The sequence below is a fragment of the Vibrio sp. LaRot3 genome, from assembly GCF_027587025.1.
Taxonomy (GTDB): Bacteria; Pseudomonadota; Gammaproteobacteria; order Enterobacterales; family Vibrionaceae; genus Vibrio.
Map to the genome: position 1 here is coordinate 1 of NZ_JAPPTI010000015.1, position 57,671 is coordinate 57,671.

General features: G+C 45.6%; 50 protein-coding genes and 4 tRNA genes (1 of these 54 running past the window's edge). 37 read left to right on the forward strand and 17 right to left on the reverse strand.

All coding sequences use genetic code 11. The annotated features are described in order from the left end of the window. Positions 1 to 176: 176 nt before the first annotated feature. The 4 genes from OH461_RS18305 to OH461_RS18320 form a co-directional block, all read right to left on the reverse strand. Positions 177 to 252 (reverse strand) — tRNA-Thr (locus OH461_RS18305). Positions 253 to 264: 12 nt separating this feature from the next. Next, positions 265 to 339 (reverse strand) — tRNA-Gly (locus tag OH461_RS18310). Between the two features lie 35 nt (positions 340 to 374). Further along, positions 375 to 459, reverse strand: a tRNA-Tyr gene (locus OH461_RS18315). A 36-nt stretch (positions 460 to 495) separates the two neighbouring features. Continuing rightward, positions 496 to 571 (reverse strand) — tRNA-Thr (locus OH461_RS18320). Positions 572 to 779: 208 nt separating this feature from the next. Between OH461_RS18320 and coaA the strand changes: the two genes are divergently transcribed. Then, the gene (coaA, locus tag OH461_RS18325; protein WP_270021994.1) at positions 780 to 1,703 is read left to right on the forward strand and encodes a type I pantothenate kinase; all 924 of its coding nucleotides are present in this window, start codon (positions 780 to 782) and stop codon (positions 1,701 to 1,703) included. Between the two features lie 75 nt (positions 1,704 to 1,778). On the opposite strand, the gene OH461_RS18330 is transcribed toward coaA, so the two are convergent. Both OH461_RS18330 and OH461_RS18335 read right to left on the reverse strand, forming a co-directional pair. Then, positions 1,779 to 2,204: a DUF805 domain-containing protein gene (locus tag OH461_RS18330; protein WP_270021995.1), complete on the reverse strand. Its 426-nt coding sequence runs from the start codon at positions 2,202 to 2,204 to the stop codon at positions 1,779 to 1,781. 26 nt (positions 2,205 to 2,230) lie between these two features. Beyond that, on the reverse strand, positions 2,231 to 2,578 hold the full coding sequence (locus OH461_RS18335; protein ID WP_270021996.1) for a 5-carboxymethyl-2-hydroxymuconate Delta-isomerase: 348 nt from the start codon (positions 2,576 to 2,578) through the stop codon (positions 2,231 to 2,233). 258 nt (positions 2,579 to 2,836) lie between these two features. Here OH461_RS18335 and tpiA point away from each other — a divergent pair, with 258 nt between their 5' ends. Then, entirely contained in the window at positions 2,837 to 3,607 is a 771-nt protein-coding gene (gene tpiA, locus OH461_RS18340; RefSeq protein WP_270021997.1) for a triose-phosphate isomerase, read from the forward strand. A 132-nt stretch (positions 3,608 to 3,739) separates the two neighbouring features. Continuing rightward, entirely contained in the window at positions 3,740 to 5,083 is a 1,344-nt protein-coding gene (locus OH461_RS18345) for an MATE family efflux transporter (RefSeq protein WP_270021998.1), read from the forward strand. A gap of 74 nt (positions 5,084 to 5,157) precedes the next feature. Here the strand turns inward: OH461_RS18345 and rraA are convergent, their stop codons facing one another. From rraA to efp, 3 genes are all read right to left on the reverse strand, one after another. Continuing rightward, positions 5,158 to 5,673, reverse strand: a complete 516-nt coding sequence (gene rraA, locus OH461_RS18350) for a ribonuclease E activity regulator RraA (protein WP_270021999.1) — start codon at positions 5,671 to 5,673, stop codon at positions 5,158 to 5,160. A gap of 75 nt (positions 5,674 to 5,748) precedes the next feature. Then, entirely contained in the window at positions 5,749 to 6,666 is a 918-nt protein-coding gene (locus tag OH461_RS18355; protein ID WP_270022000.1) for a 1,4-dihydroxy-2-naphthoate polyprenyltransferase, read from the reverse strand. A gap of 115 nt (positions 6,667 to 6,781) precedes the next feature. Next, entirely contained in the window at positions 6,782 to 7,348 is a 567-nt protein-coding gene (gene efp, locus OH461_RS18360; RefSeq protein WP_270022002.1) for an elongation factor P, read from the reverse strand. Between the two features lie 32 nt (positions 7,349 to 7,380). On the opposite strand from efp, the gene epmB reads away from it, so the two are divergent. Both epmB and OH461_RS18370 read left to right on the forward strand, forming a co-directional pair. Further along, the gene (epmB, locus tag OH461_RS18365; protein ID WP_270022003.1) at positions 7,381 to 8,403 is read left to right on the forward strand and encodes an EF-P beta-lysylation protein EpmB; all 1,023 of its coding nucleotides are present in this window, start codon (positions 7,381 to 7,383) and stop codon (positions 8,401 to 8,403) included. 87 nt (positions 8,404 to 8,490) lie between these two features. Then, positions 8,491 to 8,994, forward strand: coding sequence for an MgtC/SapB family protein (locus tag OH461_RS18370; RefSeq protein ID WP_270022004.1), 504 nt, complete (start codon positions 8,491 to 8,493; stop codon positions 8,992 to 8,994). 80 nt (positions 8,995 to 9,074) lie between these two features. Here the strand turns inward: OH461_RS18370 and pfkA are convergent, their stop codons facing one another. From pfkA to OH461_RS18385, 3 genes are all read right to left on the reverse strand, one after another. Next, positions 9,075 to 10,037, reverse strand: coding sequence for a 6-phosphofructokinase (pfkA, locus tag OH461_RS18375; RefSeq protein WP_270022005.1), 963 nt, complete (start codon positions 10,035 to 10,037; stop codon positions 9,075 to 9,077). Positions 10,038 to 10,307: 270 nt separating this feature from the next. Further along, positions 10,308 to 11,216 carry a CDF family cation-efflux transporter FieF gene (fieF, locus tag OH461_RS18380; protein ID WP_270022006.1) on the reverse strand — a complete coding sequence of 303 codons (909 nt, stop codon included), beginning with the start codon at positions 11,214 to 11,216 and terminating at the stop codon, positions 10,308 to 10,310. Positions 11,217 to 11,337: 121 nt separating this feature from the next. Further along, positions 11,338 to 11,832 (reverse strand): CpxP family protein, encoded by a 495-nt coding sequence (locus OH461_RS18385; protein WP_270022007.1) that lies wholly within the window; start codon positions 11,830 to 11,832, stop codon positions 11,338 to 11,340. A 181-nt stretch (positions 11,833 to 12,013) separates the two neighbouring features. Here OH461_RS18385 and OH461_RS18390 point away from each other — a divergent pair, with 181 nt between their 5' ends. The 4 genes from OH461_RS18390 (at position 12,014) to trmL (ending at position 15,412) form a co-directional block, all read left to right on the forward strand. Beyond that, positions 12,014 to 12,700, forward strand: a complete 687-nt coding sequence (locus OH461_RS18390) for a response regulator (protein ID WP_270022008.1) — start codon at positions 12,014 to 12,016, stop codon at positions 12,698 to 12,700. After that, the gene (gene cpxA / locus OH461_RS18395; protein WP_270022009.1) at positions 12,700 to 14,085 is read left to right on the forward strand and encodes an envelope stress sensor histidine kinase CpxA; all 1,386 of its coding nucleotides are present in this window, start codon (positions 12,700 to 12,702) and stop codon (positions 14,083 to 14,085) included. Before OH461_RS18390 ends, cpxA begins: the two co-directional genes overlap by 1 nt. 65 nt (positions 14,086 to 14,150) lie before the next feature. Further along, a complete protein-coding gene (locus OH461_RS18400) occupies positions 14,151 to 14,768 on the forward strand; it encodes a superoxide dismutase (protein WP_270022010.1) in 618 nt (205 codons plus the stop codon). A gap of 167 nt (positions 14,769 to 14,935) precedes the next feature. Further along, positions 14,936 to 15,412, forward strand: a complete 477-nt coding sequence (gene trmL / locus OH461_RS18405; RefSeq protein WP_270022011.1) for a tRNA (uridine(34)/cytosine(34)/5-carboxymethylaminomethyluridine(34)-2'-O)-methyltransferase TrmL — start codon at positions 14,936 to 14,938, stop codon at positions 15,410 to 15,412. Positions 15,413 to 15,473: 61 nt separating this feature from the next. On the opposite strand, the gene OH461_RS18410 is transcribed toward trmL, so the two are convergent. Then, complete coding sequence (locus OH461_RS18410; RefSeq protein WP_270022012.1) at positions 15,474 to 16,016, reverse strand: FxsA family protein; 543 nt, start codon at positions 16,014 to 16,016, stop codon at positions 15,474 to 15,476. A gap of 173 nt (positions 16,017 to 16,189) precedes the next feature. Here OH461_RS18410 and OH461_RS18415 point away from each other — a divergent pair, with 173 nt between their 5' ends. The 15 genes from OH461_RS18415 (at position 16,190) to OH461_RS18485 (ending at position 36,014) form a co-directional block, all read left to right on the forward strand. Beyond that, positions 16,190 to 18,085: a sensor domain-containing diguanylate cyclase gene (locus OH461_RS18415; protein ID WP_270022013.1), complete on the forward strand. Its 1,896-nt coding sequence runs from the start codon at positions 16,190 to 16,192 to the stop codon at positions 18,083 to 18,085. Between the two features lie 226 nt (positions 18,086 to 18,311). Next, positions 18,312 to 19,751, forward strand: a complete 1,440-nt coding sequence (gene aspA / locus OH461_RS18420) for an aspartate ammonia-lyase (RefSeq protein ID WP_270022014.1) — start codon at positions 18,312 to 18,314, stop codon at positions 19,749 to 19,751. 167 nt (positions 19,752 to 19,918) lie between these two features. Then, positions 19,919 to 21,226, forward strand: coding sequence for an anaerobic C4-dicarboxylate transporter (locus OH461_RS18425; protein WP_270022015.1), 1,308 nt, complete (start codon positions 19,919 to 19,921; stop codon positions 21,224 to 21,226). 489 nt (positions 21,227 to 21,715) lie between these two features. After that, on the forward strand, positions 21,716 to 23,164 hold the full coding sequence (locus tag OH461_RS18430) for a YfcC family protein (protein ID WP_270022016.1): 1,449 nt from the start codon (positions 21,716 to 21,718) through the stop codon (positions 23,162 to 23,164). A 1,142-nt stretch (positions 23,165 to 24,306) separates the two neighbouring features. Continuing rightward, positions 24,307 to 25,530 carry an arginine deiminase gene (gene arcA / locus OH461_RS18435; RefSeq protein ID WP_260261257.1) on the forward strand — a complete coding sequence of 408 codons (1,224 nt, stop codon included), beginning with the start codon at positions 24,307 to 24,309 and terminating at the stop codon, positions 25,528 to 25,530. Positions 25,531 to 25,600: 70 nt separating this feature from the next. Further along, positions 25,601 to 26,512, forward strand: coding sequence for a carbamate kinase (gene arcC, locus OH461_RS18440; RefSeq protein WP_270022017.1), 912 nt, complete (start codon positions 25,601 to 25,603; stop codon positions 26,510 to 26,512). Between the two features lie 99 nt (positions 26,513 to 26,611). Next, a complete protein-coding gene (locus OH461_RS18445; RefSeq protein ID WP_260261255.1) occupies positions 26,612 to 27,622 on the forward strand; it encodes an ornithine carbamoyltransferase in 1,011 nt (336 codons plus the stop codon). Positions 27,623 to 28,079: 457 nt separating this feature from the next. Next, positions 28,080 to 29,009 (forward strand): aspartate carbamoyltransferase, encoded by a 930-nt coding sequence (gene pyrB / locus OH461_RS18450; RefSeq protein WP_270022018.1) that lies wholly within the window; start codon positions 28,080 to 28,082, stop codon positions 29,007 to 29,009. Positions 29,010 to 29,025: 16 nt separating this feature from the next. Further along, positions 29,026 to 29,490, forward strand: a complete 465-nt coding sequence (gene pyrI, locus OH461_RS18455; protein WP_260261253.1) for an aspartate carbamoyltransferase regulatory subunit — start codon at positions 29,026 to 29,028, stop codon at positions 29,488 to 29,490. Positions 29,491 to 29,849: 359 nt separating this feature from the next. Further along, positions 29,850 to 30,317 (forward strand): arginine repressor, encoded by a 468-nt coding sequence (locus OH461_RS18460; protein WP_270022044.1) that lies wholly within the window; start codon positions 29,850 to 29,852, stop codon positions 30,315 to 30,317. A 173-nt stretch (positions 30,318 to 30,490) separates the two neighbouring features. Continuing rightward, positions 30,491 to 32,266 (forward strand): protein-disulfide reductase DsbD, encoded by a 1,776-nt coding sequence (locus tag OH461_RS18465; protein WP_270022019.1) that lies wholly within the window; start codon positions 30,491 to 30,493, stop codon positions 32,264 to 32,266. Positions 32,267 to 32,431: 165 nt separating this feature from the next. Beyond that, the gene (locus tag OH461_RS18470; protein ID WP_270022020.1) at positions 32,432 to 33,067 is read left to right on the forward strand and encodes a response regulator transcription factor; all 636 of its coding nucleotides are present in this window, start codon (positions 32,432 to 32,434) and stop codon (positions 33,065 to 33,067) included. Positions 33,068 to 33,418: 351 nt separating this feature from the next. Further along, on the forward strand, positions 33,419 to 33,682 hold the full coding sequence (locus OH461_RS18475) for a DUF4212 domain-containing protein (protein WP_270022021.1): 264 nt from the start codon (positions 33,419 to 33,421) through the stop codon (positions 33,680 to 33,682). A 12-nt stretch (positions 33,683 to 33,694) separates the two neighbouring features. Beyond that, positions 33,695 to 35,422, forward strand: coding sequence for a sodium:solute symporter family protein (locus OH461_RS18480; RefSeq protein ID WP_270022022.1), 1,728 nt, complete (start codon positions 33,695 to 33,697; stop codon positions 35,420 to 35,422). Between the two features lie 106 nt (positions 35,423 to 35,528). Next, positions 35,529 to 36,014: a hypothetical protein gene (locus OH461_RS18485; RefSeq protein ID WP_270022023.1), complete on the forward strand. Its 486-nt coding sequence runs from the start codon at positions 35,529 to 35,531 to the stop codon at positions 36,012 to 36,014. A 4-nt stretch (positions 36,015 to 36,018) separates the two neighbouring features. On the opposite strand, the gene OH461_RS18490 is transcribed toward OH461_RS18485, so the two are convergent. Then, positions 36,019 to 39,447 (reverse strand): hybrid sensor histidine kinase/response regulator, encoded by a 3,429-nt coding sequence (locus OH461_RS18490; RefSeq protein WP_270022024.1) that lies wholly within the window; start codon positions 39,445 to 39,447, stop codon positions 36,019 to 36,021. Between the two features lie 103 nt (positions 39,448 to 39,550). Beyond that, a complete protein-coding gene (locus tag OH461_RS18495; RefSeq protein ID WP_270022025.1) occupies positions 39,551 to 40,735 on the reverse strand; it encodes a 3-phenylpropionate MFS transporter in 1,185 nt (394 codons plus the stop codon). Between the two features lie 181 nt (positions 40,736 to 40,916). On the opposite strand from OH461_RS18495, the gene OH461_RS18500 reads away from it, so the two are divergent. The 6 genes from OH461_RS18500 (at position 40,917) to accC (ending at position 48,175) form a co-directional block, all read left to right on the forward strand. Continuing rightward, complete coding sequence (locus OH461_RS18500; protein ID WP_270022026.1) at positions 40,917 to 42,743, forward strand: DUF294 nucleotidyltransferase-like domain-containing protein; 1,827 nt, start codon at positions 40,917 to 40,919, stop codon at positions 42,741 to 42,743. A gap of 11 nt (positions 42,744 to 42,754) precedes the next feature. Further along, a complete protein-coding gene (locus OH461_RS18505; RefSeq protein ID WP_270022027.1) occupies positions 42,755 to 43,387 on the forward strand; it encodes a 3'-5' exonuclease in 633 nt (210 codons plus the stop codon). 213 nt (positions 43,388 to 43,600) lie between these two features. Continuing rightward, on the forward strand, positions 43,601 to 45,553 hold the full coding sequence (acs, locus tag OH461_RS18510; RefSeq protein ID WP_270022028.1) for an acetate--CoA ligase: 1,953 nt from the start codon (positions 43,601 to 43,603) through the stop codon (positions 45,551 to 45,553). A gap of 292 nt (positions 45,554 to 45,845) precedes the next feature. Then, entirely contained in the window at positions 45,846 to 46,295 is a 450-nt protein-coding gene (aroQ, locus tag OH461_RS18515; protein WP_270022029.1) for a type II 3-dehydroquinate dehydratase, read from the forward strand. A gap of 57 nt (positions 46,296 to 46,352) precedes the next feature. Next, positions 46,353 to 46,817 (forward strand): acetyl-CoA carboxylase biotin carboxyl carrier protein, encoded by a 465-nt coding sequence (accB, locus tag OH461_RS18520; protein WP_270022030.1) that lies wholly within the window; start codon positions 46,353 to 46,355, stop codon positions 46,815 to 46,817. Positions 46,818 to 46,831: 14 nt separating this feature from the next. Continuing rightward, the gene (accC, locus tag OH461_RS18525; protein ID WP_270022031.1) at positions 46,832 to 48,175 is read left to right on the forward strand and encodes an acetyl-CoA carboxylase biotin carboxylase subunit; all 1,344 of its coding nucleotides are present in this window, start codon (positions 46,832 to 46,834) and stop codon (positions 48,173 to 48,175) included. A 69-nt stretch (positions 48,176 to 48,244) separates the two neighbouring features. Here the strand turns inward: accC and OH461_RS18530 are convergent, their stop codons facing one another. Next, on the reverse strand, positions 48,245 to 49,840 hold the full coding sequence (locus tag OH461_RS18530) for a hypothetical protein (protein WP_270022032.1): 1,596 nt from the start codon (positions 49,838 to 49,840) through the stop codon (positions 48,245 to 48,247). A 362-nt stretch (positions 49,841 to 50,202) separates the two neighbouring features. Here OH461_RS18530 and prmA point away from each other — a divergent pair, with 362 nt between their 5' ends. The 5 genes from prmA to OH461_RS18555 all read left to right on the forward strand — a co-directional run bounded on the left by prmA (position 50,203) and on the right by OH461_RS18555 (position 55,009). Next, on the forward strand, positions 50,203 to 51,090 hold the full coding sequence (prmA, locus tag OH461_RS18535; protein WP_270022033.1) for a 50S ribosomal protein L11 methyltransferase: 888 nt from the start codon (positions 50,203 to 50,205) through the stop codon (positions 51,088 to 51,090). A 139-nt stretch (positions 51,091 to 51,229) separates the two neighbouring features. Then, positions 51,230 to 52,198: a tRNA dihydrouridine synthase DusB gene (gene dusB / locus OH461_RS18540; RefSeq protein WP_270022034.1), complete on the forward strand. Its 969-nt coding sequence runs from the start codon at positions 51,230 to 51,232 to the stop codon at positions 52,196 to 52,198. Between the two features lie 23 nt (positions 52,199 to 52,221). Then, complete coding sequence (gene fis / locus OH461_RS18545; protein ID WP_000462885.1) at positions 52,222 to 52,518, forward strand: DNA-binding transcriptional regulator Fis; 297 nt, start codon at positions 52,222 to 52,224, stop codon at positions 52,516 to 52,518. A gap of 240 nt (positions 52,519 to 52,758) precedes the next feature. Further along, positions 52,759 to 53,775, forward strand: coding sequence for an alcohol dehydrogenase AdhP (gene adhP / locus OH461_RS18550; protein ID WP_270022045.1), 1,017 nt, complete (start codon positions 52,759 to 52,761; stop codon positions 53,773 to 53,775). Between the two features lie 247 nt (positions 53,776 to 54,022). Further along, positions 54,023 to 55,009, forward strand: coding sequence for a sensor domain-containing diguanylate cyclase (locus OH461_RS18555; RefSeq protein WP_270022035.1), 987 nt, complete (start codon positions 54,023 to 54,025; stop codon positions 55,007 to 55,009). On the opposite strand, the gene zntR is transcribed toward OH461_RS18555, so the two are convergent. Continuing rightward, positions 55,006 to 55,443, reverse strand: coding sequence for a Zn(2+)-responsive transcriptional regulator (gene zntR / locus OH461_RS18560; protein WP_270022036.1), 438 nt, complete (start codon positions 55,441 to 55,443; stop codon positions 55,006 to 55,008). The genes OH461_RS18555 and zntR overlap by 4 nt on opposite strands. Before the next feature lie 263 nt (positions 55,444 to 55,706). Here zntR and purH point away from each other — a divergent pair, with 263 nt between their 5' ends. Together purH and purD are read left to right on the forward strand one after the other, a co-directional pair. Next, the gene (purH, locus tag OH461_RS18565; protein WP_270022037.1) at positions 55,707 to 57,299 is read left to right on the forward strand and encodes a bifunctional phosphoribosylaminoimidazolecarboxamide formyltransferase/IMP cyclohydrolase; all 1,593 of its coding nucleotides are present in this window, start codon (positions 55,707 to 55,709) and stop codon (positions 57,297 to 57,299) included. A 262-nt stretch (positions 57,300 to 57,561) separates the two neighbouring features. Continuing rightward, a protein-coding gene (gene purD, locus OH461_RS18570; protein ID WP_270022038.1) for a phosphoribosylamine--glycine ligase crosses the window boundary here: on the forward strand, positions 57,562 to 57,671 show its start. Its footprint extends 1,186 nt past the window's final position; only the first 110 of its 1,296 coding nucleotides appear in the window; it begins with the start codon at positions 57,562 to 57,564; its stop codon lies beyond the right edge, outside the window.

A 57,671-nucleotide genomic window follows, 5' to 3' on the forward strand; every position in this document is an offset into this window, starting at 1 on the left:
TACGTGCGGTTTCGTACGTTCAAATTTTTCTTTAGACATGAGTTGTCCCTCTAGGTACGGATTTAGGTGGCTTTGATGACCACGCAACCAAAAAGTATTGGTGATTAAGTTACCTTCAATCACTAAACGTAGTTTAGTAGAGAGAAAGTATCAAAAGGAAAAGTGTGCTTGAGAGCTGGTGCTGATACCCAGAGTCGAACTGGGGACCTCATCCTTACCAAGGATGCGCTCTACCGCCTGAGCTATATCAGCATCACTATTGAGTGGAGCGGGCAGCGGGAATCGAACCCGCATCATCAGCTTGGAAGGCTGAGGTAATAGCCATTATACGATGCCCGCAACACGTAACTCTGTGAGCTATTTCCTTAAGAATATGGTGGAGGGGGACGGATTCGAACCATCGAAGGCAGTGCCGGCAGATTTACAGTCTGCTCCCTTTGGCCACTCGGGAACCCCTCCAAATTTTTAAGCCATTCTCACTACTAAAGGAGAGAATGGTGCCGACTACCGGAATCGAACTGGTGACCTACTGATTACAAGTCAGTTGCTCTACCTACTGAGCTAAGTCGGCATAAGTGGTGCGCATTCTATTGAATGATTTTCTGCCTTGCAATAGCAAATTCAAAAAAAGTAAGGTTTTTCCTCTCTTTCTGTTCATTTGCTGAATTTTCGCACAATTTCAGTCAATAAAAACAAATCTGCAGTGTCAGCCATTTGCTTTCTATTCGGGTTGATGTATTTTCGCAGCTCGCACTATAAGAACCAGAGTTAGGAAGACCATGACACCGTATCTCTCTTTTAACCGTCAGCAATGGGCCGAATTGCGTAATGCCGTGCCTATGACGCTGTCCGAAGAAGACCTAAAAGAGCTACAAGGCGTAAACGAAAGCCTAACCATGCAAGAGTCGGTAGAGATCTATTTGCCACTCGCTCGCCTACTCAACCTTTATATAGCAGCTCGTCAGAGCCGCAACTCTGTATTGCACAACTTTTTAGGCGGTCAAGAAAGCGCACCACCCTTTATTATTGGGATTGCAGGCAGTGTTGCGGTAGGAAAAAGCACCACAGCACGTCTGCTCAAAGCACTGCTCTCTCGCTGGGATAATCACCCAAAAGTCGAGCTGGTCACCACCGATGGTTTCTTATATCCCAAGAAGGTGCTCGATGAACGTGGCATCATGCACCGTAAAGGCTTTCCAGAATCTTACGACATCAAAAGTTTGGTGGAATTTGTCTCTGATGTTAAAGCGGGCAAACCTAACTTAGAAGTCCCAGTTTACTCACATATTACTTACGATATTACCGACGAAGTGAAGACCATCGATCGCCCTGACGTGCTCATTATTGAAGGTTTAAACGTTTTACAAAGTGGTATGGATTATCCGCAAGAGCCTCACCGAGTGTTTGTGTCAGATTTTCTCGATTTCTCACTCTATGTTGACGCCGACACTGATGTTATTGAACATTGGTATGTTCAGCGGTTCTTAAAGTTTCGCCAAGGTGCATTCTTAAAGCCCGGCTCTTACTTTAGCCATTACACGCAATTGAGTGAGCAGGAAGCCATTGCTAAGGCAAAGGATATTTGGCAGTCGATCAACGGCCTCAACCTCAACCAAAATATATTACCAACTAAAGGGCGAGCTCAGTTGGTGTTGAAAAAAGGCTCTGACCACAGCGTTGAAGAGATCTTGCTTAGAAAATAATCCTTACTCCCAAAAACAAAAAACCAGAGCAATCGCTCTGGTTTTTTACGTTCTGCATTAGAGTACAGCTCTGCTCTATTTTGGCTCTGGTCCATATTGGTTGTTACCAGACTGACCTTTTAGAAAGCCACATTCAATCAAAATCCATGCGCCACACACTAATGCCGCCAGAGAGCTAACCATCTGTAAAGTGCTCGCAGGACCTGCTGATGCCGACTCTCCTACAGGTACAGTCATGCGGCCAATCACTAACGGTAGATTCATTAATAGCCACCAGCTTGATTTGCCTCGGTCATGCCAACGTTTAGCGGTAATCGCTAAATCTGGGATCAACACAAAGATGAGAAATACCGGTAAAATCAGGTGTGCTTGCGCTGGAAATAACTGACTCATGCCTACAGCAAAGCCAACAATCATAATGTAGTAAACAGCATTCCAAATCCAAAACACTTTACGGCCAATGCGGCCCTGAAAAGAAAACAGCAGTTCTTTAATCGACATTTCTCTTACCTAAAAAATAACGTGGCTCAATTCACCACTTTTTGAAAACAATCAATGTCCATATCACGCACATTGACGGTTAAACTTCGAATATGGCTCGCCTGATCTTGCAGTATGTTCATTAACTGGCGGGAAAGTTCACGCTTTTGTTCTTGAGTTCGGCCACTCAGTAACTCAAACGTAATATGAATAAAATCGACACTATTGGCCTCTTCGCCTACTAACCAATCATGGTAGCGCGTCGCTCTCGACTTCACCGAAGCAACATCAAACAAACCCGATTGTAATGCTACATGATGTAAATCTTCCAGTAAGCCTTGTACATTGACGCGTTCATCAACCGAATTCGAGTATTCCATTACTAAGTTTGGCATGCGATTCCCTGCTTAAGAGCTGATAGAGGCCACAGTATTACCAATTTCACCATCAGATTCCGAGTCTCATACTATTATTCTGTTTGTTGGATCACTGATCCTCTCTTGATCGACCTTTGTTTAGTAAATTGCTCCGACCATTGATTGAGATTCGATTAAGAAATGATTCGGGTCATGATCTGCTGGATTTATTCTGTTATATTCCTACGTAGATTTTTTACATTAACGCTTTAATTTAAATAATACGGAGATATTCCTATGCGTCGTCCTGTAGTGATGGGTAACTGGAAACTTAATGGCAGCAAAGCTATGGTTAAAGAGCTGCTAACTGGTCTTAATGCTGAACTTGAAGGCGTTGAAGGTGTAGACGTAGCAGTAGCTCCACCAGCTCTATACATCGACCTAGCTGAGCGTGTAATCGCAGAAGGCGGCAACAAGATCATCCTTGGTGCTCAAAACACTGACCTAAACAACAGCGGTGCTTTCACTGGCGACATGTCTCCAGAAATGCTGAAAGACTTCGGTGCTACTCACATCATCATCGGTCACTCAGAGCGTCGTGAATACCACAACGAATCTGACGAGTTCATCGCGAAGAAATTCAACTTCCTAAAAGAGAACGGCCTAAAACCTGTTTTCTGTATCGGTGAAACTGACGCTCAAAACGAAGCGGGCGAAACTGAAGCAGTTTGTGCACGTCAAATCAACGCAGTTATCGACACTTACGGTGTTGAAGCTCTAAACGGCGCAATCATCGCTTACGAACCAATCTGGGCTATCGGTACTGGTAAAGCAGCAACAGCTGAAGATGCACAACGCATCCACGCTTCTATCCGCGCACTAATCGCAGCGAAAGACGAAGCAGTAGCAGCACAAGTAATCATCCAGTACGGCGGTTCTGTTAAGCCAGAAAACGCTGAAGCTTACTTCTCACAACCAGACATCGATGGTGCTCTAGTTGGTGGTGCTTCTCTAGACGCTAAGAGCTTCGCAGCTATTGCTAAAGCAGCGGCAGCAGCTAAAGCATAATTTCAACCTAGTTGAAAACGCATTGAAAGGTCAGCTTCGGCTGGCCTTTTTTATTGCCTCAATACTCGTCAATCACTACCCCATCCATCCTTAATCAAGTACTCTAGCCTTTTCCATCAACTTAATTGTGTTATGCAAGATAAGCACGGCCTACTCAATGGCCCTATTCCTCAAGTATTGCGTCAAATGACCGTCCCTATGACCGTCGGGCTGATTGCGATCTTGATGTTTAACTTGGTGGATACCTTTTTCATCTCTCTGCTCGGCACTGATGCACTCGCTGCGGTGAGCTATACCTTCCCAGTTACCTTTGGCGTTAACTGCATCACCATGGGTATAGGAATGGGCTTGTCGACCAATATTGGCCGTCTATTAGGCCAAGGCCAAGCTCAAGATGCCGCGCGTTTTTCTACCCATGGTCTTATTCTGGCGGTCATCTTGGTTGCGTTAGCATCGACATTGGGCTTATTTACAATCGAGCCTCTATTTCTGCTGCTCGGTGCAGAGCCAAGCCTAATCCCTATGATTGAGCAATACATGGCGGTTTGGTATATGGCCATTCCTTTGCTCGTTCTGCCTATGGCAGGGAACGCGGCCATTCGTGCGACTGGCGATACCAAAACACCCGCCAAGATCATGATGACGGCAGGGTTGATCAATGGCGTACTCGACCCATTATTGATATTTGGTTACGGGCCATTCCCTGAGCTGGGAATTCAAGGTGCAGCTATCGCCAGTGCGTTCAGCTGGCTAGGTGCGTTGTGCGGATCACTGTTTGTTTTGATCAAACGCGAAAAGCTGCTCACGTGGCCAAAAGCGCCTTTCATGATGCAAGATTGGAAAAACATCCTAAAGATCGGTACGCCTGCCGCCCTCTCTAGCGCTATGTCGCCGCTCTCTGGCGCGCTGCTAATGATGATACTTTCTCAGCACGGCACAGTTGCTGTGGCCGCTTATGGCGCAGCCCAACGTATCGAATCAATCCTGATATTAGTGCTCATGTCGCTGACGTCAGCACTGACTCCTTTTATGGCACAAAACTTTGGCGCAAATAATCCTGAGCGCAGCTTTGCTGGCTTATTTCTTGGTATGCGCTTTTCAATCGTCTTTCAGTTCATGATTTTTATCATGATGGTACCGCTGAGCATTCCACTCGCGGCGCTGTTCTCCCAAGAACAAGCAGTGCAAGATATGCTTTGGCACTACTTATTAGTGGTGCCATTTGGCTATGGATTTCAAGGCATCATGATGATGCTGGTCTCGGGGCTCAATGCCCTGCATGAGCCAATGCGAGCATTCCGTTGGAGCGCAGCCCGATTGTTCTTCTTTACTCTACCGCTGGCTTGGGTAGGTGGCGAGTTATATCAGATAGAGGGCATTTTTGTCGGTATCGCGGTAGGTAATATTCTCGGTGGCATCTTAGGTTATGTGTACACATTACGATTGCGCGAAGAACATTTACCCCATTCCGCTTAAGCAACACTAAAAACCGTCCCCCCAAAACAACAACGCCAGCATATCTGCTGGCGTTTTCGAAATCAGGTTAAGCGTTAAAGCTCCGGCTCTTCTTCATCAAGCTCTAAATCGACATTGAGTGGCTCTTGAGACAGAATAATGCCGGTATTATCAGCGTAGAGGTAGTCTTCCGGTAAGAAAGTGACACCACCAAAGTTAACTGGAATATCCGTCTCACCTTCACCTTTGTTGGTTGCACCAACAGGAATCGATGCCAGAGCTTGGATACCAATGCTCATGTCTTCCAGCTCATCCACTTCACGAACGCAGCCGTAAACCACAATACCTTCCCACTCGTTTTCTTCGGCTAGTGTCGCGATTTCAGCATCAATCAGCGCACGACGCAGTGAGCCACCGCCATCAATAAGTAATACTCGACCAACACCATCTTGCTCTAAGATATCGCGAATAATGCCGTTATCTTCAAAGCACTTAATCGTGGTTACCTGACCAGCAAACGAAGCGCTGCCGCCAAAGTTGCTGAACATAGGTTCTACTACGTCTACTTGATCTAAGTAGATATCACACAAAGCTGAAGTATTGTATTCCATCGCATTTCGTCTCATAGCATTGGTCTATTAATCGAGTATATCCAGTCAGTAAGTCATTGCAATGACAAACGGTGATCATCTCACCAGAGTTTGAGCTATAACCACTCCGGCAAACAATAGGTTAGTCACCAACGAACATTTCACTATAACTGGCATCATTGGCGCAATATGGGCAGGTTCTTCTGCCAGCCACACGGCCTTACCGTGCTTAAACACCACTAATGCACTAAATAAGAAAGGTAACGTTACCCAGACAGGCGCAGGTTGCAGCATCAGATACACCACAAACGCAAGCACCGCACCAATAAGTAACGCAAAGTGGTAATGCTTCGCGCGCTTTTGACCCAGTCTTACAGCCACGGTGCGTTTACCGCACTGCTCATCGTTTTCAATATCACGCATGTTATTGATGTTCAAAACCGCCACTGCGAGTAAACCGCAACCCACAGCCGGTAATACGAGCGATGGCTCAACAATCCCAGTGTGTAGGAAGTACGTTCCCGCGACGCCGAGTAAACCAAAGAAGATAAACACAGAGATATCGCCAAGGCCAACATAGCCATAAGGTTTGTTACCGACGGTATAAGCAATCGCTGCGATGATGGCCAACACACCCAAACCTAAAAACGCCAAGATGCTTTCCATGCTATTTAACGAATGCAGAACTAGGGCTAAACCTGATATCGCGGTAAAAATAATATTAACGATGATCGCCTGTTTCATGGTCTTAAGGGATACGGCACCCGATTGGATGGCACGAGTCGGACCAAGGCGTTTGTCGTTGTCTGTACCTTTAACGGCATCACCGTAATCATTGGCAAGGTTAGACAGAATCTGTAATAGCGTCGCGGTAATAAAGGCCAGCACAGCGACAGAAAGCGAGAAATGATGCGTCGAAAACGCTAGCACACTACCAGTCAAAATAGAGACCAGTGCCAGTGGCAAAGTTTTAGGTCGAGCGGCATCAAGCCATATTTGTAGTGTCTGTTTCATTTTGTAAGTTTAGTAACATATCTCTATTTGAAAATTGTGTCACATCAATGATTACTCCGCAAAAACTAAAAAAGGCCACCGAAGTGACCTTTTTATAATTTTAAGCAAGTAAAGCTTACTTAACACGACCTACGTATTCTGCAGAGCGAGTATCCACTTTGATCACTTCACCGATTGCGATGAATAGAGGTACACGAACTACCGCACCAGTGCTCAGTGTCGCTGGTTTGCCGCCAGTACCTTGAGTATCGCCTTTTAGGCCAGGGTCAGTTTCTGTAACTTCTAGCTCTACGAAGTTTGGTGGAGTAACTGCGATTGGGTTACCGTTCCATAGAGTCAGCATACAAGTGTTGTTTTCTACCAACCACTTAGCGTTCTCGCCTACCGCTTTAGTATCTGCTGCGATCTGCTCGAATGTTTCGTTGTTCATAAAGTGGTAGAATTCGCCGTCGTTATATAGATAATCTAGGTCGATATCCATTACGTCTGCAACTTCACAAGTTTCGCCAGACTTAAAGGTTTTCTCTAGCACTTTACCAGAAAGAAGTTTACGAATTTTAACGCGGTTGAACGCTTGGCCTTTACCTGGTTTTACGTATTCGTTTTCCAGGATAACGCAAGGCTCGTTATCAAGCATTAATTTAAGACCGCCTTTAAATTCATTGGTGCTAACAGTAGCCATTTTGTCCTCTTACATTCTTAGAGCTAAATTCAATGCCGCACATCATAACCCGAAATATCGAATCTGTTGAGCAAAACTGGCTCAAACAGCTAGCGAATGGGATCTCTGATCCAGCTAAGTTGCTTGAACATTTGCAGATTGATCCTGCTCCTTGGCAACTTGGATTCAAAGCTCGTCGGCTATTTGCGCAGCGTGTGCCGCAAAGTTTTGTCGATAGAATGGAAAAAGGCAATCCCTATGACCCTCTTTTGCGTCAGGTTTTACCTTTATCGGAAGAATTTCTGGTCGAGCCCGGCTACTCTACCGATCCGCTTGAAGAGCAAAACAACGAAATTCCCGGCTTGCTGCATAAATACCGAAACCGAGCGCTAATGATTGTGAAAGGTGGCTGTGCAGTGAATTGCCGTTATTGCTTCCGTCGCCATTTCCCTTATCAAGAGAACAAAGGCAGTAAGCAAATATGGCAACAGAGCCTTGATTACATCGCCCTGCATCCAGAGCTCAATGAAATCATTTTGTCTGGTGGCGATCCTTTAATGGCGAAAGATGACGAACTGCAATGGCTAATTGATGGCATCGCAGCCATTCCTCATATTAAGCGCTTACGTATTCACTCTCGCTTACCTGTGGTGATTCCTGCTCGAGTTACTGAGCAATTGTGTTCTATGTTGGCTGAAACTCGCCTGCAAACTATTCTTGTCACGCACATCAATCACGCCAACGAAATCAATGATGAATTGATAGATTCACTACATAAGTTAAAACGCCTTGGTGTTACTCTCCTCAACCAAGGTGTCATGCTCAAAGGCGTTAATGACTGTGTCGAGACACAAGTTAACCTTAGTGAAGCACTGTTTGATGCAGGCGTTATGCCTTATTACATTCATGTACTTGATAAAGTACAAGGCGCGGCGCATTTCTATATCTCCGATCAACAAGCCAAAGCGATTATGGCCGGCGTGATGGCGCGAGTTTCTGGCTACCTTGTTCCTAAGCTAACCCGTGAAATCGGCGGTCGAAGCAGCAAGACACCGCTTGATTTGCACCTAGAGTAATCAAGTACAATTTAATCTTATCGATTAAAATCTTTTGTTCGATCGCCCGGTCTTATCTAGGCATACTCCGCGCTTTTGGAGGTCATTATGCCAGCAGATATCGAACAATTACTCGACTTAGGGCCCTTTAGCTGGGCAGCGCTACTTTGCTGTGCGATCAACGGCATTTTGATTGGTGTCGAGCGACAAACTCGCGGTAAACCGGTAGGGATTCGCACCTCGATCTTGGTGATCTCCGGTACGTATTTCTTTATGTCGATGGCCGTTTCATTGTCACCAAATACGCTCGATCAGGCACGAGTACTCGGTCAAATCATTACTGGCGTCGGCTTTTTGGGTGCTGGAGTCATGATGACTCTAGATGGCAAGATTCATGGCGTTACCTCAGCAGCCGTTATTTGGGTATTGGCCGCATTAGGGATGATGATAGGCCTAGGGTACATGCAGCAATCGGTGTTGATCACGACACTTACGCTAACCGTGTTGCTTGGTGTTGATAAGGCGGAAAACCGCATTAAGTCTCTACGTCGCGGGGTTCACCAAAAATTCCAAAGCCGTAAACTGCCACGCAGTAAAATAAGCGACAAATAAATGCTATTCATCTTTCGACATTTTCAGACATAAAAAAACCACCTCATTTGAGGTGGTTTTTTTCAATGCAAAGCGCTGGATTAGAACAACTCTTCCGCAACCTTGTATAGATCATTACGTACTGGACGCTTCATGTTCTCGATAGCATCAATGATGTCATGGTGAACAAGTGCTTCTTTCTGGATACCAACACAACGACCACCTTGACCTTCCATCAGTAGGTGTACAGCGTAGTTACCCATGCGAGATGCTAGTACACGGTCAAACGCAGTAGGACGACCACCACGTTGAATGTGACCAAGAACTGTTGCGCGAGTCTCACGACCTGTTGCCGATTCAATCTCTTTTGCTAGTTCGTTAGCATCCATCATTAGCTCAGTAAGCGCGATGATAGCGTGTTTCTTACCTTTGCCAATGCCATCTTGGATGTTGGCAATTAGCTTCTCTTTATCAAGACCCGTCTCAGGAGTAATGATGTACTCACAACCACCAGCAATAGCAGCAGTTAGAGTTAGATCACCACAGTGGCGGCCCATGATTTCAACGATAGAGATACGTTGGTGAGATGAAGAAGTGTCACGTAGACGGTCAATTGCATCAATAACTGTGTTTAGTGCAGTTAGGTAACCGATAGTGTAATCCGTACCCGCAATATCATTGTCGATCGTGCCAGGAAGACCGATACATGGGTAACCCATTTCAGTCAGTTTCTTAGCACCCATGTAAGAACCGTCACCACCGATAACAACCAGTGCTTCAATGCCGTGTTTCTTTAGGTTTTCGATCGCTTTTTCACGAACTTCAACTTCTTTAAACTCTGGGAAGCGCGCTGAACCAAGGAAAGTACCACCCTTGTTGATAACATCAGAAACGCTAGAACGGTCAAGTTGCTTAATGCGGTCTTCGTATAGGCCTAAGTAACCATCGAAAACACCGAATACTTCTAAGCCTTCAGTTAGCGCGGTACGAACTACGCCACGTACTGCCGCGTTCATGCCAGGTGCGTCACCGCCACTTGTCAAAACACCGATCTTCTTAATCATGCTCACCCTCGATCTTTGGGAATCTTGTTTCAAATTTTACGTTAGAGGCTTTCAGTTAAGCCGCTAACCAGATTCTTTTCATTGCGCAATATGTTACCTTTCCTTGAAAGGAATACTACTTTTATTTGCACGAAATTATGTAACTTTTCTACTTATGTAAGAGTATTACAGGTTTGGCAATTAACTTTGTTGATACATATCAGTATCACGTTTATTTCTTTTATCGTTGAAAAGATAGTCAATAACTTTGACTTTTCCATTCCCAGCGATTTACCAATCAGCAGACTTTTGATCCTTCTCTGATGTATAAACAACAGAATAAGGATCTTGATGAATCAGAATATCTGCTTGAGGAAATGCGCCTAATAATCGTATTTCTACTTCATCAGAAATACGATGAGCTTCAATAAGTGGGATATGGTCGTCTAATTCAAGATGTAATTGAATGAAACGAACCGGCCCAGACATACGAGTGCGCAATTGATGAACACCTAGAACCCCATCAACGCTGGCACAAATCTGGCGAATTTGTTCGATTTCCTCATCTGGCAGCTGGCGATCAAGTAACGTTTGCACCGCCTCATACACCATCTTGGCTGCGCTATACAAAATGTAGCAACCAATCGCGACGGCAAATACCGCATCAGCAACACCAAAGCCAAGCCAACTTAGCCCCAGCGCCACCATAATCGCGGCATTCATATAGAGATCGGATTGGTAATGAAGCGAATCAGCGGCAATGGCTTGGCTGCCTGTCTTTTTAACCACTTGCTTTTGAAAACGAACCAAAGCAAAAGTCACAACAATGGCAAACAAACTGACGTAGACGCCGTACTCCGGCGATTGCAGCTCGTGTGGTCGGAAGAAACGCTCCACACCATTAAGAATAAGGAAGATAGCCGAACCTGAAATGAACATCGCCTGTGCCAATGCAGCTAACGATTCCGCCTTACCATGACCAAACCGGTGTTCACTATCAGCAGGTTGAAGCGAGTAACGAATCACTATCAAATTCACCACAGAGGCTGCAATATCAAGCAAAGAGTCAATGAGCGATGCCAGTAAGCTGACTGATCCCGTCACCCACCAAGCGGCAAGTTTTACGACCAGTAGTAACGTAGCAACCATTGTTGCTGTCCAAGCAGCGAGAGTCACGAGCTTGGCATAATCATGTTTCATAGTTGGGCGCTTACTATCGGGTTAAAATTTTCATATGCGCTAATTATAACCAGCTAACCCTAAACGCAACAAGGCAGCCTATTGGCTGCCTTGTACTCAAGTTAAGCAGTGGAACAAAGACTTAGTTACGATCTTTGCGCTGCTCTGCGCATTTTTCTGCGCGTTCTTTACTTAACTCAACAAACTTCGCTTTTTGTTCTGGCGTTAGCACGCTAAGCATTTGGTGCTGCTTCTCTAGCATTTTCACTCGGCGTTCTGTTTGCTTCTCTACCATCTGTTTTGCCAGCTCATTTGCCGCTGCTTGGTCGAAGTTGTCAGCCAACACAAGCTGTTGAACCTGCTCTTGATAGGCTTGGCGCTCCGCTTTATGCGCTTCGAAGTTCGCTTCAAACTTCGCTTTCATCTCTTCTTTGTTGCTGGTGCGCATCTCTTTAAACTGCTCTTTTTGCGCATCCGTCAAATCAAGCTGTTTCATGATGCCGCGATCCATACCCATGCCGCACTTACCGTGTGGGCCTTTATGGTCACCTTTACCACCGAATGCTAGAGCTGACGCGCTGCCTAGTGCTAGAGGAACAACCGCCGCCGCCAAAACAAGTTTCTTTGCTAGTTTCATAATCTATACCTTTCTATTCTGTGGATGGGCTGCTCGTTGCAGCGCTTGAGTTTAGAATACGACCCCACGTGTAAAGTGACGTCTAGAGAGCGTAAAGAATCGTAAAGAGCAAAAATTAGGCTAATGGTTACTGCAAATAACCAGTAATATGAACATAGAAAGCTTTATTAAGGGGTCACACATGGCACACATTCTTTTGATTGATGACGATACGGAGTTAACTAGCCTGCTCAAAGAGGTCTTAACTTTTGAGGGTTTTGATGTATCGGAAGCCAACGATGGCGAAGCAGGACTAGAAGCACTCAGCCAAGACATCGATCTAATCTTATTGGATGTGATGATGCCAAAGCTCAATGGAATGGAAACTCTCAAGCGCATTCGCGAGAATTGGGAAACACCTGTATTAATGCTTACAGCAAAAGGCGAAGAGATCGATCGTGTCATTGGTCTTGAGCTGGGCGCAGATGACTACTTACCGAAACCGTTTAGTGACCGAGAATTACTGGCTCGTATCCGCGCGATACTGCGTCGCACTCAATCTAAGTCTACCACTAAACCCACCGACAGTTTTCGATACCAAGACATCTTAGTCTACCCCGGCAAGCAAGAAGCCTACTGCCAAGAACAACTGCTCGACCTAACAACGACTGAGTTCGCATTATTAAGCCACTTTGTCCAGCACCCTGGGGAAACGCTCACCAAAGAAACCCTCAGCCTAGATGTACTTGGCAAACGCCTTGCTGCGTTTGATCGTGCTATTGACATGCACGTGTCCAACTTACGTAAAAAAATCCCTGAGCGCAGTGACGGTAAACCACGTATTAAAACCTTACGTGGCAGGGGCTACCTGTTAGTGGAGGAAGATTGATGCGCTTGCCTCGCATTACCAGCCTATACGGCCGTATCTTCGCCATTTTCTGGCTTACCATGCTATTGGTACTGGTCGCGGTACTTTCTTTGCCTCACCTCGATCCCCGTAAAGCGCGTGACGTCCCTATTGAAAACCTTGAGAAAATGGTTGAGTTTAGCCAACGTGTTGAACAGAGATTTGCTAACTACCAAAACTTAAAACAAATCATCCGCCGGATTGAATCTGCTCGGCCATCACCAAGAGATCCAAGGCCCCGTTACTTCATCAGTGATTTAGATGGCAACATACTGACCACAAGTAAGCGTCACGACTTCAAACAAAGAGCGTTGCAGAATCTTATTTCGACTGTGGACTCATTGGATCAACCCAAACAAAAACTGTATGGCCATTTTATGCTGGCCGGCCCAGTGCCTATTACACTCGCCAACGAACCATTATTAATGTATGTGGCGTATAAGTGGGATCAGCCACCACCATTCTTACTGCGGATGTTTGATAAACCTTTCCAGCTGCTTTTAGCCGTGATGTTGGTTAGCACTCCATTATTACTTTGGCTGGCGTGGGCATTAAGCCAACCTGCTCGAAAACTTGAGCGTGCCGCCAAACGCGTCTCAAAAGGTGAATTCGTTGCCGACCCTGAATTAGAAAAAGGCACCAGCGAATTTAGACAAGCCGGTGCGAGCTTCAACCAAATGGTGGAAGGGATCAATCAAATGATCTCAGGACAACAGCGGCTGTTGTCTGACATTTCACACGAGCTGCGTTCTCCTCTAACTCGATTAAGAATGGCCACCGCCCTCGCGACGCGAAAACAAGGTGAAAGCCCGGAGCTTTCGCGAATTGATACCGAAGCGCAGCGGTTAGAACAGATGATCGGGGAACTGCTCGAATTGTCACGTATGCAGGTTGATAGCCATACCGAGCGAGAAACGCAGCCCATATCGAGCCTGTGGGAGGCGATCCTCAATGATGCTCAGTTTGAAGCAGAGCAAATGGGTAAAAAACTGACCTTTACCCCGATTCCAGAACGCACGATTTCAGGCCAACCAAAACTGTTGATGAGCGCAATTGATAATATCGTTCGTAACGCAATCCATTATGGTCATGATCACGTGGATGTAGCCCTGAATGTATCCAACGACCATGTATTCATCACCGTAGATGACAATGGTGAAGGCGTGCCAGAGCAAGAACTTGATGCCATCTTTAGACCGTTTTACCGCGTATCGACCGCGCGTGACAGGCACAGCGGAGGCACTGGCTTAGGTCTTGCCATTACCGAAAGTGCGATTCGTCAACATAGTGGGACAATCGTTGCAAAACGAAGTCGACTTGGCGGTTTAAGAGTTGAAGTATCTCTTCCTATCAATAACCCTACCTAATACATTGTTGATAATCGATCTCATTATCATTTAAAGTAATCCTTCTTATAATAAGGAGGATTACTATGTCACACGTATTTCCTGAGCTACCATACGGCTACGATGCACTTGAGCCGTATATTGATGCCAAAACAATGGAAGTTCATTACAGCAAGCACCACCGTACTTACTTCGACAAATTTGTTGCAGCAATCAAAGGCACAGATTTAGAGAGCGCAAGCTTAGAAGAGATCTTTGCCAACATCTCAAGCCATTCACCCGCTGTGCGTAACAACGGTGGTGGTTTCTATAACCACATTCTTTACTGGAACTGCATGAAGCCAAACGGCGGCGGTCAACCAGATGGCGCTCTTTCTCAAGCCATTGTTGATGCGTTCGGCAGCTTTGAAACTTTCCAAGAAGAATTTACTCAAGCAGCAATCAACACCTTCGGCTCTGGCTTCGCATGGCTTGTGGTTAAAGATGGCAAACTCGCAATTGCGTCAACAAGCAACCAAGACAACCCGAAAATGGATGTTGCAGCAGTACAAGGTGAGCCCATTCTTGCGCTTGATGTGTGGGAACATGCCTACTACATCAGCTATCAAAACCGTCGCCCTGAGTACATTGATGCTTGGTGGAACGTAGTGAACTGGGAAGCGGTTGCTGAAAACTACGCAACGGCTCGCGCTCAAGGCGCCTAAGCCAAAGGTAATTTAGACACAGTGCTAAGTTCACGCAGGCGCTGGCACCATCGCCCAGTAATCGTCAGCGCCTCTTTTTGTCGACACACTTTCATACCGACTCAACCTGACTCCGAGCCTTGATTAAGGTTATACTCCTTGCCAGTTTTGATTCGGAAAGTATTTCTATGTTTGATATCGCACTCTACGAGCCTGAAATTGCTCCTAACACCGGCAATATTATTCGCTTATGCGCCAACTGCGGTGCTAACCTGCATTTAATTGAACCACTCGGTTTTGACCTAGAAGAGAAAAAGGTTCGCCGTGCAGGCCTAGATTATCACGACCTTGCACGCGTAAAACGCCATAAGAACTTTGACGCTTTCCTTGAATATTTAGCACAGCGCGAAGGCGACTACCGACTGTTTGCCTGCACCACGAAGACGACTGGCCACCATGTCGATCCAAGCTATCAACAAGGTGATGTGCTTCTATTTGGCCCTGAAACTCGTGGCCTACCTGCTGAAGTCATTGAAAGCCTTCCAATGGAACAACGCATCCGCATCCCAATGATGCCAGATGCTCGCAGCCTGAATCTTTCTAATGCTGTCGCGATCATTGCTTATGAAGCATGGCGACAATTCGATTTCAACGGCGCACAATAAGTTCGATTCTCCAAACACAAAAAAGGGCGCTTTCGCGCCCTTTTTACTATTTAAAATCCGACTATTTTAAACGTGGATGATCGTTATCATCCTCATCTTTACGCTCGTATTCACCTTCGAAGGTGTTACCACCCTCTTGCTTATCAAATGGGTTTGATTGGAATGGGTCTTGATCAAATGGCCCTTGCTGACCTCCTTGAAAGCCGCCGCCATAGAAACCACCGCCTTGGAAGTTTCCGCCAACAGATTTCACCACCATTTTACTCATCAAATATTTCGCAATCGCTGCGCGTGGCATTGGCAACAGCACTAGCATGCCTAACGCATCGGTCATAAAACCCGGAGTCAGCAGCAGTACACCAGCAACCGCGAGCATTACGCCTTCGAAAATTTGTTGAGCAGGCAATTCGCCTTGTTGTAAGCGCGTTTGCACGCTCATCAAAGTTTGTAACCCTTGGCTACGCACTAAAGAAGCACCAACAAATGCGGTAATCAATACCAACGCGATGGTTGGCCATAAGCCTAGAAACCCGCCCACTTGGATAAACAGGCCAATCTCAATAATCGGTACAAAAATAAACAGTAGTAATAAGATAGGAAACACACGCCCTCCTTTGTTAGTTACACACTACAACTAACCCTCTAAACCGACAAGTTTTATGCGGCTAGAAATGTTACAAAGTTCATTGAAAAAGCGTTAGGACTGGCCTACGGTATAAGAAAACAATATAAAACTTCACACATATTATGAGACGAGTATTTCGCATTGCACGGAAAATGCTGGTCTTGTGGTTGGCTCTATCACTGATTCCCCTTTTCTATTATTGGTATTTGAGCAATAAGACCCAAGACGAACAGCTCCAACAGCTGCAAACCCAAGGTTTGCAGTTTTTGTCCTATGTGGACGAAAGAGCGGCGCGGATCTACTCCGAAATCGACAAAACACTTTACGAGATAGGTCATTCTTCGCTGTTGTATGATTTCGCTTTGCATGAGCAAACCAATCTACAGCACTACTTAGAGAAACAATGGTTTATCACCTCGCTCAATTCATCTCGCTTTGATCAACTACGTTACCTCAACAATGATGGTCATGAGGTGATTCGAGTTGACTTCCCTCACACGGCAAAAAATCCTTACATCGTGCCGAAAGAGCAACTACAAGACAAAGCCCACCGGGACTACTTTCAATACGCACAGCGGCTACACAGCGAGCAAACTGGCCATGTCGGCTTAGACTTAGAGTATGAATTTGGCAAAGTGGTACTGCCTTACAAACCGGGGTTTCGGGTAATTTATCCCATTGAAGGTGAGGCAAGAATGGGCTATTTCATTGCCAACCTCGATGTGCTGCAAGTGATTCAAGAAATCACTCATAATAGCCAAGGATTACCGGTGAGTTTTATCAACCAACAGGGTTATTACATTTTAAGTAGCGACACATCGAAACTGTTCGGCCATCTGATTGAATCTCGCCGCCAATTTACCATTCCCACCGAGCAGCCTGAACTGTGGAATGCCATTCAAGACAGTCAACACCCTTTTGGTAGCGTCAACACCGCCGATGGGCTTTATATCTTCCGCCATATTCAAACGCCACTGTTTGCTCAAATCGAAGGACTCACCTTAATCACTCTCTATCCGGCGGCACTACTGGCTGAGAAGGTTAACCATCAACTTGCTATCGCTAAACCTGAATTGGTCATCGTTTGGTTAGTGCTCGGGCTGCTTTCGATGACTCTTGCTGCAATGCTTGAGTTCTATCAAAGCAAACGGCTCAATCAAGCCTTCTCAGATCTCATGGTGGAAAACAGTAACGCCATATTACTCACAGATAGCCATTTCAATTTGATTCGAGCCAACACTCGTTTCTTGGAGCTAACTCATTTTAATCATCATCAACTGTTAGGTAAGCGACTGCGCCACTTCCTAAGAGACCAAAGTAAATGGCAGCAAATCAAACAACATCTGCAAGACAAAGGCGATTGGAAAGGTGTATTAGAGTTATTTAATCAACAGATGAATGTGGTAGCGTGCGAGACTGAAATCCGCCCACTCAATCGCAGCCTACATAAATCGAAAACACAAGCGAACAGTGACTATTACGTTCTATCGTTTACCGATATCTCGGAACACCATAACCGCATTGCTCAACTGAAAGATTTGACCGAGCGAGACCCAGCAACACTACTGTGGAACAAGCGTAAATTCGAGTCACTATTAATAAAGCACTGCCGCCTCTTGGCTCGATACCCCGATCATCCAATCAGCTGCCTAGCAATCATCGACATTGATAATTTCAAACAAATCAACGACAGCAAAGGCCATAATTATGGCGATCAAGTGATCATGTATCTTGCCGCTAAGCTCAAACAATCTGTCAGAGAAACCGATGAAATTGCCCGTATTGGTGGTGATGAGTTTGCGGTTTTGCTGCATCACACCACCACAGAGCAAGCGAACCAACTGATGAGCCGCATCAGTCGCTCGATTGCCCACTCTGCAGAATTCACTTTGACAATCAGTGTTGGCGTAGCGCAAATGGAGACCGACTGGCAAGCCAGTTTTAACAACGCCGATGGTGCGCTTTATCAAGCCAAACATTGCGGACGCAACTGCGTTATTAGCCATTCAGCCTCGAATGTCACGCCTATTGGCAATAGCTCCGCCTAACAAATATTCGTTAACAATCGGACACCTATCTCACGCGATGAAATTATTTTCATTCCTTTGACTTAAATAGTGATCCACTTACTATTTTTATGCGCAAAGTGCAGTATCATGTGCCACATAAGTCAGGACGGATTTTCCAGCCAAACACTCTGACGAATGGATTCTTACTTGCAGAAATGGCTAATAACAACGTTTATTATCAGAATAATTCTCTAAGGATCCACCTATGGCTACAATCACTGAAAGCAAAGCAGCCACTCGCATTGAAGAAGATCTATTAGGTCAACGTCACGTTCCGGCAGACGCGTACTACGGCATTCACACTCTACGCGCAATCGAAAACTTCAACATTTCTAACGTTACTATCTCTGACGTACCTGAGTTTGTACGCGGCATGGTAATGACCAAAAAAGCAGCGGCCCTTGCTAACAAAGAACTGGGCGCAATTCCTAAAGACGTCGCGAACTACATCATCGAAGCGTGTGACCTAATGCTAGAAACTGGCAAGTGTATGGATCAGTTCCCATCGGACGTATTCCAAGGCGGCGCAGGCACATCGGTTAACATGAACACCAACGAGGTGATCGCGAACCTTGCTCTTGAGCTAATGGGTAAAGAAAAAGGTGAATACCACCTAGTAAACCCAAATGACCATGTAAACAAGAGCCAATCAACTAACTGTGCTTACCCAACTGGCTTCCGTATTGCGGTTTACAACAGCGTACAAAAACTGATTGAAGCAATTGAATACCTAAAAGGTTCATTCGAAGATAAAAGCCAAGAGTTTAAAAACGTACTGAAGATGGGCCGTACTCAGCTTCAAGACGCTGTACCAATGACAGTTGGTCAAGAGTTCCACGCTTGGGCAGTAACGCTAAACGAAGAGATTCGCGCACTAGAATACACTTCTAAGCTACTGCTTGAGATCAACCTAGGCGCAACGGCAATCGGTACTGGTCTAAACGCACCAGCAGGTTACCAAGGCTTAGCGGTTAAACACCTTGCAGAAGTAACGGGTCTAGAAGTAGTGCCTGCAGAAGACCTAATCGAAGCGACTTCTGACTGTGGTGCATACGTAATGACCCACGGCGCACTAAAACGCCTAGCAGTTAAACTATCTAAGATTTGTAACGACCTACGCTTACTTTCTTCTGGCCCTCGCTCTGGCCTAAACGAATTGAACCTACCTGAGCTTCAAGCAGGTTCTTCTATCATGCCAGCAAAAGTGAACCCTGTTGTGCCAGAAGTAGTAAACCAAGTGTGTTTCAAAGTACTGGGTAACGACAACACGATTTCATTCGCAGCAGAAGGCGGTCAGCTACAGCTAAACGTAATGGAGCCAGTGATTGCACAAAGCATGTTTGAATCGCTATCTATTCTTTCAAATGCTTGCGTTAACCTACGTGACAAGTGTGTTAGCGGCATCACCGTTAACAAAGAAATCTGTGAAGGCTACGTGTACAATTCTATCGGTATCGTAACTTACCTAAACCCATACATTGGCCACCACGAAGGTGACATCGTTGGTAAGATTTGTGCTGAAACTGGCAAGAGCGTACGTGAAGTGGTTCTTGAGCGAGGGCTACTCACTGAAGAAGAGCTGGATGACATTCTTTCCGTTGAAAACTTCATGCATCCGACGTATAAAGCCAAGCGTTACGAATAACATTACCAAGGAGGGTCCCAAACGGGGCCCTTTTTTAGCGCTGAATACTTTGCGCTTCACAGTGATGGCAGCCAATACACTGCACAAATACTTATAAGGATATAGAGCCATCACGACCAGTCTACACTTGACGTGTAAGTAGGCTGATTACAATTTGAGGGTCATTTATGGTAGCTGTCGAGCTGTTAGTGGTTCTGCTCTTTATTTTTATCGGGGCACGAATCGGGGGAATTGGTATCGGCTTTGCTGGTGGTGCTGGCGTCATTGCGCTATCGCTGGGCTTAGGCGTACCAACTAGCCAAGCGTTTATTCCGGTAGACGTCATTTTAATTATCATGTCGGTCATCACCGCGATTGCCGCTATGCAAGTTGCTGGTGGTATGGACTGGTTAGTACAAGTGGCAGAAAACTTTTTGCGCAAGAATCCTAAGCGCATCACCTTTTACGCGCCAATTGTCACTTTCTTGATGACGCTAATGGCCGGTACTGGTCATACGGCATTTTCTACATTACCTGTAATTGCTGAGGTAGCCAAAGGTCAAGGTGTTCGTCCATCACGCCCATTGTCAATTGCTGTCGTGGCTTCGCAAATCGCCATTACTGCATCACCAATTTCAGCAGCCGTGGTTGCATTCGCCGCAATGCTGGCACCAAAAGGCGTCGATTACTTAACGCTATTAGCGGTTTGTATCCCTACTACTTTCATTGCCTGCATGATCGGTGCATTTGTCGCAAACTTTATGGGTAGCGAGCTAAAAGACGATCCTGTTTATCAGCAACGCCTAGAGCAGGGGTTGATTAAGCTAGCTTCTGAAAAGCAGCGTGAGCTGCTACCAACAGCGAAAACCGCAACATTCATCTTCTTAGCTGCCATTGCAATGGTTGTTTGCTACGCAGCCGCTATTTCAAAATCTGTGGGTCTGATTGAGAACCCTGCACTTGGTCGTAACGAAGCTATCATGACAGTAATGTTAGCAGCAGCAGCAGCGATAGTTCTCTTTACCAAAATTGATGCAAACAAAATCCCAGCGGCGAGTACCTTCCGCTCAGGCATGACCGCTTGTGTGTGCGTTCTTGGTGTTGCTTGGTTGGGCGCGACGTTTGTTAACGCTCATGTCGATGCAATTAAAGACGTTGCTGGTGAGTTACTGGCTGATTACCCATGGATGTTAGCACTGGTGTTGTTCTTTGCGTCTATGCTGCTCTACTCACAAGGTGCAACCACAGTCGCATTAATGCCTGCAGCACTTGCGATTGGCGTTGCGCCGTTAACCGCAGTCGCATCTTTTGCAGCAGTGAGTGCGCTGTTCGTATTACCCACTTACCCAACGCTACTTGCGGCGGTTGAGATGGATGACACCGGCTCGACTCGTATCGGAAAGTATGTATTTAACCATCCTTTCTTTATTCCTGGCGTTGCAACCATTAGCTCAGCCGTAGCACTTGGCTTCGCCTTTGGTGGCTTGTTGATTTAAAACTGACCGCTTTAAGATAAAAGGAGCTACGGCTCCTTTTTTATTTCACTCAGCGTAAAAATATCTAGATCACACTACAATTTTGACATTAGTCAAAAACATGCTCAAAAGTTCAATTAATAGCACTATTCAATATAAATGAATAAAATTCCCACTTTATTCCTAGCTTTGCAAAAACTGCCCTAAAGAACGTATAGCACATAACTAACCGAGCATATAAATCCCAATAAGTTAACCAATTAACCCTAGTGAAAACCTTAAAGTTTCCACTCAAAAAATATGAGCTATTTTTTTGTGAAGATCACCAAAGTTACGGTTTCAATCCGCTCTTACAATATCGACCAAGCAGATTATTTTAATAATTAAGCTCGTTGATATTTAATATATTCCAATAACAAAAGTTAATAACTTAACGGTTATTTAATTTTTATAACTATACCTATTAGTCGCTGATTCACTTTTATTTCGTATAAAAGTAAGGAGATAGCCATGACAACCCAGACTGTACAAAATGAAGAGAAAAAAGGCGGCTTCTTTGCCAACTTTAAGTTCCCTTCCGCATACACCATTTTATTTGTTCTTATCGCCCTAGTCGCTCTAATGACTTGGATCGTTCCTGCAGGTCAATATGACCGCGCAATGAACGAAGACTTAGGCCGTGAAGTTCCAGTAACTGGTACTTACCAAGCCGTTGAAGGCAACCCACAAGGCGTTATTGATGTCTTGTTAGCGCCAATCGATGGTTTCTACGACCACAACTCTTACGAAGCGGCAGCAATCGACGTTTCACTATTCATTCTTATCATCGGTGGTTTCCTAGGTCTTGTTACTAAAACAGGCGCAATCGATGCTGGTATCGAGCGAGTTACAGACCGCTTGAAAGGCCGTGAAGAAATGATGATTCCTATACTGATGGCACTATTTGCCGCAGGCGGTACCATTTACGGTATGGCGGAAGAGTCACTACCATTCTACACCCTTCTTGTACCAGTTATGATGGCAGCTCGCTTTGACCCTCTAGTAGCAGCAGCAACCGTTCTTCTAGGTGCAGGTATCGGTGTACTAGGTTCAACGATTAACCCATTTGCAACGGTAATCGCAGCAAACGCATCAGGCATTCCATTCACTGACGGTATTGTACTACGCGTTATCATGCTAGTTATCGGTTGGGGTATCTGTGTTGCTTACGTAATGCGTTATGCTCGCATGGTTCGCGCTGACCAAACTAAATCTATCGTTTACGACAAATACGAAGAGAACAAAGCACACTTCCTTAAGAACGCTGATGCTGGTTCGCTAGAGTTCACTGGTACTCGTAAACTTATTCTTACTATCTTCGCTGCATCTTTCGGTGTGATGATCTACGGTGTATCTGTTGCAGGTTGGTGGATGGCAGAAATCTCTGCGATGTTCCTAGCAGCAACAATCCTAACGGGTATCGTAGCTCGTATGAGCGAAGAAGAGTTCACGTCTAGCTTTATCGACGGTGCACGTGACCTACTTGGTGTAGCACTAATCATCGGTATTGCTCGTGGTATCGTTGTAGTAATGGACCGCGGTATGATCACTGACACTATTTTGTTCTCTGCTGAGCAAATGGTAACTGGCCTATCGTCAGTAGTGTTCATTAACGTAATGTTCTTCCTAGAAATTCTACTATCGTTCCTAGTACCTTCAACTTCAGGTCTAGCGGTACTAACTATGCCAATCATGGCGCCACTTGCAGACTTCGCTGGCGTAGGTCGTGAGCTTGTAATCACTGCTTACCAATCTGCTTCTGGTCTAGTTAACCTAATTACTCCTACATCAGCGGTAGTAATGGGTGGTCTAGCAATCGCTCGCGTTCCTTACGTACGCTGGGTGAAATGGGTAGCACCGCTACTAGGTATTTTGCTTGTATTCTGCATCATCGTACTTAGCTTAGGCGCAATGCTTTAATCCTTAAGTAGACCGCATAGTTTGAGCCGCCTCCGGGCGGCTTTTTTATTGCCTTAAACTTTTTAAAACACCGCCTACGCAGGCCTAATCTTTTTACTTGTTCTAAGCAATGAACTCTCGCGAGTCTAACGTTCAACACCTCAGCTTCCCAAAGAACCCAAGCTAAGCGCTATCCCAGAACTCTATGCTCTGAATCGATTAACGATGACCAAAGCAAAACGCCCTTCCCCTTAATGGCGACGACACTCTTCTCGCGGCAAGGTGCATGCGATATACATAGCAGTCTATGGAATGCCTTTGAACCCGATGATTGCCATTCACTTGCCCAGCGCTAAGCGATTTCAGTCCGTGCCTTAATATCACTTATTTCAGGAGTACTCCTTCAAGCTGCTTTCTCTAACTGGCCTAGCCTTAACTGAACGTGTTGCTAATTAATGACCACTATTTTTACCCTCACAGCCGGCGAGTCCGAGCGAGCTTTTTCAAGCCATCAAATAACCAATACATTGATAGAATCAGGCAATAATCCCTCGAGTATTTTTTACACTAATTGTGTGCACGTTGTTATTTGGCATATTTATTTACTTTTATTCGCTATTTATAACGCACATCATTTACTTAATTTAATCGATTAAACAGCCCCATTAACTCCACTCGTTTTAATTGATTAAAAAAGCCATTTTTGAACCATTTTCAATATGTGATCAAAGTAATATTTGACGATATTTTTTTTGTTACCAGAAGATTAATTCGCGTCGCGAAATCAACTAACTAGCACAAATAAATGCATATATTCATATTTTGACTAAAGTAACAGTTGTTTTTCAGAGGAATAAAGTTTCCGGTTTATTCAAAAACACTCACTCACAAGTCAATTTGGTGCATAAACTTCCCCAAAAACAGCTTAAGACCTTTAACTTTATGCATTGTTAACAGTGAATAGATATTGTTAACCTCGGCTAAAAAACACCCAAAAACAATATAAATCGAACTGTGATTGACCTCTAAGATCCCCCGCCAGAGAGGGGTAATATGAATTCCAGACAAGAGAAATGAATTAAAAAATTCATCTTATATTCCCTACAAAATAAATATTAGTTTTTAGAAATAAAAATTAATTCAATTAATAGAGAGATACGATCATGAGTAAGTTTTACGTAGGTTCTGAAATCGGTCAATTACGTCGCGTTCTTGTTCACCGCCCTAGACGCGCTCTTACTCACCTAACACCTTCTAACTGCCACGACTTGTTGTTCGATGACGTATTAGCAGTAGAACGTGCAGGTGAAGAACACGATGTATTCACTAAGACACTTCGCGAGCAAGGCACTGAAGTTTTACTACTGACTGACCTACTAGCTGACACTCTAGCAGTGCCAGAAGCAAAAGAATGGCTACTTAGCCATCAAGTTTCTGATTACCGTCTAGGTAAAACATTCGCAAACGACGTTCGCGTTTACCTAAGTGATCTTCCAAACCTAGAGCTAGCTAAGATTCTTACTGGTGGTCTTTCTTACGCAGAGATGCCAATGAAATCTTCTTCAATGATGCAAGGTCTACACGCTCCAACTGACTTCATCATCGAACCTCTACCAAACCACCTATTTACTCGCGACACTTCTTGCTGGGTATACGGCGGCGTATCTATCAACCCAATGGCTAAACCAGCTCGTCAACGTGAAACAAACCACGTTCGCGCTATCTACCGTTGGCACCCAACATTCGCTGGTCAAGACTTCATCAAGTACTTCGGCGATGACGAAAGCATCAACTACGACAACGCAACTATCGAAGGCGGTGACGTACTTGTTATCGGTCGTGGCACTGTACTTATCGGTATGTCTGAGCGTACTACTGCACAAGGTGTTGAGCACCTAGCATCTGGCCTATTCAAACACGGTCAAGCGAAACAAATCATTGCAATGGAGCTACCTAAACACCGCTCTTGCATGCACCTAGATACAGTAATGACTCACATGGACGAAGACACATTCTCTGTTTACCCAGAAGTGGTTCGTAAAGATGTGAAATGCTGGAGTCTAACTGGCGACGAATCTGGCGCTGTAAACGTGAAAGAAGAAGGTTACTTCGTTACTGCTATCGAAAAAGCACTAGGCGTAGACAAGCTAAACCTAATCACTACTGGTGGTGACAACTTCCACGCAGAACGTGAGCAATGGAACGACGCGAACAACGTTCTAACAGTGAAACCAGGCGTAGTAATTGGTTACGAAGGTAACACTTACACCAACGAGAAATACGACAAAGCTGGTATCACAGTTCTACCTATCCCAGGTGACGAACTAGGTCGTGGTCGTGGTGGTGCTCGCTGCATGAGCTGCCCAATCGAACGTGACGGCATCTAATAAAGTTTTACTAGGGTAAATCGGTTGAGGTGGCTCCACCACCTCAACCCACTGCAAAGAGAATAAGAATATGACTAAGCAAACTGTTGTTGTCGCTCTAGGTGGTAATGCTCTACTTCGTCGTGGTCAGCCACTAGAAGCAGATGTTCAACGCCATAACATTGAGATTGCGGTAAACACCATTGCAAAAATTGCTCAAGAGTACAACGTGGTTCTAGTACACGGTAACGGCCCACAAGTTGGTCTGTTAGCTCTGCAAGGTCTTGAATACAAGAAAGTAAATCCTTACCCGCTTGACGTGTTAGGTAGTGAAACTCAAGGCATGATCGGTTACATGCTAATGCAGGAATTCAAAAACCAAATTCCTGAAGCAAACGTAACGTGCATGCTAACTCAAATGACTGTTGATCCTGAAGATCCAGCATTTGTAGACCCAACTAAGCCAATTGGTCCTGTTTACGCAGAAGCAGAAGCTCGCGAAATGGCAGAGAAATACAACTGGACAATCAAACCAGATGGCGAGTACTTCCGCCGCGTAGTTCCTAGCCCACTACCAACTGGCATTATTGAACACGATGCAATCACCACACTTATCGATCAAGGTCACCTTGTGATTTGTACTGGTGGTGGCGGTATCCCAGTGAAACGTGAAAACGGCAAACTGGTTGGTGTAGAAGCAGTAATCGACAAAGACATGTCAGCAGCATTCCTAGCGAAGCAGCTTGGCGCAGACGCTCTATTGATTCTGACTGATGCGGATGCGGTCTACCTAGATTGGGGTAAACCAACTCAGCACGCACTGCACTCAACAACTCCTGAAGAGTTGAAACAGTACCAGTTCGACGCAGGTTCAATGGGACCAAAAATCGACGCCTCTTGTGAGTTCATCAATCAAGGCGGCAAATTAGTTGGTATCGGTGCTCTACAAGATGGCCTACGCATCCTTAAAGGCGAAGCGGGCACTTGCATCCGTAACAACTAATCTTTGAAACAGCAATAACGAATTTAACGACTACCAACGCTCTTTCACCCCTACTTTCCCTGCACAGAAAGAGCGTTTTTTAAATAGAAGGAAAACATCATGGCTTTCAACCTACGCAACCGTAACTTCCTAAAACTATTAGACTTTACTCCTCGCGAAATTCAACACATGTTGGATCTATCTGCTGAGCTGAAAAAAGCGAAATACAACGGCTATGAGCAACCACGTCTAAAAGGCAAAAACATTGCTCTAATCTTCGAGAAAACTTCAACTCGTACTCGCTGTGCATTCGAAGTTGCGGCATTTGACCAAGGCGCTCAAGTTTCTTACTTAGGCCCATCTGGTTCTCAAATTGGTCACAAAGAGTCAATGAAAGATACAGCTCGAGTTCTAGGTCGCATGTACGACGGTATTGAATACCGTGGCTTCGGTCAAGAAATCGTAGAAGAGCTAGGTGCATACGCAGGTGTTCCAGTATGGAACGGTCTAACTGACGAATTCCACCCAACTCAAATCCTTGCTGACTTCCTAACTATGATGGAACACGGCCGTGGCAAACAACTTCGTGAAATCAAGTTTGCTTACCTAGGCGATGCTCGTAACAACATGGGTAACTCTCTAATGGTTGGTGCTGCGAAAATGGGTATGGACATCCGTCTAGTTGCTCCTAAAGCATTCTGGCCTGAAGAAGCTCTAGTGGCTCAATGTCGTGAAATCGCAGAAGAAACTGGCGCGAAAATCACTCTAACTGAAGACGTGAAAGAAGGCGTTCAAGGTTGTGACTTCCTATACACTGACGTATGGGTATCTATGGGTGAAGCGAAAGAAGCATGGGCTGAGCGTATCAACCTAATGATGCCTTACCAAGTAAACATGGACATGATCAAAGCAACTGGTAACCCAGATGTGAAATTCATGCACTGTCTACCAGCATTCCACGGCGAAGACACTACTGTAGGTAAAGAGCTTGCTCAAGAATACCCACAACTTAAAGATGGTGTTGAGGTAACAGACGAAGTGGTTGAGTCTAAACACTCTATCGTATTCGACGAAGCTGAAAACCGCATGCACACTATCAAAGCAGTAATGGTTGCAACTCTAGGCGACTAACTTGCCGAAAACATCGACCTTGGCGAAACCGTTCTCCAGTAGCTAGGGTTTGATTGAGCAGGGAATGCGGGCCGCATTCGAAGTAACTCTCGTATAACTTCGAATAAAGCCCGCATTTTTTTTCGTCAAAATTTCATTCAACTCCTCGTTAAACCTTACCAATCAACACCTTCCTCAGATTACCTAAAACATCCAAAATATGCATAAATATCCGATAGTTGGATATTTTACATTAACCCTTGCAAGGCGAAAATTTGTCCGTATAATCCTCCGCAATTTGTCTAAGGAGTATCAGATGAAATCGCTATTAGCCGCGCTAATTTATTTAACGACACGCCAAAAATTATCGGCGTCGTTGCTGATTTCTTCTTACTCTATTGATCGTATTCAAGCCTCCTAATTATTAGGGGGCTTTTTTTTGTCTGATGTTTACCTAACCTGGCGAGGAAAGACTGTTATGGCGCATTCGTTATTCAACAAGCACATTATCTCCATTCCTGAACTAAGCCGAGCTGAGCTTGAGCTGATTGTCGATACAGCAGCACGACTCAAAGCAGAGCCGAACCCTGAACTATTGAAAAACAAAGTAGTAGCGAGCTGCTTCTTTGAACCGTCAACTCGTACTCGTCTATCGTTTGAAACTGCGGTTCAACGTTTAGGCGGCACAGTGATTGGCTTTGATAACGGTGGTAACACTTCACTGGCGAAAAAAGGCGAATCACTAGCGGATTCAGTGCAAGTTATCTCTTCTTACGTTGACGCTTATGTTATGCGCCACCCTCAAGAAGGCGCTGCTCGCTTAGCTGCAGAGTTTTCCAACGGCGTGCCAGTGATCAACGGCGGTGACGGTGCTAACCAACACCCAACTCAAACCCTGCTTGACCTGTTCTCTATCTACGAAACGCAAGGCACGTTAGACAACCTCAACGTCGCATTCGTCGGTGACCTAAAATACGGCCGTACTGTGCACTCGTTGACTCAAGCACTGGCAAAATTCGACAACGTGCGCTTCTTCTTCATCGCACCAGATGCACTCGCGATGCCAGATTACATCTGCGAAGAGCTCGATGAAGCGGGCATTAAATTCTCAATGCACAGCAACATCGAAGAAGTTGTCCCTGAACTAGACGTTCTGTACATGACGCGCGTACAGAAAGAGCGCTTCGATGAATCAGAATACGCACACATGAAATCGGCATTCATCCTAACAGCGGCAACACTAACTGAAGCACGCGACAACCTAAAAGTGCTACACCCACTACCACGTGTCGATGAAATCACGACTGACGTAGATAAAACCAAACACGCTTACTACTTCGAACAAGCTGAAAACGGCGTGTACGCGCGTGAAGCCCTATTGGCACTTGTTCTAAACGAAACAGTTTAATTGCAGGAGACATATCATGGTGAAACAAACTCAACTTCAAGTAGAAGCGATTCGCAACGGTAGTGTAATTGACCACATCCCTGCAAACGTAGGCATTAAAGTGCTTAAGCTGTTCAAAATGCACAAGAGCAATCAGCGCATCACGATTGGTTTGAACCTACCTTCATCTGCTCTAGGTGGCAAAGATCTGATTAAGATTGAAAACGTCTACCTAACAGAAGATCAAGCAAACCAGCTTGCGCTTTACGCACCAAAAGCAACGGTAAACCAAATTGAAGAATACAAGGTAGTGAACAAGCTTAATCTTTCATTACCAGAGCGTATTAAGAACATTTTTGTTTGCCCGAACAGCAACTGTATTTCTCACGGTGAACCAGTAGAAAGTAACTTTAAAGTACAGCAAAAAGCAGAAGATATTCAGCTGAAATGCCACTATTGTGAAAAAGTATTCTCTCGCGAAATTATGCAGGATGCTCGCTAAGCCGAGTAGCACACGAATCTCCACATTCGTAAAATAACACACTGGATATTTATGCCAATTAGGGCATAAATATCCATTTTAACTTTTTTTTATTAGAAAAATCAGACCATTAAACTGGTTTTATAATTGAGATCCCCTTCAAAAAGCCGCCTACCCTTTGGTGGTAAACTAGCTGCACTATTCAAAGTCACCCTGCACAATGACACCTTCTGGCGAAAGTCTCATGCCGTCATCATGCACAAGTGACCAATACTGAACTAAAGTCACTCCGAGGATCGGCGAGTGCAACCATTACCAAGGATGAACCTAATCCATACGTCGATATGTAAGGAGTTCCCGTGAGTGAAACTCTAAACCCTATGGCAAACCAATATGCCGAAGATAAAACGCTAACTGCTGCCTGTAAGAGACTGCTTCAACAACAAAGTTTTAGTACTCAAAATGATCTAAGAGAAGCGTTAGTAAAAATAGGCTTTGAAGGAATTAGCCAATCTACAGTGTCGCGCTTGTTGTCCCAATTAGGGGTAGTGAAAGTACAAAATGCCTGTGGCAAAAAAGTGTACTGCATTACCGTAGAAACAGCGCCGGTTCGAGTAGAGTCGTCGATTTCTTCTCAAATTGAGTTCATTACCCACAACCAAGCAATGGTTGTTGTAAAGACTCACCCTGGCAGTGCGCAACTTGTGGCTCGCTTAGTTGATATTGACCCGCATACCGAAATTCTTGGTACTGTGGGCGGTAACGATACTGTATTAGTGATTCCAAAAGATGTGCAAAACATTGACGCGTGTGAACGCGTAGTGAAAACCCGCTTAGGGGTTGCTTAACTCTACTTAAAGTTGGGTGCTGGTCACCCAACTTCCTTTCTTTACGCTTATTTGAAACTATTTGGCTGATTTCCCTGTCCTATTGAGTCAATGAGGACTTTTTTCTCGCAAGCAGGAGAAAAATGGTCTCTATTGGGTATAAAATAAACCAAATTTTAAATAAGTGACCTGTTATGCGTTTTGTTTTTTCGCTCATACTGCTGTGTGTTGCCACGCTATCGGCCCCTGCGATGGCATTGTTCAACAACAATTCCACCTCTCTACTCGGCAACGATAGCAATCGCTTTGTGCCTGTTGACGAAGCTTTCCCGTTTAACTATTACCAGCAAGGCGACAAAGTTTTTCTCGATTGGCAGGTAAAACAAGATTATTACCTCTACCAAGAGCGCATCGCTATCAGTGCGGAAAAAGCTCAAATCGGCACACCTGAAATGCGCGACGGTACGCCGCACAAAGATGAGTTTTTTGGCGATGTACACATCTACACTCAACCACTGTTTGTTGAAGTGCCCTTAGAAACTTATCAAGATGGCGCACGACTGATCGTCCAATATCAAGGCTGCGCTAAAGCGGGGTTCTGTTACCCACCTGAAACGCGCATGATTGAACTGGAGCCTTTTACCTCGGCATCAGCGACAGTCGATAGCCCGACGAAAACGCAATCCACATCAGTAACCAATGATGCTCCTGTATCAAAAGAGAGCTCGTTAGCAGATAAACTGGCTGACAATTGGTGGACGCCGTTACTCTTCTTAGCATTGGGGGTAGGCCTCGCATTTACGCCTTGTGTATTACCGATGTACCCAATCTTAACCAGTATTGTTTTGGGCAGTGGCAAACTATCTCACCGCCGCGCGCTAGGCTTATCTTTCATTTATGTGCAAGGCATGGCACTCACTTATACCCTATTAGGCTTAGTAGTCGCTTCTGCGGGGATGCAGTTCCAAGCCGCGATGCAACATCCTTATGTATTGGTAGGTTTAAGTGTTTTGTTTGTTGTGTTGGCCGCTTCTATGTTTGGCTTATACACCCTACAACTCCCGGCAAGCGTGCAAACATGGCTTAGCGGTCTGAGTAATAAACAGCAAGGTGGCAGTTCGGTTGGAGTGTTCGCGATGGGCGCAATATCCGGTTTAGTTTGCTCACCTTGTACTACGGCACCACTTTCCGGTGCATTACTTTACGTCGCGCAAAGCGGTGATCTACTGACAGGGGCAATTGCCCTTTACGCGCTTGCGATGGGTATGGGTATTCCACTTATTCTCGCCGCGGTCTTTGGTAATAAATTACTACCGAAAGCGGGCGGTTGGATGGACAGAGTAAAGACATTATTTGGCTTTATTCTACTCGCAGCGCCAATCTTCTTACTCGAACGTTTGATCCCTGAGTTCTGGTCAACGGTGCTTTGGTCTGCGCTCGGTATTGTGGCCTTTGGTTGGCTATACCACTGTAAAAACAGCCTGCCTTTTGGTGGCTGGAAACAAAGCACAGTAGGCATTATCGCGGTATTGGGTCTGTTTGTTTCAGCGCAACCGCTGATCAATCATTGGATTAACCCGACTCAACAACAAAGCCGTGAACATAGCGTTGAGTTCATCCGCATCAAAGATGTAAACCAGCTAGAGCAACAACTGGCAGCCGCAAAACAAGCCGGTAAACCCGTGATGCTCGATTTCTATGCCGACTGGTGCGTGGCATGTAAAGAGTTTGAGAAATACACTTTCCATACACCGAATGTTGAAGCGCGTTTAACGGGTTTTGTATTACTGCAAGCAGACGTGACTAAGAATGAACTGCAAGACATTGAGATGCTGCAAAAGTTGAATGTGCTTGGCTTGCCAACCATCGAGTTTTGGAATGCACAAGGTGAACACATCACCAATGCTCGTATTACAGGCTTTATGCCAGCAGAGACTTTCTTAGCTCACCTAGACAGCCACCAGCTCTAAAACTCTCCCTTCCCAAAGGACAATGCCCAAAACACAGGGTATTGTCCTTTCTATTAACAATCGGTAAAACTCGATTTAGTTCAGACTTTTACTGCCTAAAGATTGTTCAATGACGCAAACGGGTTAATAATTCCATTAACCAAATTACAATAAGTGATTAACGTCATGGATTCGACTTACACTATTATCATTGCCGATGATCACCCCTTGTTTCGCAATGCCCTGTTTCAATCTATTCACATGGCGATCAGTGGCGCGAACCTATTGGAAGCTGATTCTCTAGAAGCACTATTAAACCTTCTAACTAAAGAACCTGAGCCAGATCTGTTGCTCCTCGATCTTAAAATGCCCGGAGCTAACGGCATGTCTGGTCTAATGCAATTACGAGCGGAGTATCCAGACCTACCTATTGTTGTAGTGTCTGCCAGCGAAGAGCCAGCGGTTGTCACTCAAGTAAAAAGCCATGGCGCATTTGGCTTTATCCCTAAATCTAGCGACATGCGCGAGCTAATCAGCGCGCTTAACCAAGTCTTAAATGGCGAACCTTTCTTTCCTGAAGGATCGATCACCAACAATGCAGCATGTAATGATTTAGCGGAAAAAATAGCAACGTTAACGCCCCAACAATACAAAGTGCTGGGAATGCTATCTGATGGATTATTGAATAAGCAGATCGCTTATGAGTTAAATGTATCGGAAGCAACCATCAAGGCCCATATGACGGCCATTTTCCGCAAACTAGGCGTTAAAAATCGAACTCAAGCGGTTATTTTGCTTCAACAACTCGAGTCAGAAGCTTAATACACGCGCTCTTCACTACACCGTAGTTTTTCACGCCTCACGGAAGTCAGTCATGCTGACTTCCTCGCCTTTCTCTACACCTCATCCTGTGAGAAGTTTTGTTCTATAGCGCTGAAACTTCTATCTCAGTTAATAAATTCAACAATAAATTAGACTATCGCCTTAGACCTTTGGCTAATTTAACACAACATTAACATCACAAAAATCACACCCATTGCCATAACAGCCCAATAAATGGGCGTTTTTTGTTTTTATTGCCGCGACTAAAGTTGAAAAGAGTTCTTGCCAACACCTTGCTATTGTAAATCCTGAAACATTTTATTAACAACAAACAATCGTAAGGAGACGGCAATGGCGTTTGAAAGCGAGGAACGAGCCAAAGCCTACTGGAACAAGAACGTAAAACTGATGGTCAACTTAATGATCGTATGGTTTGTCGTATCTTTTGGCTGCGGCATCTTATTTGTTGATGTGCTTAACCAATTTCAAATAGGTGGTTACAAACTTGGATTCTGGTTTGCTCAGCAAGGCTCAATCTACACCTTCTTAGGCATTATTTTCTACTACGCGTGGAAGATGCGCCAAATCGACCGCGAATTTGATGTGGATGAGTAAGGAGCAACTCTGATGGACTTGAAAACAATTACTTATCTCGTTGTAGGTGCGACTTTTATCCTCTACATCGGTATCGCGATCTGGGCTCGTGCTGGATCAACTAAAGAGTTCTATGTTGCTGGCGGCGGGGTAAACCCAATTGCGAACGGCATGGCAACCGCCGCTGACTGGATGTCAGCAGCATCGTTCATTTCTATGGCCGGTTTGATTGCCTTTATGGGCTACGGCGGTAGTGTATTCCTAATGGGTTGGACAGGTGGCTATGTACTACTTGCTCTACTTTTAGCACCTTACCTACGTAAGTTCGGCAAATTCACCGTGCCTGAGTTTGTTGGCGAACGTTTCTATTCAAACACCGCTCGCGTAGTGGCGGTCGTGTGTCTGATCATTGCATCGGTGACTTATGTTATCGGTCAAATGAAAGGGGTGGGCGTTGCCTTTGGCCGTTTCCTTGAAGTGGATTATTCAACTGGCCTGTTAATCGGTATGTGTATCGTATTCATGTACGCGGTAATGGGTGGTATGAAAGGGATAACCTATACGCAGATTGCTCAATATTGCGTACTCATTCTTGCATACACTATTCCAGCAATCTTCATCTCTCTGCAACTGACAGGCAACCCTCTACCACAAATCGGCTTAGGCAGTACCATCGCCGGGACGGATGTCTATCTACTCGACCGGCTCGATCAAGTGGTGACCGAACTCGGATTTAGTGAATACACCACTCAAGTCCGTGGCGACACTCTCAACATGTTTGTCTACACCATGTCACTGATGATTGGTACTGCGGGTCTGCCACATGTAATCATCCGTTTCTTCACTGTACCGAAAGTGCGCGATGCACGTACGTCAGCAGGTTGGGCACTACTATTCATCGCGATTCTATATACAACAGCACCAGCAGTATCTGCGATGGCTCGTCTAAACCTAATGGATACAGTAAACCCAGCACCAGGTAAGCACCTTGCTTATGATGAGCGTCCTGACTGGTTCAAGAACTGGGAGAAAACAGGTCTACTAGGCTTTGATGATAAGAATGGTGACGGCGCAATTCAGTACACTTCAAGCAAAGAAACTAACGAGCTGAAAGTGGACCGTGACATCATGGTATTGGCTAACCCTGAGATCGCGAAACTGCCTAACTGGGTAATCGCTTTAGTCGCTGCGGGTGGCTTAGCGGCGGCGCTTTCAACCGCTGCGGGTCTACTACTTGCCATCTCTTCGGCCATTTCCCATGACTTGATTAAAGGGGTCATCAATCCGAATATCTCCGAGAAGAAAGAGCTGCTCGCCAGCCGGATATCCATGGCAGTCGCCATTGCAGTCGCCGGTTATCTCGGCCTCAACCCGCCGGGCTTTGCCGCCGGTACGGTAGCACTCGCCTTTGGTCTTGCTGCCTCCTCCATCTTCCCTGCGTTGATGATGGGTATCTTCAGTAAAGGGATCAATAAAGAGGGTGCGATTGCCGGTATGATCGCAGGTATCAGTATCACGCTATTCTACGTATTCCAACACAAAGGCATCTTGTTTGTTGCTGACTGGAAATACCTAGAAAGCTGGGGCAGCAACTGGTTCTTAGGTATCGAACCAAATGCCTTCGGCGCTATCGGTGCACTATTCAACTTCATCGTTGCGTTCGCTGTATCGAAAGTGACAGCAGAAACACCACAAGAAGTGAAAGACTTGGTTGAGCACGTACGTGTTCCAGCAGGTGCTGGCGGTGCGGTAGATCACTAATATAACACTCAAAACACAAAAGCCCCTACGGGGGCTTTTTTTATCCTAAAACTCTGTTTATCTTAAACATGCCCAAGTATTAACGTTAGTTGCAAGGAAGCCGACAATGTTCAAGAACAAGCACTTCATTATTGCCTTATTAGTTGCGCCAATTCTCTCTGTCATCGCTTACTTTGGGGTGGATTTAGCGGTCAGTGAAAAGCCGCATGCCGCAGAGAAAGGTCAATCCTACAAGCTACTCAGCAAATCTAATTGTCGTTACACCAGTGGCTTATGTGACATGGTCAATGGTGAATTTAAAGTGCAATTTCGTGCAGAAAAACATACTCAAGATGCGCTTGAACTGTCATTAAAATCAGCCTTTCCTCTCGAGGGAATTAAACTCTCTTTAGTCGATAGCCAAGACGAGCAAGGTACGCCTATCAACATGCAAAGCCGCGATGAATCTGGCACTCAGTGGTACGTAACACTACCCGCGCCAAGCTCAGAAGAAAGCTGGTTGAGAGTGGCCATTAAAGCCGATGGCACCTTATATTATGGCGACACTCAAACCTTATTTACCAAGTACGAAACGTTGTTTACCGATAACTAAAACGTTAATCCACTCGATTTAGAATCGCTCTAAGCTTCAACGGCTTAACCGGTTTTGGAATAAAACTGAATCCGTTCGATTTAATCCCATCGAGCATCTCATTAGCGCGGTCAGCGCTAATGATAACGCCGATAAAGCTATCCCCTAAACGCAAACGACACTGCTGTAACACTTCCAGACCAGTGCGACCATTGTCTAGACGGTAATCCGACAAAATCACATCTGGACGCCACTCTTCGTCGATGAGTTTCAGAGTGCCGACCAAATCCGTCGCCGTGCGAACGCTACATCCCCACCTTGCCAATAGCTGCTCCATACCAATCAAGATGTCAGTTTCGTTATCCACACAAAGCACGTTGAGGTGGCTTAGATCAGACGGTGCGCTCTGAGGTTGTACTAAAGGCTTCTGTACCGCTGCTGAATCGGCTTGTTTTAACGTAATGGAAAATACACTGCCTTTGCTCGGCCAAGAGCGCATTGAGATTTGATGGCCTAATACATTGGCGATCCCTTTCGAGATAGCGAGACCTAGCCCTAAGCCTTGGTCATAACGCACTTGGCTACCACGGTTAAACTCTTCAAAGATTTCTTGCTGTTTATCTTCATCAATACCTAAGCCATTATCCCAAACCTCAATCCGAGCATATTCGCCAACTCGGCGCACACCAAGCAGCACTTTACCTTTCGGACTATAACGGAATGCGTTGGTTAGGAAGTTTTGCACCACTCGGCGCAGAAGCTTAGGATCCGACTGAACCAATAACTGACTCGGTATCATCGCAAACTCGATACCTTGCTGCTTCGCTAGAGCACTAAACTCCGCGTTTAGATTGGCTAATACATCGTTAATAGCAAAGCCATACACATTCACATCTAACTTGCCTGACTCCAACCTTGAAATATCCAGTAAGTCCCCGATTAAGTCTTCGGCTGCGCCAAGTGCACTTTCGATATGAGTCGCGAGTTTTTGTGTTTCCTGCTCTTTCGCCACTTCAGATAAGGATGAAGCAAATAACCGAGCCGCATTAAGTGGCTGCATCAGATCATGGCTTACTGCCGCCAAAAAACGAGATTTGGATTGAGACTCATGCTCTGAACGCTGGGTCGCACTGACCAATTGCTTGTTCAGGCTCTCCAACTCCTGTGTACGTTCATGTACCCGCTCTTCCAAGGTTTCATTGGCTTGTTTTAACGCTTGTTCTGCATCGCGGAACACCGTGATGTCGGTAAAACTCATCACAAAGCCACCACCGGGCATTGGATTACCTTGCACTTCGATCACTCGACCATCTGCTCGCACCCTTGATGATGTGTGCCTTGTGCCTTGCTCTAAATGGTAAATACGGCGACGAACATGATCTTCGGGATCGCCCGGTCCACATAGACCTTGCTCCGCGTTGTGGCGAATTACATCGGCTATTGGGCGTCCAACTTGAATCAAGCCCGGCGGAAAGACAAACAGCTCTAAATAACGCTGGTTCCAAGCCACCAGCCTTAACTGTTTATCGACGACAGCAATGCCTTGCCCAATATGCTCAATCGCGCCTTGCAATAATCCTCGGCTAAAGTCATACAACTCAGAGGCTTCATCGACGATGGTCGCCACCTCCTCTAACTGCATGTTTCTTCCCTGCAAGGCAGAAGTAAGCACTAACTTAGCAGATGAAGCACCAAACACCCCAGCCAACACACGCTCGGTATGGCGAATCAAACTGGAGGGCGCTTGTTGGTTGGGCATTAAGGTTTCACGCTGCTGTGACCAAAACTGCTGAAAGGCACTACGAACACGAGTTCGGCCGACAAACCTTGAGGCGAGCATTTCGAGCTCCGCAACGGTCACTCGGCTTTGATACAAACTGATGTTTTCACTTTCAGGTAAAGGCGTACCAATAAACGATGCCGATTGCAGTCGCTCACTCAAGCTAGCCCGTGTTGCCAGTGAGACCAATAGATAACACGCAGTATTGACCACTAAACTCAGCACTATGCCCCAATCCGAGCTCTGAATGCCCATTTCCGCCAAATACAGCGGAGGCTCAATAATCCACAACAGTAAATTACTGTGGCTATCACCCGCTAACATATCAGTGGCTGACATCAGGGTGATTAGCCACAACGTAAAACCAAACAGCAACCCAACGTACACCCCTTTACGATTACCTTGACGCCAATACATCCCGCCAATCAATGCCGGAGCAAATTGGCTTATCGCCGCAAAAGAGAGAAAACCTATCGCAGACAGTGAGTGAATACTTCCTAACGCTTGATAAAAACCCCATGCACCAAGCAATAGCAACAAGATCAAAGCGCGGCGAATAATCAGTAACATACCGGAAAACTGCCTGTGATCGCGCTGAGTCAGCTTCATTCTGCGCAGCAACAGCGGCATCACTAAATCATTCGACACCATAATGGCTAAGGCAATGGTGGAAACAATCACCATGCCACTGGCCGCGGATGTGCCACCTAAAAAGGCCAATAACGCCATGTCAGGCGCACCAAAAGCCATAGGTAAACTGATCACATACGTATCGGCACTGACGCCACTTAATAGCCCTTGCCCTACCCAAGCAATAGGTAAAACAAACAGCCCCATTAACAGCAAATAAAGCGGAAATAACCAACGAGCAGTATGTAAATCTTGGGCTCTTTCATTTTCCACCACCATGGTATGGAACTGCCTAGGCAAACAGAGAATCGCCATCATGGTCAATGCTGTATGAATAACGAGAGTCGGAATATTGGGAGACTGATAGGTTTGTGCGGCAATATCGAGCAACACGATGTCATCGCGATCGAGGGCCAAAAACAGAATAAAACAGCCAACGGCTAGGAACGCGACCAATTTAACCAGAGATTCAAACGCAATCGCCATCATCATACCGCGATGATGCTCAGTATTATCAATATGGCGAGTACCAAACAGCATAGTGAAAATTGCTAAGGCCATCACCACCAGCCATGACACATCTACCCCACCGGATTTCATTTCAAGCTGAGGCGCGATCACTTCAAGCCCCATGGTGATACCGCGTAATTGCAACGCGATATAAGGTAGAATACCGATCACCGCAATCAAGGTAATAACGACCGCCAAACCTTGGGATTTGCCATAACGGGCAGCGATGAAGTCGGCGATGGACGTAATGTGTTCACGTTTCGCGACTAAAATAAGTCGCGCTAAGATTCGCCAACCAAAGGTGAAGACAAGAATAGGTGCAAGGTAGATGGGTAAGAATGACCAAGGGTTACTGCTGGCTTGCCCTACCGTGCCGTAGAAAGTCCAAGAGGTACAATAAACAGCTATCGATAAGCTGTATATCCATGGCCGCCATTTCGCTAACCAAGTCGATTTTCGGTCGCCATACCATGCAATTAGAAACAACAATCCTAGGTATAACAACGATACGGGAATCACGAGCCATCCTTGCATGAGATATCCTTACCGCGCTCTTTCGCTTACTGAAAACAAAAAACCTCTCCAAAGGGAGAGGTTTCATTAAACAACAGTATGATTAAATATCAATCAGTTGAGGCTAATTCTGTGCTTCAGGCTCGGCTTTATCGAGTGATTGAACCGAAGATGGTTGGCGATCCAGTTTTATGAACAAGGCCAAGATACCCATACCCGCCATAGCCCAGAACACATTCGCTCCCCAGTTTTCGTAACCCCAACCACTTAATGCTGTCATCAATGCGATAAATGCACCCAGCGGAATTGCGTTGTACAACGCTTGAAGCGCCACCATTTTATGTTGTTCCGCTTCTTGAATATATTGAATAGCCGCGATGTGAGCCATAGCGAACGTAACGCCATGCAGTAACTGAATCGCAACTAGCGCAATCAAGGCGGTGGTTGACGCGGTTAATCCCCAACGCACTGCAACACCAAGAGATGCCACCACAAACAAGCTGCGTAATGCCCAACCAGAGAACATTCGCTTACTCAAAGCAAACACCAGAACCTCAGCAACAACACCTAAGCTCCACAGATAACCAATGATATCTTCCGAATGGCCCGCTTCTTTCCAATAAATCGCACTAAAACTGTAGTAAGCCGCGTGACTGCCCTGAATTAGAGCAACCAACAGTAAGAACTTCACCACCGAGCTATCCGACAACAACTCAAGTAGATTTGGACGCTCTGCCTTTTGCTCAGAGGTAGTGACTGGCATTGGGTTGGTCGCGCGCATACCCACCACCAATGAGAACAACACGCCAGCGAATGCCGTGTATAAAATCATGTCACTGCCGTAGATGGAAACCAGATAACCCACTACCGTCGAACCACCGATAAAGGCGATCGAACCCCATAAACGAGTGCGGCCATAATCAAGCATTTTTAAGCGCGAGTAGTAATTCGCCATAGCATCAGATAATGGCACTATCGGGCCACAACAAAGGTTAAATAGCACTGTCGCTAAAGCCATTAACCAGAAACTGCCACCAGTGAAAAAGTGAAAGCCAACAAACGCTAGCGACGCCAAGCTCAACCAACGTAGTGCTGGCATTAAATGCTCAACTTTATGGATACGAGGAGTGATAAGTAGGTTAGCGACGCAACGAGTGGCAAAGCCAATACCCACTAATAAACCAATGTCTGTTGGTGATACACCTTGATCTTCAAACCATAGCGCCCAGAAAGGCAAATAAACGCCGTATGCAAAAAAGAATCCGATGAAATATTGAGAAATCCAACCGTAAGGGGATGGCTTGAGCATGACGACCTCTTATACAACTACTTGAAGGTGCGTATTATCCACTGAGAATTAGGGAATAAAAAGGGAAGATTGTCTGTTCAGACCTTTCCTCATTAGTTGATCGCTTTCGACCAAAGTCGTCTGGAATCATGAACTAAATTTGCCACACTTACCTTGCAGATAGTTATTTTCAAGGTGAATCATGCCAGACAAATTCAATATGCAATCTCCACCGTTTGATCGTTTAAATGGGGCGCAACAGCAAACATTGCGTTCCTCTTTAGATGTGGCGTACTTTCGTGAGCGTGAGACCATATTGCAATCTGGTTCTGCCAGCTCCCATCTGCATATTTTGATTAAAGGCGCAGTTGAAGAGCAATCTAGCGATGGTAAAGAGATCTATGCGCATTACGCCAATGATGATCTATTCGATGTGCGAGCGCTTTTTGAAGGACAAACCAAACACAGCTATATCGCGCTAGAAGATACCTTGTCTTACTTGCTGCCTAAGTCAGTGTTTATCGATTTATACAATCAAAATGGTCAGTTTGCCGCTTACTTTGATAATAACCTCGCCAAGCGGCAAGCCTTACTCGATGCGGCTCAACAGCAAAAAAATCTAGCGGAATTTATTCTGACTAAAGTCGATAGTGAAATCTATCATCCACCTATGGTCATCCCGCACTCTCAGCCATTAAACCATGTAACTGCTGAGCTCAAATCCAACGCTTTAGACTCAGCATTAATTGAGCTCGCCAATGACGACCCACGCTTAGCTAAAGCACCCAACGAATTACCTTACGGCATCATTACTCGTACCAACATGCTGCATGCCGTAATGCTAGACGGTTTGCCGCTCGATACTCCGGTCGGAGAAGTGGCTACCTTTCCTGTCGAGCATGTTGATGATGGAGATTTTCTGTTTAATGCCATGATCAAAATGACCCGCAACCGAATGAAGCGTTTAATGGTCTGCGATGGTAAACAGCCCGTTGGCATGCTGGATATGACCCAAATACTGAGCGCCTTCTCAACCCATTCTCATGTACTGACGCTCAGTATTGCCAGAGCCAGCAGCGTAGAAGAGTTAGCCATTGCTTCCAACCGACAAAGACAATTGGTCGACAGCTTATTGAGCAACGGCATTCGAACTCGATTCATCATGGAGCTTATTTCTGCGGTGAACGAGCAAATCATCGAAAAAGCCTTTGAGCTCATCGTGCCACCCGCACTGCACGATCATTGCTGCTTGATTGTTTTAGGCTCAGAAGGACGCGGAGAACAAATCCTCAAAACCGATCAAGACAACGCACTGATCATCAAAGATGGCTTAGAGTGGCACCAATGCGGCACCATCATGGAAAAACTCACCCATACCTTGCAGCAACTCGGCTATCCGCTCTGCCCGGGTAATGTCATGGTCAATAATCCGCAGTGGGTGAAAACCCAAACTGAATGGCAAACCACACTTAGCCAATGGTCGAAAGCCACCAGCGCAGAACAAGTCATGAATTTAGCCATCATGGCCGATGCTCACGCCGTCGCTGGCAATAAAGACATATTATTACCGGTAAGTGAGCACTTACATAAGATTATGTTCAATAACATGCTGACGCTGCAAGATTTCTCGCGTCCGGCTCTGCAATTTTCGATTCCCCTAACCCTGTTTGGCAACGTCAAAAAAGACAAACAAGGTCTTGATATTAAAAGTGGGGGCATCTTCCCAATTGTGCATGGCATACGAACCCTCAGCTTAGAATATGGTTTAACTGACAAAAATACCTTCTGTCGGATTGAAGCGTTAACCAATAAAAAAATCCTCGAACCGGACACCGCTGATAATTTGGCCGAAGCCCTGAAACTGTTCTTTAAGTTACGACTTAATCAACAGCTATCGAATCAACACAGTCATAACCGAATCGATCTGAAACAGCTTGAGCGCAGCGAGCGTGACCTACTCCGCCATAGCTTCCATGTTGTGAAGAAATTCAAACAGTTTTTAGGTTATCACTATCAAATCCGAGATTAAGGAGTACGGATATGAACTGGCTACAACGTCGTTATTGGCACTACAAACTTAAAGGCTCGCCCTATCAGCCCTATTTCGGCAAGCTCAATAAAAATGAGTATGTTTCGTTGGATTGCGAGACCACCAGCTTAGACCCCAATCGCGCTGAGTTAGTCACCATCGCGGCAACCAAAATTATTGGTAATCGAATCATCACCAGTGAACCGTTTGAAGTGCGCCTTCGGGCACCGCAATCACTCGACTCTGGTTCGGTGCGCATCCATAAAATTCGCCACAAAGACCTCGAAGATGGCATAGATGAGAAACAAGCCCTAATTCGGCTGCTCGAGTTTATTGGTAATCGCCCGCTAGTGGGTTATCACATTCGCTATGATAAGAAGATTCTCGATATTGCTTGCCGTAAACAACTTGGTTTTCCTTTGCCTAGCCCGCTGATTGAAGTGAGCCAGATCTACCATGACAAATTAGAGCAGCACCTACCCAATGCCTATTTCGACTTAAGTTTAGATGCCATCTGCAAACACCTCGATTTACCGCTACAAGATAAGCACGATGCCTTACAAGACGCGATTTCTGCGGCATTAGTGTTTGTTCGCTTAACCAAGGGCGATCTGCCAAGTCTCAACTTTCCTTATCAGCGATAGCCTCGTTTGTGAGGCATCTCGCTCAATTTAAACCCACACTCAGTTAGCGAAGTTAACCCTCTCATCCTAAAGTCTAATTGTAGAAACAGGCGCTGTGATTGACAGTTATAGCATTGCATATCATCAAGCTATGTTCGCGACGCTGCCGCAAGTCTTGATGACTAGGATGTCTTCCATCGATGAGAAGACAACTGAATTCAAAGGAGAGAAGCAATGAGTGAAGCCCACGTTTATCCGGTAAAAGAAAATATTAAAGCCACCACACACGCGGATAATGACACCTACTTAGCCATGTACCAACAGTCTGTGACTGACCCTGAAGGTTTCTGGGCAGAGCATGGCAAAATCGTTGATTGGATTAAGCCATTCACTCAAGTTAAAAGCACATCGTTTGATACTGGCCATGTCGATATTCGCTGGTTTGAAGATGGTACGCTGAACGTATCGGCTAACTGTATTGACCGTCACCTTGCTGAGCGTGGTGATGATGTTGCCATCATCTGGGAAGGTGACGATCCGGCTGATGATAAAACCCTAACCTTTAATGAGCTGCACAAAGAAGTGTGTCTGTTTGCCAACGCCCTAAAAGAGCAAGGCGTTCGCAAAGGTGATGTTGTGTGTCTCTACATGCCAATGGTGCCAGAGGCTGCTGTAGCCATGTTGGCTTGTACTCGTATCGGTACAGTACACACTGTCGTCTTTGGTGGTTTCTCTCCCGAAGCACTTTCTGGTCGTATTATCGACTCTGACGCTAAAGTCGTGATCACGGCTGATGAAGGTGTGCGTGGCGGTCGAGCTGTACCGCTGAAAAAGAACGTTGATGAAGCACTGACTAACCCAGAAGTAAAAACCGTCTCTAAAGTGCTAGTACTCAAACGTACTGGTGGCGATATTGATTGGCATGAACATCGCGACGTTTGGTGGCACGAGGCAACAGCAAACGTATCTGCTGATTGCCCGCCAGAAGAAATGAAAGCCGAAGATCCACTGTTCATTCTTTACACCTCAGGCTCAACAGGCAAACCCAAAGGCGTACTTCACACCACAGGCGGCTATTTGGTTTATGCGACCATGACGTTCAAATACGTCTTCGACTACCAAGAAGGCGAAACCTTCTGGTGTACTGCGGATGTGGGTTGGATTACTGGCCATACCTACTTAATTTATGGCCCACTTGCCAACGGCGCTAAGACAATTCTGTTTGAAGGTGTACCAAACTACCCAAGCACTGCACGTATGAGTGAAGTCGTCGATAAGCACAACGTCAACATTCTCTACACTGCCCCGACAGCGATTCGCGCCCTAATGGCGAAAGGTAATGAAGCCGTAGAAGGAACTAGCCGCTCTAGCCTAAGAGTTATGGGTTCAGTGGGTGAGCCAATCAACCCAGAAGCTTGGGAGTGGTACTACAAAACCATTGGTAACGAAGCCTCGCCAATTGTCGATACTTGGTGGCAAACTGAAACTGGCGGTATTCTTATTGCTCCTCTACCGGGCGCAACTGACTTGAAACCGGGCTCGGCCACTCGTCCATTCTTCGGCGTACAACCTGCGCTGGTTGATAACATGGGCAACATTATCGAAGAAACTGCGGCCGAAGGTAATCTGGTTATTCTTGATTCATGGCCGGGGCAGATGCGCACCGTTTATGGTGACCATGAACGCTTTGAACAAACCTACTTCTCAACCTTTAAAGGCATGTACTTCACCAGTGATGGCGCTCGTCGCGATGAGGATGGGTACTACTGGATCACTGGCCGCGTCGATGACGTACTCAACGTATCGGGCCACCGAATGGGGACAGCTGAGATCGAATCAGCGTTAGTCGCACACGATAAAATTGCCGAAGCCGCGATTGTTGGTATCCCGCACGACATCAAAGGCCAAGCCATTTACGCTTATGTCACACTGAATGATGGAGAGTTCCCAACGGCTGAGCTGCATAAAGAAGTTAAAGACTGGGTGCGCAAAGAGATTGGCCCAATTGCGACACCGGATGTGCTGCACTGGACAGACTCTCTACCGAAAACTCGTTCCGGTAAGATCATGCGCCGTATTCTGCGTAAGATCGCCACAGGTGATACCAGTAACTTAGGCGATACCTCAACCCTTGCCGATCCGAGCGTAGTAGAGAAGCTGATCGCAGAAAAAGCCGAATTAGCTTAATACATCCCAAATATCCAAAGCCGTCACATCGTGGCGGCTTTTTTTCGTGTTTCCGTTCCGCTCTAGATCACTAACTCTCCCTTCAAGCGGCAAAATTCTGTTATCTCGGTTACACTTTAAGTATGCCAATATGGGTGATTAGACCAGTAAATTGCTGCTAATTGCTCTGAATTAGCTATAATCTGGGACGATTTTTAAAAAATCGCACAGTTTTATTACAAAAAACGTGCTGATTTATCGTATATTTGGGAACATGTTTGTTCTACTCACGATAAAGGAAGATAGCAACATAATGTCAGCAAAGTCTCGAATTCTAGTCCTAAATGGCCCGAATCTAAACTTATTGGGGTTACGAGAGCCAGCACATTATGGCTCACAAACGCTCGATGACATCATCGCAATATTAACTGCGCAAGCGCAGCAAGCGGGTGTTGAGTTAGAGCATCTTCAGTCGAATCGTGAATATGAGTTAATTGAAGCGATCCATGCCGCCTATGGCAACGTGGATTTCATCATTATTAACCCAGCAGCATTTACCCATACGAGCGTGGCACTGCGCGATGCCTTATTGGGAGTCGATATCCCATTTATCGAAGTGCATCTATCCAACGTTCACGCACGAGAACCCTTCCGTCACCACTCGTACCTGTCAGACAAAGCACAGGGCGTTATTTGTGGTTTAGGCGCGCAAGGCTATGAATTTGCTCTGTCTGCTGCCATTACAAAATTGCAGGCAAAGTAACCTAACACTCTACAACCGCACTGGTTGTCTTACTCACAAGTTAAAGAGAAAGAAAAGATGGATATCCGTAAAATCAAGAAACTGATCGAATTAGTTGAAGAATCTGGCATTGCTGAGCTAGAGATCTCTGAAGGTGAAGAATCGGTACGCATCAGCCGTCACGGCGCAGCGGCACCTGTAGCGGCTCCAGTTCAATACGCAGCAGCACCTGCTCCAGTTGCAGCACCAGTAGCTGCTCCTGCGGCGGCACCTGCAGTTGAAGCAGAAGCGGCACCAGCTGTACCTGCTGGTCACCAAGTTCTTTCTCCAATGGTTGGTACTTTCTACCGCTCTCCAAGCCCAGATTCGAAATCATTCGTTGAAGTAGGTCAAAGCGTAAATGCTGGCGACACACTATGTATCGTTGAAGCAATGAAAATGATGAACCAAATCGAAGCAGACAAATCTGGTGTTGTAACTGCAATCCTAGTTGAAGACGGCCAACCTGTTGAATTCGACCAACCACTTGTTGTTATCGAGTAACTTGAGGCCCAGCTATGCTAGATAAATTAGTCATCGCGAACCGAGGTGAAATTGCACTTCGTATCCTTCGCGCATGTAAAGAGCTAGGTATCAAAACTGTAGCGGTACACTCTACCGCTGACCGCGACCTTAAACACGTACTGCTTGCAGACGAGACAGTGTGTATTGGTCCTGCGCGTGGTATTGATAGCTACCTAAACATTCCTCGCATCATCTCAGCGGCAGAAGTAACAGGCGCAGTGGCAATCCACCCTGGTTACGGCTTCCTATCTGAGAATGCTGACTTCGCTGAGCAAGTTGAGCGCAGCGGCTTCATCTTCGTTGGCCCTAAAGCAGATACTATCCGCATGATGGGTGACAAAGTTTCTGCAATCACGGCAATGAAGAAAGCTGGCGTACCTTGTGTACCGGGTTCTGATGGCCCGCTAGATGATGACGAGCAGAAAAACAAAGCACACGCAAAACGCATTGGCTACCCAGTAATCATCAAAGCATCTGGTGGTGGCGGCGGTCGTGGTATGCGTGTTGTTCGAAGCGAAGCTGAGCTTGTAGAAGCAATCGCTATGACTCGTGCAGAAGCAAAAGCTGCCTTCAACAACGACATGGTTTACATGGAAAAATTCCTAGAAAACCCACGTCACGTTGAAGTTCAAGTGATTGCTGATGGCCAAGGCGGTGCAATCCACCTAGGTGAGCGTGACTGTTCAATGCAGCGTCGCCACCAAAAAGTAGTGGAAGAAGCTCCAGCACCAGGTATCACTGAAGAGATGCGTAAGTACATCGGTGAACGTTGTACTCGTGCATGTATCGAGATTGGTTACCGCGGCGCAGGTACGTTCGAATTCCTATACGAAAACGGCGAATTCTACTTCATCGAAATGAACACTCGTATTCAGGTAGAGCACCCAGTAACAGAAATGGTAACGGGCGTAGACCTTATTAAAGAACAGCTACGTGTAGCTGCAGGTCAACCTCTGTCATTTACTCAAGATGATATCAAGATCCGCGGCCATGCGATTGAGTGTCGTATCAACGCGGAAGATCCTGAGCGCTTCCTACCTTCTCCGGGTAAGATCGAACGTTTCCATGCTCCTGGCGGTATGGGCGTACGTTGGGAATCGCACATCTACACTGGTTACACAGTGCCACCTCACTACGATTCAATGATCGGTAAACTGATCACTTTCGGTGAGAACCGCGACGTAGCCATTGCACGTATGAAAAACGCATTAGGCGAAATGATCGTTGAAGGCATCAAAACTAACGTGCCGCTACAAGAGTCGATCATGAACGATGAAAACTTCCAACATGGTGGAGCAAACATCCACTACCTAGAGAAGAAACTTGGTCTGCAATAAGCCGATTTCATCGAATGAAGATTAAGAAAATGCTCACCTTGGTGAGCATTTTTTTTATCAATCAAACCATCATTGTTGCGGGTGAACGATTTCACTGCGATCTAACAATAGATTCTCTTTAGCCACCAAAATACCGTTAGTCGTAGTCACGATAAACTCACCACTTTCTCCTAAGGTCACCGACTGCATGTAATCATCAAACTGCTTGCCTGAGCCTATATAACGTTGGAATTGAACTTGCCCTGAATGCCAATCAACCCCAGCCATGTAGTAATGGAAGGTACCATATTGATCACTGGCCTCTAGTTTATTCCCTTCGCGAATTGGGTAAGTGTAAATTAAGCCAGTTTGCGTAGATAACACCGGAACCGCAGTATGTTTAACCGAGGTATCCTCCCAATCTTTTACGCAGCGCTGCTCAGCAGGCACCGACATGTCATCAGTCAGTACCGTTACTTTCGCTAAGCCATTAAAAGTCTGAAGTGGGCTTGCACCTTTGACATAATTACCTGTATTGGCAATCACCACGCTATCTTGATAACCAATCATCGAATCTTCTGCACCACCTCTGCCTTTAGGGAATACCGCTACGGAGCAAATTTCTTCACCTGTAGTACGGTTGTATATGTTGACGTGCAATTGATCTTTACCGTTATCCGCAACAGTAAGGTAGTTGTCATTGCGGCCAAATAACGTCGGCGTTGTGCCTGATGTCTTCGCTAGCACGCCTTTACCAGAGTTGTCATAAGGTGTTGACCATGCGACTTTCAAAGTGCCGTCTTGTTCAACCACCAGCTTATTCATATACCCAACATCTGGCTGCTCAGCAGTACCACCCGTGACAACATAAACACCGGTTGGATCCATCGCTGTCTGATTTTGGAGTTGCTCGCCAAAATCATGATAGCCCGTACGATTGGTGCTTGGATCGTAATAGCCGACTTCTCCTGTGCCTAAGGTGAACCAATAACGCCCTTGGTAATCCTGAACGCCATCATTGAGATAGCTTGCTCCGGGCTCATAGTCTGGCATCACGGCAAAGATCCCACTGAGATCCACCACCTCCTCTTCTACCCAGCTATAAAGCCCTTGAGGATCTTTCTCTAAGCGAATATGTCGAATCGTATGATCCGTATTCGCAGTGACTACGCGGTTTTGGGCATCCATATGGGCATAACCGCCACCAGAAGCATCTCCTCCACCAAGGTTTTGCTTACGCGGCAACTCCAATGACGCTTTTATCGCTAATGTATGCTTGTCGAAAAGATGCAAGTAAGTCGCGGTATAAGGGGGCTCTCTGTAGCCATACAAACATACTGACGCAATGTCTCCTTCCGCTGTAAACATAACCGTTGGGCAAGCAGACACCATGTCACTCAATTTATGGCTGGTCAGTTCTAATTTCCCTCTACCAATTGGTCCCGGATAGTTAGATACATCAGAATTATAGTTATCAAAATGTAAACCATTTTTCAGTGTCGAAAGGTATTGGTTATCTTGGGGAAGCTGGTGAAATTCGAGTGAACTCGGATTGACAGGCTGACCATAATAGCTCTGTAATCCAGCTTGTTCGGCACGAGTATGAGTAGACTCTAAAGGTGGCACATCGAAGCATCCGGTCAATAAAACCGAGGCCGATGCAGTGAATAATAGTTTTAAGTTCATAGTACATCCATCTTGAAAATGAACTGGCGTTCCATCATCCAGTTCTTCCATTTCATGGTAGAGAGTCGTACATAATTGAACCAACATCACAACACAGATTTATTGTGCAACAGATCGCATTTGTTAATGAGTTGTAATGCAAAATTATTCCAAACCCAAGCATCTTATAAACCACGCGCGACGTGAATTTATTTTATAAACAAACCCACATGGATGTTAGGGACTTAATCCCATGTATCTCTCGCAATACTCTCAAGCACTTTATTGATAAAACACCTACGCGTAATACGGCTATCTTCTCACCAAAGATCTGCTACACTCACCGCCAATCACACTTTCAACCCAAATAAGAGCTCATACTCATGCCTTGGATTCAAATTAAACTCAACGCGACGAACCAAAACGCAGAACAAATCGGCGATATGCTAATGGAAGAAACGGGCGCACTGTCGGTCACTTTCCTAGATGCAAAAGACAACCCGGTATTTGAACCTCTGCCAGGTGAAACTCGCTTATGGGGTGATACCGATATCCTAGCGCTGTATGACGCAGAATCTGACACCAACTGGGTGGTTGAGCAAATCAAAGCAAGTAACATGCTCGCTGAAGGTTTTGCTTACAAAGTAGAACAACTTGAAGACAAGGACTGGGAACGCGAATGGATGGATAACTTCCACCCAATGAAATTTGGCGAACGTCTTTGGATTTGCCCAAGCTGGCGCGATGTGCCGGATCCAGAAGCGGTAAACGTAATGCTAGACCCTGGCCTTGCATTTGGTACGGGGACGCACCCAACCACCGCTCTATGTCTTGAGTGGCTAGAAAGTATCGACCTAACAGGCAAAACAGTCATCGACTTTGGTTGTGGCTCAGGCATCTTAGCCATTGCCGCCATCAAACTAGGCGCAGAAAAAGTCGTGGGTATTGATATTGACCCGCAAGCGCTTGTCGCTTCAAAAGAGAATGCACAGCGCAATGGCGTGGCTGATCAACTTGAAGCTTACCTACCAGAAAACCAACCTGAAGGTCTCATTGCAGACGTGGTTGTTGCCAATATTCTTGCTGCACCACTGCGTGAGCTATCACCTATCATCAAGGGGCTCATCAAGCCAAACGGCCAACTTGCGATGTCGGGTGTTTTGGATACTCAAGCTGAAGATGTAGCCACCTATTATCGTGACGAGCTTCACATTGATCCTATCGCATCACAAACAGAGTGGTGTCGAATCTCCGGTCGCAAGCAAGGCTAGGCAAGGATTTCGAGCATAATTGTTTGAATTTTATGCGAATTAGCAAAACAATTTGTAAATGCTCAAATATTAGTCTTTTCACACAGTAAAAAAATGCGTAAAATGCGCGCCCTTGCTGGTACAGAACTGTGAAGACGTTTTGAAAATAGGAAATCATCAACTTAAGAATAATCTCATCGTGGCCCCGATGGCCGGTGTCACCGATAGACCATTTCGAGAGTTGTGTCTCCGCTATGGCGCGGGAATGGCTGTCAGTGAAATGATGTCCGCAAACCCGAAGCTATGGAATACGTCTAAATCAAAACAACGCATGGTACACGAAGGTGAATCGGGCATTCGCTCAGTACAGATTGCGGGTTCTGATCCTCAGCTTATGGCCGAGGCAGCTCAATTCAGTGTTGAAAACGGTGCGCAAATCATCGACATCAACATGGGTTGCCCAGCCAAAAAAGTGAATAAGAAGCTAGCCGGCTCTGCACTGCTTAAGTTTCCAGAAATTATCGAAGATATTCTGAAAGCGGTAGTCAATGCAGTGGATGTCCCTGTGACATTGAAAACCCGTACTGGCTGGGATGCAGACAATAGAAACTGTGTCCAAATCGCTAAATTAGCCGAAGACTGCGGCATTCAAGCGTTAGCGCTCCATGGGCGAACTAGAGCTTGTATGTACAAAGGAGAGGCCGAATACGACAACATTAAAGCGGTAAAACAAGCCATCTCTATTCCGGTTATCGCAAACGGTGATATCGATAGCCCAGAGAAGGCCAAATTTGTACTGGAATATACCGGTGCAGACGCTTTGATGATTGGACGCCCTGCCCAAGGTCGTCCGTGGATTTTCCAAGAAATCCAACACTATTTGGAAAACGGCACTGCTATGCCTGATCTTCCTGTGCAGGAAGTGAAAGACATAATGCTGGCTCATGTTGTTGCTCTACATGAATTCTATGGAGAGTACTTAGGCCCTCGCATCGCTCGTAAGCATGTGGGTTGGTACCTAAAAGAGCATGAACAAGCAAATGAGTTTCGCCGTACCTTCAACGCTATCGATGCAGCACCGCTGCAACTTGAAGCGCTCGAAGGTTATTTTGATAACGTTGCACCATAATTACGAGAAGAGCTAGACCGAATATGTTCGAACAAAATCTGACTTCAGAAGCATTAACAGTAACAACAGTAACTTCACAAGATCAAATCACGCAAAAACCACTACGTGATTCTGTTAAAGCGTCTCTTAAAAACTACTTGGCACAACTAAACGGCCAAGAAGTTACAGAACTATACGAATTAGTTCTAGCTGAAGTTGAACAGCCACTACTAGACACCATCATGCAGTACACTCGCGGTAACCAAACTCGCGCAGCAACTATGATGGGTATCAACCGCGGTACTCTTCGTAAGAAACTAAAAAAATACGGCATGAACTAATCAGCCTTATTTGAGTTCCAAAAAAACGCGCTTGTTTCAAGCGCGTTTTTTTATGCCTTCTATCTGTCGTAGCGCCGCCTGACAACAGCATTTGCCAGTTGCTCTTCCACTTAATTCGCCCTCCCTCTTAATTAACCCTACGATTTGTAGCACTTTTTTTATGACTCACATCAATGTTTGTAGCACATTATCGATCAAGAATGATTATCGTTTTCATTAACCAAACGGAGAAGAAAGATGATGAAAGCTGCAGTAGTTAGTGAATTTAAAGGCCCACTGGTCATTAAAGACATTCCGCTACCCAACGTAAAAGCGCGTGATGTATTGGTAAAAATCCACGCGTGTGGTGTTTGCCATACCGATTTACATGCCTGTCATGGAGATTGGCCTGTAAAACCAAAGATGCCACTTGTACCGGGCCATGAAGGCGTCGGTGAGATTGTTGAAGTTGGCAGTGAGATCCACCACCTCAAAGTGGGTGACCGTGTCGGCGTGCCTTGGTTATACAGTGCATGTGGTCATTGTGATTACTGCCTAGAAGGTCAAGAGACCTTGTGCCTAGACCAACACAACGCGGGTTACTCTGTCGATGGTGGTTACGCAGAATACTGCCTAGCTAATGGCGAGTATGCGATTAAGATTCCAGATGGCTTAAGCTACGTCGACGCTGCACCGCTATTTTGTGCCGGTGTCACCACTTATAAAGCGCTCAAGGTCACTGGTGTCAAACCCGGTCAATGGGTTGCGATTGTCGGTGCAGGCGGCCTCGGTCACTTAGCCATTCAATACGCAGTGGCGATGGGTATGAACGTAATCGCGGTAGATACGGGTGAAGATAAACTCGCGCTTGCCAAAGAGCTAGGCGCACAGCACTGTATCGACTTTATGAAACAAAGCCCATCAGAAAGCATTCGTGAGATCACCTCAGGTGGTGTTCATGGCGTTGTATGTACAGCGGTTTCTAAACCTGCTTTCCAAGAAGCTTACGCCTCTGTTCGTCGTGGCGGCGCATGCGTACTGGTTGGCCTTCCACCTGAAGAAATGCCTATTCCTATTTTCGACACCGTCTTAAATGGCGTTAAGGTGATTGGTTCGATTGTCGGTACACGTAAAGACCTACAAGAATGCCTACAGTTTGCCGCTGAAGGCAAAGTGAAAGCCATAACAGAAGTAAAACAACTCGAAGATATCAACGATATTTTCGCTGATATGGAAAAAGGTGAAATCACAGGCCGTATTGTGATGGAAATGGCGTAACGTTAGTCGTGAGCAAGGCCAGAGATTGGCCTTGCTCTATCACCAGTACTTTACCTCATGACTAGCATGATGTTCTAAAGACAAACCAACCGTTAGATATAAACCTAATCTCATAACTAAGTATATTTGTTAAAGCATTTGAAATTAAGTCAATAAAAATAATTAGTTATTATGTGAAGTAACATAATTGCCATATTCATCTGATTAGATAAAATGACTGTTTCGTTGTTCGTACAGGATGCAGTTCATGATGACTAAAAGTCGCGAGGAGTGGTTAGATTTTCTACTCAACGCTCTGCCAGATCATGTCTTCCTGCTAAGCGAGCATGGCCACTATGTAGATAGCTTTGGTGGCAACTACCATTCAGATTCATTCGATGCCAAAAGCTATATTGGCCTACATCTCAGCGACGTTTTCTCCACCAGCAAAGCCCAAGAACTACAACGCCATATCGATAAAGTTATCGAAAGCCAAGAAACTCAAGTCGTTCGTTATAGCGTGAAGCTGCATGATCATGTTTTGCTCCCAATTGAAGAGATTCAGCAGCTAGAGCACCCGGAAGAGAGTTGGTTCGAAGCCATCATCAAATACGTAGACTCTAGCTCTTTAAAGCCACAGGTGATGTGGTCTGTGCGTAATGTCACCAAAGCGCACTTGTTAGAAAAAGAACTGAAAAAGCTCTCTGAGACCGATGAATTAACTGGGGTATTGAACCGACGTGCGTTTATTAACGATCTAGAGCGTGACTTCAATACAAACAGCCAATGTGGTCATAACCTTGCGTGCTTGATGGTTGATATCGACCACTTCAAAGAAATTAATGATCTCGTCGGCCACTTATCAGGCGACGCAGTGATCGCTCAAGTCGCTCAGATATGTAAAGGGTTGATTCGCGGCTCAGACTACATTGGTCGTCTAGGTGGAGAAGAGTTCGGTATCGTGCTAAACAATACCAACGCAATCCAAGCGTATGACATTGCTGAACGTATTCGCCAATCCATCACCGATACCCCTTGTCATGTCGATGGGCATTCAATCCATCCTACGGTTAGCATTGGTGTTGCTGAGCTAAACAGTGATGTCAGTTCCGTGAAGTCTTTACTGGTTGAAGCGGACAAAGCCATGTACTACTCAAAACGCACTGGCCGAGATCAAGTGACAATTTATCACAGCAATCTTCCTGATCTTAAAATTCAGTCACCGACTAAAGCGCGCATTCTTCGAGCAAGTTAATGTTCATCGCAACATGAGCCATGGTGGACTTCTTCACTGGCTAATGCCCCCAAGATTGAACAATGGCTAGCATCATCATCCACATCACCACAACACGCATCATTAATTTTCTTAAGCGCCACTTTAATTCTGGTCAATTCAGCAATTTTAGCGTCAATCACCTTTAACTTAGCGGAAGTGATGGCCTTAACTTCAGCACAACTATGCTCTGTCGCCTCTAATTTGATCTCTAGTAGCTCTTTGATTTCTTCTAAACTCAACCCTAAATCTTTCGCTTTAAGGATAAAAGCCACCTGCTTTTGATTTTCTTCACTATATAAACGATAGCCAGATTCACTCCTACCAGCGGGCTTAATTAAGGTGTTCTTCTCATAAAAACGCAGTGTATCTGTCGTCACACCACAACGTTTTGCCAGTTCGCCTATCTGAAACATAACTTTCCTTATTAACTATCTCGTTACTTTTAAAGCCAAAGATGGCCTTTTTCACAATTATTTTTGAGATGCCAAACGATTGCGCGAGCTTTTTTGTAATAAATTAGTTAGAATGTGCGCCATCAAATTCAGAGCTTACTTTATGCTCAAGAGTTCGAGTAAAGGTCTTTACCAAAACTGGCCAATATTCTACTTCAATATGTAGAAACAAGTTCATTTTTGGCAAACATCTTTTAATTCGTGAATTTGAGGAAAACAGAAGCATGAATAACGCTCGTCCAATTCGCCGCGCGCTTATCAGCGTATCAGACAAAACAGGTATTGTTGAGTTTGCTCAAGCACTCGCTGATCGTGGTGTCGACATCTTGTCTACCGGCGGTACGGCTCGCCTACTCGCAGAGCAAGGTATCTCAGTAACGGAAGTTTCAGATTACACTGGTTTCCCAGAAATGATGGATGGCCGTGTTAAAACGCTTCACCCAAAAGTTCACGGTGGTGTGCTAGGTCGTCGTGGTCAAGATGACGACGTAATGGAAAAGCATGGCATCAACCCAATCGATATGGTTGTGGTTAATCTATACCCATTCGCAGAAACCGTTGCTAAAGAAGGCTGTACTCTTGCTGATGCTGTTGAGAACATCGACATCGGCGGCCCTACAATGGTTCGCTCTGCGGCAAAAAACCACAAAGATGTGACTATCGTTGTTAACGCACACGACTACAAGCGCGTTATCGCTGAAATGGACGCAAATGAGAAATCTCTGACTCTAGAGACTCGCTTCGACCTAGCTATTGCAGCATTTGAGCACACAGCATCTTACGACGGCATGATCGCTAACTACTTCGGCACTATGGTTCCATCTTACGGTGAGAACAAAGAAGGTGACGAAGAGTCTAAATTCCCACGTACTTTCAATCAGCAATTCGAGAAGAAGCAAGACATGCGTTACGGTGAGAATAGCCACCAAGCAGCTGCATTCTACGTTGAAGCAAACCCTGAAGAAGCATCGGTTTCGACGGCTCGCCAAATTCAAGGTAAAGCGCTTTCTTACAACAACATCGCTGACACAGACGCAGCTCTTGAATGTGTGAAAGAATTCGACGAGCCAGCGTGTGTCATCGTTAAGCACGCGAACCCATGTGGTGTTGCACTAGGTAAAGACATCCTAGAAGCATACGACCGCGCATTCAAAACAGACCCAACCTCAGCATTCGGTGGCATCATCGCGTTCAACCGTGAACTAGATGCTGCAACAGCAACGGCGATCACTGAGCGTCAATTCGTTGAAGTTATCATTGCCCCTTCTGTATCTGCTGAAGCAGTAGAAATCGTTGCGGCTAAGAAGAACCTTCGCTTACTTGAGTGTGGCGAGTGGACAACGAAGACTACGGGTTTTGACGTGAAGCGCGTTAACGGTGGCCTACTAGTTCAAGACCGTGACCAAGGCATGGTGTCTGAAGATGACCTTAAAGTGGTTTCTAAACGTCAACCAACAGCAGAAGAGCTGAAAGATGCCCTATTCTGCTGGAAAGTAGCGAAGTACGTGAAATCAAATGCGATTGTTTACTCGAAAGGTGACATGACTATCGGTGTGGGCGCAGGCCAAATGAGCCGTGTTTACTCTGCGAAGATTGCAGGCATCAAAGCGGCAGACGAAGGTCTACAGGTTGAAGGTTGTGTAATGGCATCGGATGCATTCTTCCCATTCCGCGATGGCATCGACGCAGCAGCAGAAGCTGGCATCAAGTGCGTTATCCAACCTGGTGGCTCTATGCGTGATGACGAAGTTATCGCAGCGGCAGACGAGCATGGCATGGCGATGATCTTTACAGGCATGCGTCACTTCCGCCACTAATTCTCTTGTCATCATTGGGGCGGTAACTGCGTTGACTACGCTCCCACTGATTTAAAGAGACCTCGAATAGTTGAATAGCGTGAGCACCAACTACTTTGAGCAAAACTTATTTAATTTAGCTAATTTGAAATACTCTTAATTTTCATTTTAAAGCAAAGCCATATTGATAAAGTCAAGGAGAGCTCGCGGAGTTTATAACTATAAATGAGCAAGCTCGACACAGAGATTAGCAATATGGCGAAGCTATCAAAGGATAAATAAAATGAATGTACTTATTATTGGTGCCGGCGGTCGTGAGCACGCACTAGGCTGGAAAGCAGCACAAAACCCAAACGTAGAGACAGTATTCGTTGCACCAGGTAACGCAGGTAC

Excerpts from the sequence above, each read along its gene's own strand:
- tpiA (WP_270021997.1), top strand. The coding sequence starts at position 2,837 with ATGCGTCGTCCTGTAGTGATGGGTAACTGGAAACTTAATGGCAGCAAA.
- rraA (WP_270021999.1), bottom strand. The coding sequence starts at position 5,673 with ATGGAATACAATACTTCAGCTTTGTGTGATATCTACTTAGATCAAGTA.
- aroQ (WP_270022029.1), top strand. The coding sequence starts at position 45,846 with ATGTCAGCAAAGTCTCGAATTCTAGTCCTAAATGGCCCGAATCTAAAC.
- acs (WP_270022028.1), top strand. The coding sequence starts at position 43,601 with ATGAGTGAAGCCCACGTTTATCCGGTAAAAGAAAATATTAAAGCCACC.
- efp (WP_270022002.1), bottom strand. The coding sequence starts at position 7,348 with ATGGCTACTGTTAGCACCAATGAATTTAAAGGCGGTCTTAAATTAATG.
- fis (WP_000462885.1), top strand. The coding sequence starts at position 52,222 with ATGTTCGAACAAAATCTGACTTCAGAAGCATTAACAGTAACAACAGTA.
- OH461_RS18480 (WP_270022022.1), top strand. The coding sequence starts at position 33,695 with ATGGACTTGAAAACAATTACTTATCTCGTTGTAGGTGCGACTTTTATC.
- OH461_RS18465 (WP_270022019.1), top strand. The coding sequence starts at position 30,491 with ATGCGTTTTGTTTTTTCGCTCATACTGCTGTGTGTTGCCACGCTATCG.
- OH461_RS18425 (WP_270022015.1), top strand. The coding sequence starts at position 19,919 with ATGGTAGCTGTCGAGCTGTTAGTGGTTCTGCTCTTTATTTTTATCGGG.
- OH461_RS18415 (WP_270022013.1), top strand. The coding sequence starts at position 16,190 with ATGCTGGTCTTGTGGTTGGCTCTATCACTGATTCCCCTTTTCTATTAT.
- OH461_RS18370 (WP_270022004.1), top strand. The coding sequence starts at position 8,491 with ATGCCAGCAGATATCGAACAATTACTCGACTTAGGGCCCTTTAGCTGG.
- OH461_RS18335 (WP_270021996.1), bottom strand. The coding sequence starts at position 2,578 with ATGCCAAACTTAGTAATGGAATACTCGAATTCGGTTGATGAACGCGTC.
- pyrI (WP_260261253.1), top strand. The coding sequence starts at position 29,026 with ATGGTGAAACAAACTCAACTTCAAGTAGAAGCGATTCGCAACGGTAGT.
- OH461_RS18330 (WP_270021995.1), bottom strand. The coding sequence starts at position 2,204 with ATGTCGATTAAAGAACTGCTGTTTTCTTTTCAGGGCCGCATTGGCCGT.
- OH461_RS18500 (WP_270022026.1), top strand. The coding sequence starts at position 40,917 with ATGCCAGACAAATTCAATATGCAATCTCCACCGTTTGATCGTTTAAAT.
- cpxA (WP_270022009.1), top strand. The coding sequence starts at position 12,700 with ATGCGCTTGCCTCGCATTACCAGCCTATACGGCCGTATCTTCGCCATT.
- prmA (WP_270022033.1), top strand. The coding sequence starts at position 50,203 with ATGCCTTGGATTCAAATTAAACTCAACGCGACGAACCAAAACGCAGAA.
- OH461_RS18390 (WP_270022008.1), top strand. The coding sequence starts at position 12,014 with ATGGCACACATTCTTTTGATTGATGACGATACGGAGTTAACTAGCCTG.
- arcC (WP_270022017.1), top strand. The coding sequence starts at position 25,601 with ATGACTAAGCAAACTGTTGTTGTCGCTCTAGGTGGTAATGCTCTACTT.
- OH461_RS18505 (WP_270022027.1), top strand. The coding sequence starts at position 42,755 with ATGAACTGGCTACAACGTCGTTATTGGCACTACAAACTTAAAGGCTCG.
- adhP (WP_270022045.1), top strand. The coding sequence starts at position 52,759 with ATGAAAGCTGCAGTAGTTAGTGAATTTAAAGGCCCACTGGTCATTAAA.
- accB (WP_270022030.1), top strand. The coding sequence starts at position 46,353 with ATGGATATCCGTAAAATCAAGAAACTGATCGAATTAGTTGAAGAATCT.
- zntR (WP_270022036.1), bottom strand. The coding sequence starts at position 55,443 with ATGTTTCAGATAGGCGAACTGGCAAAACGTTGTGGTGTGACGACAGAT.
- pyrB (WP_270022018.1), top strand. The coding sequence starts at position 28,080 with ATGGCGCATTCGTTATTCAACAAGCACATTATCTCCATTCCTGAACTA.
- coaA (WP_270021994.1), top strand. The coding sequence starts at position 780 with ATGACACCGTATCTCTCTTTTAACCGTCAGCAATGGGCCGAATTGCGT.
- OH461_RS18475 (WP_270022021.1), top strand. The coding sequence starts at position 33,419 with ATGGCGTTTGAAAGCGAGGAACGAGCCAAAGCCTACTGGAACAAGAAC.
- aspA (WP_270022014.1), top strand. The coding sequence starts at position 18,312 with ATGGCTACAATCACTGAAAGCAAAGCAGCCACTCGCATTGAAGAAGAT.
- epmB (WP_270022003.1), top strand. The coding sequence starts at position 7,381 with ATGCCGCACATCATAACCCGAAATATCGAATCTGTTGAGCAAAACTGG.
- OH461_RS18355 (WP_270022000.1), bottom strand. The coding sequence starts at position 6,666 with ATGAAACAGACACTACAAATATGGCTTGATGCCGCTCGACCTAAAACT.
- OH461_RS18555 (WP_270022035.1), top strand. The coding sequence starts at position 54,023 with ATGATGACTAAAAGTCGCGAGGAGTGGTTAGATTTTCTACTCAACGCT.
- OH461_RS18530 (WP_270022032.1), bottom strand. The coding sequence starts at position 49,840 with ATGAACTTAAAACTATTATTCACTGCATCGGCCTCGGTTTTATTGACC.
- OH461_RS18400 (WP_270022010.1), top strand. The coding sequence starts at position 14,151 with ATGTCACACGTATTTCCTGAGCTACCATACGGCTACGATGCACTTGAG.
- purH (WP_270022037.1), top strand. The coding sequence starts at position 55,707 with ATGAATAACGCTCGTCCAATTCGCCGCGCGCTTATCAGCGTATCAGAC.
- OH461_RS18445 (WP_260261255.1), top strand. The coding sequence starts at position 26,612 with ATGGCTTTCAACCTACGCAACCGTAACTTCCTAAAACTATTAGACTTT.
- OH461_RS18485 (WP_270022023.1), top strand. The coding sequence starts at position 35,529 with ATGTTCAAGAACAAGCACTTCATTATTGCCTTATTAGTTGCGCCAATT.
- OH461_RS18430 (WP_270022016.1), top strand. The coding sequence starts at position 21,716 with ATGACAACCCAGACTGTACAAAATGAAGAGAAAAAAGGCGGCTTCTTT.
- accC (WP_270022031.1), top strand. The coding sequence starts at position 46,832 with ATGCTAGATAAATTAGTCATCGCGAACCGAGGTGAAATTGCACTTCGT.
- OH461_RS18495 (WP_270022025.1), bottom strand. The coding sequence starts at position 40,735 with ATGCTCAAGCCATCCCCTTACGGTTGGATTTCTCAATATTTCATCGGA.
- fieF (WP_270022006.1), bottom strand. The coding sequence starts at position 11,216 with ATGAAACATGATTATGCCAAGCTCGTGACTCTCGCTGCTTGGACAGCA.
- OH461_RS18385 (WP_270022007.1), bottom strand. The coding sequence starts at position 11,832 with ATGAAACTAGCAAAGAAACTTGTTTTGGCGGCGGCGGTTGTTCCTCTA.
- pfkA (WP_270022005.1), bottom strand. The coding sequence starts at position 10,037 with ATGATTAAGAAGATCGGTGTTTTGACAAGTGGCGGTGACGCACCTGGC.
- OH461_RS18470 (WP_270022020.1), top strand. The coding sequence starts at position 32,432 with ATGGATTCGACTTACACTATTATCATTGCCGATGATCACCCCTTGTTT.
- OH461_RS18460 (WP_270022044.1), top strand. The coding sequence starts at position 29,850 with ATGGCAAACCAATATGCCGAAGATAAAACGCTAACTGCTGCCTGTAAG.
- trmL (WP_270022011.1), top strand. The coding sequence starts at position 14,936 with ATGTTTGATATCGCACTCTACGAGCCTGAAATTGCTCCTAACACCGGC.
- OH461_RS18345 (WP_270021998.1), top strand. The coding sequence starts at position 3,740 with ATGCAAGATAAGCACGGCCTACTCAATGGCCCTATTCCTCAAGTATTG.
- arcA (WP_260261257.1), top strand. The coding sequence starts at position 24,307 with ATGAGTAAGTTTTACGTAGGTTCTGAAATCGGTCAATTACGTCGCGTT.
- OH461_RS18490 (WP_270022024.1), bottom strand. The coding sequence starts at position 39,447 with ATGCAAGGATGGCTCGTGATTCCCGTATCGTTGTTATACCTAGGATTG.